General features: G+C 39.6%; 54 protein-coding genes and 2 tRNA genes. 53 read left to right on the top strand and 3 right to left on the bottom strand.

Going from position 1 to position 55,176, the window contains the following annotated elements:
- Positions 1-469 precede the first annotated feature (469 nt).
- The 10 genes from GY23_RS16905 to rsmI all read left to right on the top strand — a co-directional run bounded on the left by GY23_RS16905 (position 470) and on the right by rsmI (position 10,044).
- Entirely contained in the window at positions 470-1,906 is a 1,437-nt protein-coding gene (locus GY23_RS16905; RefSeq protein ID WP_075620364.1) for an aminotransferase class I/II-fold pyridoxal phosphate-dependent enzyme, read from the top strand.
- 227 nt (positions 1,907-2,133) lie between these two features.
- On the top strand, positions 2,134-4,563 hold the full coding sequence (locus GY23_RS16900) for a PAS domain S-box protein (protein ID WP_075620363.1): 2,430 nt from the start codon (positions 2,134-2,136) through the stop codon (positions 4,561-4,563).
- Between the two features lie 84 nt (positions 4,564-4,647).
- Positions 4,648-5,274, top strand: a complete 627-nt coding sequence (gene tmk, locus GY23_RS16895; protein ID WP_075620362.1) for a dTMP kinase — start codon at positions 4,648-4,650, stop codon at positions 5,272-5,274.
- A 119-nt stretch (positions 5,275-5,393) separates the two neighbouring features.
- On the top strand, positions 5,394-5,723 hold the full coding sequence (locus tag GY23_RS16890; protein ID WP_075620361.1) for a cyclic-di-AMP receptor: 330 nt from the start codon (positions 5,394-5,396) through the stop codon (positions 5,721-5,723).
- Between the two features lie 79 nt (positions 5,724-5,802).
- On the top strand, positions 5,803-6,807 hold the full coding sequence (gene holB / locus GY23_RS16885; protein WP_075620360.1) for a DNA polymerase III subunit delta': 1,005 nt from the start codon (positions 5,803-5,805) through the stop codon (positions 6,805-6,807).
- Positions 6,800-7,630, top strand: coding sequence for a PSP1 domain-containing protein (locus tag GY23_RS16880; protein ID WP_075620359.1), 831 nt, complete (start codon positions 6,800-6,802; stop codon positions 7,628-7,630). Before holB ends, GY23_RS16880 begins: the two co-directional genes overlap by 8 nt.
- A 10-nt stretch (positions 7,631-7,640) precedes the next feature.
- Entirely contained in the window at positions 7,641-8,006 is a 366-nt protein-coding gene (gene yabA, locus GY23_RS16875; RefSeq protein ID WP_075620358.1) for a DNA replication initiation control protein YabA, read from the top strand.
- Positions 8,007-8,157: 151 nt separating this feature from the next.
- Complete coding sequence (locus GY23_RS16870; RefSeq protein WP_075620357.1) at positions 8,158-8,904, top strand: tRNA1(Val) (adenine(37)-N6)-methyltransferase; 747 nt, start codon at positions 8,158-8,160, stop codon at positions 8,902-8,904.
- The gene (locus GY23_RS16865) at positions 8,891-9,166 is read left to right on the top strand and encodes a GIY-YIG nuclease family protein (protein ID WP_075620356.1); all 276 of its coding nucleotides are present in this window, start codon (positions 8,891-8,893) and stop codon (positions 9,164-9,166) included. The genes GY23_RS16870 and GY23_RS16865 overlap by 14 nt, the downstream gene beginning before the upstream one ends.
- Entirely contained in the window at positions 9,163-10,044 is an 882-nt protein-coding gene (gene rsmI / locus GY23_RS16860) for a 16S rRNA (cytidine(1402)-2'-O)-methyltransferase (protein ID WP_075620355.1), read from the top strand. The genes GY23_RS16865 and rsmI overlap by 4 nt, the downstream gene beginning before the upstream one ends.
- A gap of 68 nt (positions 10,045-10,112) precedes the next feature.
- Here rsmI and GY23_RS16855 read toward each other — a convergent pair whose 3' ends face one another.
- Positions 10,113-10,391, bottom strand: coding sequence for a transition state genes transcriptional regulator AbrB (locus GY23_RS16855; RefSeq protein WP_075620354.1), 279 nt, complete (start codon positions 10,389-10,391; stop codon positions 10,113-10,115).
- A gap of 341 nt (positions 10,392-10,732) precedes the next feature.
- Between GY23_RS16855 and metG the strand changes: the two genes are divergently transcribed.
- The 26 genes from metG to GY23_RS16725 all read left to right on the top strand — a co-directional run bounded on the left by metG (position 10,733) and on the right by GY23_RS16725 (position 36,217).
- A complete protein-coding gene (gene metG, locus GY23_RS16850; protein WP_075620353.1) occupies positions 10,733-12,694 on the top strand; it encodes a methionine--tRNA ligase in 1,962 nt (653 codons plus the stop codon).
- A 232-nt stretch (positions 12,695-12,926) separates the two neighbouring features.
- A complete protein-coding gene (locus tag GY23_RS16845; RefSeq protein WP_075620352.1) occupies positions 12,927-13,697 on the top strand; it encodes a TatD family hydrolase in 771 nt (256 codons plus the stop codon).
- A gap of 129 nt (positions 13,698-13,826) precedes the next feature.
- On the top strand, positions 13,827-15,035 hold the full coding sequence (locus GY23_RS16840; RefSeq protein ID WP_075620351.1) for a G5 and 3D domain-containing protein: 1,209 nt from the start codon (positions 13,827-13,829) through the stop codon (positions 15,033-15,035).
- Between the two features lie 277 nt (positions 15,036-15,312).
- Positions 15,313-15,879 (top strand): ribonuclease M5, encoded by a 567-nt coding sequence (gene rnmV, locus GY23_RS16835; protein WP_075620350.1) that lies wholly within the window; start codon positions 15,313-15,315, stop codon positions 15,877-15,879.
- Positions 15,872-16,780, top strand: a complete 909-nt coding sequence (gene rsmA / locus GY23_RS16830; RefSeq protein WP_075620349.1) for a 16S rRNA (adenine(1518)-N(6)/adenine(1519)-N(6))-dimethyltransferase RsmA — start codon at positions 15,872-15,874, stop codon at positions 16,778-16,780. The genes rnmV and rsmA overlap by 8 nt, the downstream gene beginning before the upstream one ends.
- Positions 16,781-17,015: 235 nt before the next feature.
- Complete coding sequence (veg, locus tag GY23_RS16825; RefSeq protein WP_017380254.1) at positions 17,016-17,279, top strand: biofilm formation stimulator Veg; 264 nt, start codon at positions 17,016-17,018, stop codon at positions 17,277-17,279.
- A gap of 115 nt (positions 17,280-17,394) precedes the next feature.
- The gene (locus GY23_RS16820; protein WP_075620348.1) at positions 17,395-17,580 is read left to right on the top strand and encodes a small, acid-soluble spore protein, alpha/beta type; all 186 of its coding nucleotides are present in this window, start codon (positions 17,395-17,397) and stop codon (positions 17,578-17,580) included.
- 300 nt (positions 17,581-17,880) lie between these two features.
- The gene (ispE, locus tag GY23_RS16815; RefSeq protein ID WP_075620347.1) at positions 17,881-18,747 is read left to right on the top strand and encodes a 4-(cytidine 5'-diphospho)-2-C-methyl-D-erythritol kinase; all 867 of its coding nucleotides are present in this window, start codon (positions 17,881-17,883) and stop codon (positions 18,745-18,747) included.
- A gap of 56 nt (positions 18,748-18,803) precedes the next feature.
- Positions 18,804-19,637, top strand: a complete 834-nt coding sequence (gene purR, locus GY23_RS16810) for a pur operon repressor (RefSeq protein WP_075620346.1) — start codon at positions 18,804-18,806, stop codon at positions 19,635-19,637.
- Positions 19,634-20,008 (top strand): RidA family protein, encoded by a 375-nt coding sequence (locus tag GY23_RS16805; RefSeq protein ID WP_075620345.1) that lies wholly within the window; start codon positions 19,634-19,636, stop codon positions 20,006-20,008. Before purR ends, GY23_RS16805 begins: the two co-directional genes overlap by 4 nt.
- An 879-nt stretch (positions 20,009-20,887) precedes the next feature.
- Complete coding sequence (gene spoVG, locus GY23_RS16800) at positions 20,888-21,178, top strand: septation regulator SpoVG (protein WP_075620344.1); 291 nt, start codon at positions 20,888-20,890, stop codon at positions 21,176-21,178.
- Between the two features lie 259 nt (positions 21,179-21,437).
- On the top strand, positions 21,438-22,808 hold the full coding sequence (glmU, locus tag GY23_RS16795) for a bifunctional UDP-N-acetylglucosamine diphosphorylase/glucosamine-1-phosphate N-acetyltransferase GlmU (protein ID WP_075620343.1): 1,371 nt from the start codon (positions 21,438-21,440) through the stop codon (positions 22,806-22,808).
- A gap of 13 nt (positions 22,809-22,821) precedes the next feature.
- The gene (locus tag GY23_RS16790; RefSeq protein ID WP_075620342.1) at positions 22,822-23,784 is read left to right on the top strand and encodes a ribose-phosphate diphosphokinase; all 963 of its coding nucleotides are present in this window, start codon (positions 22,822-22,824) and stop codon (positions 23,782-23,784) included.
- 75 nt (positions 23,785-23,859) lie between these two features.
- On the top strand, positions 23,860-24,504 hold the full coding sequence (locus GY23_RS16785; protein ID WP_075620341.1) for a 50S ribosomal protein L25/general stress protein Ctc: 645 nt from the start codon (positions 23,860-23,862) through the stop codon (positions 24,502-24,504).
- 150 nt (positions 24,505-24,654) lie between these two features.
- Entirely contained in the window at positions 24,655-25,218 is a 564-nt protein-coding gene (gene pth / locus GY23_RS16780) for an aminoacyl-tRNA hydrolase (protein WP_075620340.1), read from the top strand.
- 55 nt (positions 25,219-25,273) lie between these two features.
- A complete protein-coding gene (locus tag GY23_RS16775) occupies positions 25,274-25,501 on the top strand; it encodes an anti-sigma-F factor Fin (protein ID WP_075620339.1) in 228 nt (75 codons plus the stop codon).
- Between the two features lie 347 nt (positions 25,502-25,848).
- Positions 25,849-29,391, top strand: coding sequence for a transcription-repair coupling factor (gene mfd, locus GY23_RS16770; protein WP_075620338.1), 3,543 nt, complete (start codon positions 25,849-25,851; stop codon positions 29,389-29,391).
- An 89-nt stretch (positions 29,392-29,480) separates the two neighbouring features.
- Positions 29,481-30,017, top strand: a complete 537-nt coding sequence (spoVT, locus tag GY23_RS16765; protein ID WP_075620337.1) for a stage V sporulation protein T — start codon at positions 29,481-29,483, stop codon at positions 30,015-30,017.
- A 135-nt stretch (positions 30,018-30,152) separates the two neighbouring features.
- Entirely contained in the window at positions 30,153-31,772 is a 1,620-nt protein-coding gene (locus GY23_RS16760) for a putative polysaccharide biosynthesis protein (RefSeq protein ID WP_075620336.1), read from the top strand.
- A 5-nt stretch (positions 31,773-31,777) separates the two neighbouring features.
- Positions 31,778-33,256 carry a bifunctional methyltransferase/pyrophosphohydrolase YabN gene (gene yabN, locus GY23_RS16755; protein WP_075620335.1) on the top strand — a complete coding sequence of 493 codons (1,479 nt, stop codon included), beginning with the start codon at positions 31,778-31,780 and terminating at the stop codon, positions 33,254-33,256.
- Positions 33,243-33,533 carry an RNA-binding S4 domain-containing protein gene (locus tag GY23_RS16750; RefSeq protein ID WP_075620334.1) on the top strand — a complete coding sequence of 97 codons (291 nt, stop codon included), beginning with the start codon at positions 33,243-33,245 and terminating at the stop codon, positions 33,531-33,533. Before yabN ends, GY23_RS16750 begins: the two co-directional genes overlap by 14 nt.
- A gap of 235 nt (positions 33,534-33,768) precedes the next feature.
- A complete protein-coding gene (yabP, locus tag GY23_RS16745) occupies positions 33,769-34,068 on the top strand; it encodes a sporulation protein YabP (RefSeq protein WP_075620333.1) in 300 nt (99 codons plus the stop codon).
- A complete protein-coding gene (gene yabQ / locus GY23_RS16740) occupies positions 34,065-34,547 on the top strand; it encodes a spore cortex biosynthesis protein YabQ (protein WP_342742426.1) in 483 nt (160 codons plus the stop codon). The genes yabP and yabQ overlap by 4 nt, the downstream gene beginning before the upstream one ends.
- A gap of 60 nt (positions 34,548-34,607) precedes the next feature.
- Positions 34,608-35,030 (top strand): FtsB family cell division protein, encoded by a 423-nt coding sequence (locus tag GY23_RS16735; protein WP_075620331.1) that lies wholly within the window; start codon positions 34,608-34,610, stop codon positions 35,028-35,030.
- A gap of 124 nt (positions 35,031-35,154) precedes the next feature.
- Positions 35,155-35,574 (top strand): S1 domain-containing RNA-binding protein, encoded by a 420-nt coding sequence (locus GY23_RS16730; RefSeq protein WP_075620330.1) that lies wholly within the window; start codon positions 35,155-35,157, stop codon positions 35,572-35,574.
- A 184-nt stretch (positions 35,575-35,758) separates the two neighbouring features.
- Positions 35,759-36,217, top strand: coding sequence for a DinB family protein (locus GY23_RS16725; protein WP_075620329.1), 459 nt, complete (start codon positions 35,759-35,761; stop codon positions 36,215-36,217).
- A 190-nt stretch (positions 36,218-36,407) separates the two neighbouring features.
- Here GY23_RS16725 and GY23_RS16720 read toward each other — a convergent pair.
- Both GY23_RS16720 and GY23_RS16715 read right to left on the bottom strand, forming a co-directional pair.
- Positions 36,408-36,479: transfer RNA gene (locus GY23_RS16720), tRNA-Glu, on the bottom strand.
- Positions 36,480-36,531: 52 nt separating this feature from the next.
- Positions 36,532-36,605: transfer RNA gene (locus GY23_RS16715), tRNA-Met, on the bottom strand.
- A 115-nt stretch (positions 36,606-36,720) separates the two neighbouring features.
- Between GY23_RS16715 and GY23_RS16710 the strand changes: the two genes are divergently transcribed.
- From GY23_RS16710 to lysS, 17 genes are all read left to right on the top strand, one after another.
- Positions 36,721-39,207, top strand: a complete 2,487-nt coding sequence (locus GY23_RS16710; protein ID WP_245827692.1) for a SpoIIE family protein phosphatase — start codon at positions 36,721-36,723, stop codon at positions 39,205-39,207.
- 26 nt (positions 39,208-39,233) lie between these two features.
- Positions 39,234-40,622 carry a tRNA lysidine(34) synthetase TilS gene (tilS, locus tag GY23_RS16705; protein WP_075620328.1) on the top strand — a complete coding sequence of 463 codons (1,389 nt, stop codon included), beginning with the start codon at positions 39,234-39,236 and terminating at the stop codon, positions 40,620-40,622.
- Between the two features lie 18 nt (positions 40,623-40,640).
- Positions 40,641-41,183 (top strand): hypoxanthine phosphoribosyltransferase, encoded by a 543-nt coding sequence (gene hpt / locus GY23_RS16700; RefSeq protein WP_075620327.1) that lies wholly within the window; start codon positions 40,641-40,643, stop codon positions 41,181-41,183.
- A gap of 130 nt (positions 41,184-41,313) precedes the next feature.
- Complete coding sequence (gene ftsH, locus GY23_RS16695) at positions 41,314-43,311, top strand: ATP-dependent zinc metalloprotease FtsH (protein WP_075620326.1); 1,998 nt, start codon at positions 41,314-41,316, stop codon at positions 43,309-43,311.
- 200 nt (positions 43,312-43,511) lie between these two features.
- Positions 43,512-44,276 carry a type III pantothenate kinase gene (locus tag GY23_RS16690; protein WP_075620325.1) on the top strand — a complete coding sequence of 255 codons (765 nt, stop codon included), beginning with the start codon at positions 43,512-43,514 and terminating at the stop codon, positions 44,274-44,276.
- Between the two features lie 16 nt (positions 44,277-44,292).
- The gene (hslO, locus tag GY23_RS16685; protein WP_075620324.1) at positions 44,293-45,174 is read left to right on the top strand and encodes an Hsp33 family molecular chaperone HslO; all 882 of its coding nucleotides are present in this window, start codon (positions 44,293-44,295) and stop codon (positions 45,172-45,174) included.
- On the top strand, positions 45,158-46,081 hold the full coding sequence (locus GY23_RS16680) for a peptidyl-prolyl cis-trans isomerase (RefSeq protein WP_075620323.1): 924 nt from the start codon (positions 45,158-45,160) through the stop codon (positions 46,079-46,081). Before hslO ends, GY23_RS16680 begins: the two co-directional genes overlap by 17 nt.
- 270 nt (positions 46,082-46,351) lie before the next feature.
- Positions 46,352-47,275 (top strand): cysteine synthase A, encoded by a 924-nt coding sequence (gene cysK, locus GY23_RS16675; protein ID WP_075620322.1) that lies wholly within the window; start codon positions 46,352-46,354, stop codon positions 47,273-47,275.
- Positions 47,276-47,384: 109 nt separating this feature from the next.
- On the top strand, positions 47,385-48,803 hold the full coding sequence (locus tag GY23_RS16670; RefSeq protein WP_075620321.1) for an anthranilate synthase component I family protein: 1,419 nt from the start codon (positions 47,385-47,387) through the stop codon (positions 48,801-48,803).
- Entirely contained in the window at positions 48,800-49,393 is a 594-nt protein-coding gene (gene pabA, locus GY23_RS16665) for an aminodeoxychorismate/anthranilate synthase component II (RefSeq protein WP_075620320.1), read from the top strand. The genes GY23_RS16670 and pabA overlap by 4 nt, the downstream gene beginning before the upstream one ends.
- Positions 49,393-50,241, top strand: coding sequence for an aminodeoxychorismate lyase (gene pabC, locus GY23_RS16660; RefSeq protein ID WP_075620319.1), 849 nt, complete (start codon positions 49,393-49,395; stop codon positions 50,239-50,241). Before pabA ends, pabC begins: the two co-directional genes overlap by 1 nt.
- A 5-nt stretch (positions 50,242-50,246) precedes the next feature.
- Complete coding sequence (gene folP, locus GY23_RS16655; protein WP_075620318.1) at positions 50,247-51,098, top strand: dihydropteroate synthase; 852 nt, start codon at positions 50,247-50,249, stop codon at positions 51,096-51,098.
- Positions 51,099-51,111: 13 nt separating this feature from the next.
- On the top strand, positions 51,112-51,480 hold the full coding sequence (gene folB, locus GY23_RS16650) for a dihydroneopterin aldolase (RefSeq protein WP_075620317.1): 369 nt from the start codon (positions 51,112-51,114) through the stop codon (positions 51,478-51,480).
- A complete protein-coding gene (folK, locus tag GY23_RS16645) occupies positions 51,477-51,995 on the top strand; it encodes a 2-amino-4-hydroxy-6-hydroxymethyldihydropteridine diphosphokinase (protein WP_075620316.1) in 519 nt (172 codons plus the stop codon). Before folB ends, folK begins: the two co-directional genes overlap by 4 nt.
- Entirely contained in the window at positions 51,947-52,159 is a 213-nt protein-coding gene (locus GY23_RS16640; protein ID WP_075620315.1) for a helix-turn-helix domain-containing protein, read from the top strand. Before folK ends, GY23_RS16640 begins: the two co-directional genes overlap by 49 nt.
- 17 nt (positions 52,160-52,176) lie before the next feature.
- Positions 52,177-53,202, top strand: a complete 1,026-nt coding sequence (gene dusB / locus GY23_RS16635; RefSeq protein WP_075620314.1) for a tRNA dihydrouridine synthase DusB — start codon at positions 52,177-52,179, stop codon at positions 53,200-53,202.
- Between the two features lie 235 nt (positions 53,203-53,437).
- Complete coding sequence (lysS, locus tag GY23_RS16630; RefSeq protein WP_075620313.1) at positions 53,438-54,928, top strand: lysine--tRNA ligase; 1,491 nt, start codon at positions 53,438-53,440, stop codon at positions 54,926-54,928.
- The last annotated feature ends 248 nt before the right edge of the window (positions 54,929-55,176 follow it).

The raw sequence follows: 55,176 nt of genomic DNA, 5'->3' as shown, positions 1-55,176 counted from the left end.
GTTCATTGTTGTTTTGTTGTTTCTTTAATAGGAGGTGTGCGAGAAAGAGGAGGAACAAAGAGTTCGAGGAAACAAAGGGAAGAGACTCGGAGCGTATCTCATACGCGAGAATCGAAGACCTGCGGTTGACGAAGAAATCTGCCGTTCATCGTCTTTCGTAGCCCGAACACGGAAGTTAAGCTCGTGTGCCGATGGGTAGTTGGGGGTTTCCCCTTGCGTGCGTAGGACGTCGCTAGGAAAATAGAAAACCGATACCTTTAGGGTTGTCGGTTAATGCAGTTTTAAATGAGAGCACACAAGTATGAAAACCAAACACTTGTGGAATGTATTCTCTCGTTTTTTATTCAACATCAACAACATTCTTTAACATAGCCTAAAAAAAGCAAGACTCATCATTTTGGATTAGCTCATAAAATGCATGTCACATTACTGTATAATAAACTTAAATTAATAGTTGAGGGAGTAGCAAATGAGTAAACGACCAATTGTAGAAGCAATGCAGCGTTTTTATGAAAAACAAAATACTTCGTTTCATGTACCAGGTCATAAACATGGCACTTTGTCTGAAATGCCACGTGCGTTCAAGGATGTAATGAAGTTTGATTATACAGAGCTGGCAGGACTTGATGATTACCATCACCCGGAAGATATAATAAAAGAGGCACAAGATTTGTTAGCAAAAACTTATGGTGCGATGCAGAGTTATTTTTTGGTGAACGGTTCTACTGTAGGGAATTTAGCGATGGTGTATGCAACTTGTAACGAAGGAGATACAGTACTTGTGCAACGTAATGCACATAAGTCCGTATTTCATGCTCTAGAGTTAGTTGGTGTGCATCCGGTGTTTTTAACCCCGGAATGGGATGAACAAACCCATACGCCTACACATGTTAGTATCCATACGATCAAGGCCGCAATTAACTCTTATCCAAAAGCAAAAGCACTGATATTAACTCATCCTACCTATTATGGAGTTATTAATCCAAATATGAATGAAGTTATTGACCTAGCACATTCGAAAGACTTGCCTGTACTTGTGGATGAAGCACATGGTGCACATTTTGTAGCTAAAGGTGAATTTCCCACAGCTGCCCTAAAGTTGGGTGCTGATGTGGTTGTTCAATCTGCACATAAAACGTTGCCGGCTTTAACGATGGGTTCATATTTACATATCAATTCACACCGGGTTTCTAACGAGAAAATCAATCGATATTTAAGAATGCTGCAATCTAGCAGTCCATCTTATTTATTACTTGCCTCACTAGATGATGCAAGACAATATATTAGCTCATATGTACATGAAGATTATCAGTTATTCAACAATAAGCGTAGGCAATTCGTCGTGAGTTTAAAAACAATTACTCATCTTGAGGTAATAGAAGTAGATGATCCTTTAAAATTACTTTTTCGAGTTCATGGATTTACTGGGTACTCTTTACAACAACAACTGGAGCATCAAGGGATCTATGTGGAACTTGCGGATAATGAACAAGTGTTATTAATATTACCGCTTTTAAAGGCAAAACATCAATTCCCGTTTGCTGAAATTCGAATGAAAATAAAATCCGCAGTTGAAAAATGCACAAAACTACCAAGAAATAAAGTGGATATCGATTATTCACATGATTTACAGGCTCTTTCAACTTTAGCCGTTCCTTATAAAGACTTAGGGCTAGCAAAGAATGAATGGCTATTATATACAAAGGCAGCTGGACGAATTTGTGCAGGAAGTGTGGTTCCATACCCACCAGGCATTCCATTATTTGTTCGTGGAGAGCTCATTTCAACCAACAAGTTGAAAATGCTTGCCGATTATTTAGCAAGTGGTGCCACGATTCAAGGTGAACATGACTTAAGTCGTAAACTGTTGCTTGTCTTACAGGATGAAGAACATAATCAATCATAAATAGTAAATATAATAACAGCTCACATTCTCGTACGGAGTGTGGGCTATTTTGTGTTATCATTGGTCAAAAAGCGAAGTAATTCACTTTCGAATAGAACCCTTTACAAATTACTTTATTAGTTAGCTCGTGCTTATCCTGCCTCTTAATATGAACAAATAAGAAATGGGAAAATATTTTTTTCGTATACTACTGAAACCAAGAATCTACAATGAAAGGAGAGATGATTATGAAGAGTTTTTTAAATAAAACAGGACATGATCTTTTAGCATCCACAAATATATTTGATTACTTAAAGGATTTGATTTTCTTGATGGAGACAGACGAGAAATCATTCCGCTATGTATATGTTAATTCGTCAGCCATGAAGGTTTTAAAATTCGATGGAGATATAATAGGAAGTTTAATAGAGGAAAAGCTACCGGATGAACTTGCCAAAGTATTGATTCCTAAATACCAGCAGGTACAAGCAACCAAGAAGTCGGTTGATTTTATCCAAATACTTGAATCTGAAAATGGAGAATTTGTAGCAGAGGCATCTCTCAACCCTATTTTGACAGAGAATGGTCAATGCAAATATATTTTGGCGATCGTAAGAGATATTACGGAAAGAAATTGTAAAGAACGGGAACTAAAGGAAACAAAGAGAAATTTGGAAATGAATCAAAAGCGATTGAATTCCCTGGTAGAACATAATGATGATGCAGTATATGAAATGGATTTACAAGGTAAATTTATACATATAAATAAGGCCTTTACGAAAATTTCTGCCTTCCATGAGAATGAATTGATTGGTTCCACATTTCTTCACCTAATATTAGAAGAAAAGAAAGAGGAAGTCATGTCTCATTTCATGAATGCTTTAAAGGGCAGAAAGGAAGAGTATGAGACTTGGATCAGAAATAAAAATGGACAACTAGTTCAATTGCTTGTTAAAAATGTTCCAATTATTGTAGATGGAAATATCGTTGGGATTTATGGCATCGCTAGTGATATAACAGAAAAGAATAAAATTGGTCATCTTTTACTCGAGAGTGAACAAAGGTACAAATCATTGTTTGAAAACCATCCTGATGCCATCTTTTCCTATGACTTGGAGGGGAATCTCACGAGTGGAAATGATGGAGTAGAATTAATTTCTGGTTTTTCCAAGGAGGAGTTCTTAGGAACGTCCTTCGTTTCAATGATGGCACCAGAACATGTAGGAAAAACACTTTATCACTTTGATAAAACAATACGGGATAAGAAAAGCGAAAGTTATGAAGTTGCATTACTTCACAAAGATGGCCATCGAGTTGAACTTTTTGTTATGAGTATCCCTATTATCATAAATAATCAAGTTACGGGAATATACGGGTTGGCGAAAGACGTAACCGATATAAATCGGACAAAAGAAGAGTTGGAGATTTTCTGGAATTATACCATTGATCCGATCTTCTACTTTTCTGACGGACAAATCTTAAAAGTAAACCCTGCATTTGAAAAAACGTTTGGCTATAGTGAAAAAGAAGTGACTAATAATATGGATTTAATTATTCCACCGAGCTTGAGGCATGAAATAAAAGAAATTGATGCGAAAATTCGAAAGGGAGAAACGATAATTTCACATGAAACAATAAGGACGGCGAAGAGTGGAGAAAACTTGGACATTATTGCTTCGTACACACCTGTAAAAGATGAGAATGGATTAGTCGTTGGGGCTACTGCTTTTTATAAAGATATTTCAGTTCTCAAAAAAGTTGATCAGGAACTGCAGGATAGCCAAGAGAAGTATAAACTAATAACTGAAAATGTATTTGATATTATTCATTTAATCAACCCGTCAGGTATTGTTGAATATGTTTCACCATCAAATGAAAGCATTCTTGGTTACACTTATTCTGAATACGTTGGTCAACCACTTACAGCATATATTCATCCTGTTAATATCCCTACTTTAGAAAAAGGATTTAAGCGTCTCAAGGGTGGTGGTAAACCAGCTCCCTACGAACTAAAAGTTCGTCATAAAAAAGGACATTATATCTGGATGGAAGCTACAACAACTCCTGTAGTAGAGAATGGAGTTGTGAAGCAATTAGTAACCATTGCACGAGATATTACTGAGCGAAAAAGAACTCGTGAAGAATTAGCTAAAATGGCGTTTTATGATTATTTAACCGGTTTGCCTAACCGTAGAACATTTGATGAAAGATTAAACACGGCAATTCTTCAAGCAAATCGTTCCAAAAAGAAAGTCGCTGTAATGATGCTAGATGGACGTAAGTTTAAGCAAATTAATGACACTTTTGGGCATGATGCGGGAGACGCGGTAATCAAGGAGATGTCGAAAAGGACTCAAGCTAGTGTTCGTCAAACGGATACAGTCGCAAGGCTAGGAGGCGATGAAATCGGGATCGTTTTACCGGAAATTGAATCGGAGGACGTGGCAGAAGTTGTTGCGGAACGCATCTTGAATTCATTATTAGATCCCTTCTACGTTAATAACAGTGAAATTTTCATGGGTGCAGGGATTGGGATTTCCTTTTATCCGGATCATTCAGTTGATAAAAAACAACTGATGAAATTTGCAGATGAAGCCATGTATGAAGCCAAGAAAACCAACCAAAATGAATATCGAATATATAAAGAAAACGTGGATAAATTAGTAGTACCTGAGTGAGCTCAGGTATTTTTATTTGATATGCCACTACTTGAAAATCAAGTAGTCAAACACTATACAAAAGATTGAACTGGAGGATATAGGATGAGTTATTTTATTAGCCTAGAAGGTGTTGAGGGTTCGGGGAAGTCAACAATTATACAATACATAAAAGAATATCTAGAGAACAAAGGGGAAGCTGTAGTTGTTACAAGGGAACCAGGTGGAATTGATATAGCTGAACAAATACGTTCCGTAATACTTGATAAAAATAACACGAAAATGAATAATCGAACTGAAGCCTTACTGTATGCAGCTGCACGAAGACAACATCTGGTTGAAAAAATTATGCCTTCATTAAGTAATGGGCAGATTGTTTTATGTGATCGGTTCATCGATAGCAGTTTAGCTTACCAAGGATATGCAAGGGGATTGGGGATTGACGAAGTCCTTACTATCAATGAATTTGCAATAGGGAGTTTCATGCCAAATCTAACTTTGTACTTGGATCTCGATCCACGGATTGGGTTAAATCGCATTAGCAAGAATAAAGAAAGAGAAGTAAACAGATTAGATTTAGAAGAGTTGAATTTTCACGTGAAAGTACGTGAAGGATATGAAGAAGTAAGTAAAAGATTTCCGGAACGAATTGTAAAAGTAAACGCAAATCAAGAAATTGCACAGGTATTATCGGACATTCAAGACATCTTAAGTGCTAAAATGAACAGGTGAAGAATTGAAAAATAAAATGGAAACATAAATTTTGAAAGATTCTACTAATTCCCGAGTGAATTGAACAATCTTTTCATGTTATAATAGTAGGAAGAACTTCCGGAAAAGGGGTTGGGCTGATGAAACTTATCGTAGCTGTAGTTCAGGATCAAGATAGTAACCGTTTATCAAGTGCTTTAACGAAAGGCGACTTTCGTGCAACAAAGTTAGCGAGTACTGGTGGTTTTTTACGTTCAGGGAATACGACGTTTTTAATTGGTACAGATGATGAACTAGTACCAAAAGCACTTGGCTTAATTCGTGAAAATTGCCGTTCTCGCGAGCAAATGGTAGCTCCGGTGTCCCCTATGGGAGGAAATGCGGATTCATATATTCCTTATCCTGTAGAAGTTGAAGTCGGTGGTGCAACAATATTCGTGTTGCCAATTGAACAGTTCCATAATTTTTAATCAAATTACTAACCATACACGAAAAGCCCGTGTTCTCCGGAACACGGGTTTTTTCAAAAAAAGAAAGGGTGAGCAACGAATGACTAGCCATATTGAAGAAGTACGAAAATTACAGCCAGTCGTGATGAAACAGCTGGAAACTATTTTTCAAAAAAACCGAGTTGCTCACGCATATCTTTTTGAAGGAGCAAAAGGTACCGGGAAAGTAGCTGTCATGCGGGCTTTTGTTAAATTACTGCTTTGCGAAAAACCGATTCAAAATGTTTCATGTGAAACGTGTCGAGGTTGTAGAAGGTTCGAATCGGGTAACCATCCGAACTTTGTACAAATTGAGCCCGATGGTCAAGATATAAAAAAGGACCAAATATTACAGTTAATTTTTGAAATGAATAAAACAGGACTAGAAGCTGGTCGTAAAATATATGTGCTCCACAGAGCGGATCGAATGAATACTTCTGCTGCTAATACCTTGCTTAAATTCTTGGAGGAACCTGAAGGACTTGTAACAGCCATTTTACTAACAGATAAATCACATGCCATTTTGCCGACAATTCGGTCACGTAGTCAGATCGTTTCTTTTCGATCCATTCCGTATGAGGAACGTGTGAAAGTACTAATAGATCAAGGGCTAACAGCTACAATGGCGGCTACAGTTTCAATGGTTACAAATGACGTGGACGAGTCATTAGAATTGGCAAAAGATGAGCAGTTTTTACAGGTTCGAAAAACAGTGTTAAAATTAGTAGAGGCAGCCGAATCAAATGTAAATGAAGCAATGCTTATTGTGCATGAAGAATGGCTTCCGGTTTTAAAAGAAAAAGAAGAAACAGAACGAGCATTGGATCTACTATTATTCGCATATCGTGATTTAGTGGCGGTGAAGGCTAATAGTGATGCAGCATATACGTTTCCAGATTTATTGCCTTTTTATCAACGACATGCTCTGCACATTTCATTTGAGCAGTTATCGAATAAAATCGAGGCCATATTAAAATCGAAGCAACAATTGCATCGTAATATGAATCGGACGCTGTTAATGGAACAGTTGATGCTGAATCTGCAAGGAGGATTTTTGTTTGTATAATGTGGTAGGTGTCCGCTTCAAGAAAGCGGGTAAAATATATTATTTTGATCCAGCTGAGTTTCCTTTGGGAAAAGATCAGTATGTAATTGTTGAAACGGCAAGAGGGGTAGAATACGGCAAAGTCGTAGTTCCTGTAAAACAAGTGGAAGAACACGATGTTGTGTTACCTCTAAAGCAAGTTGTGCGCCCAGCTGATGAGCGTGATCGTCATCAAGTGGATGAAAACCAATTGGAGTCAAAACGTGCTTTTGAACTTGGAACAGAAAAAATTGTAGAACACGCTTTAGAGATGAAACTGGTGGATGTTGAATATACATTTGATCGAAACAAAATCATCTTTTATTTCACTGCAGAAGGTCGTGTGGATTTCCGTGACTTAGTAAAAGACTTAGCAGCAGTGTTCAGAACGCGTATTGAACTACGTCAAATAGGGGTTCGAGACGAAGCCAAAATGCTTGGTGGGATTGGACCTTGTGGGCGTATGTTATGTTGTTCTACATTTTTAGGTGACTTTGAACCAGTTTCAATTAAAATGGCAAAAGATCAAAACTTGTCTCTTAATCCCTCAAAGATTTCGGGTCTATGTGGACGTTTAATGTGCTGTTTAAAGTATGAAAATGACGAGTATGAAACGGCAAAAAGCTTAATGCCCGATATAGGTGCCCGTATTTCTACACCAGATGGTAAAGGAAAAGTTGTAGGAATCAATTTATTAGAACGCGTGATGCAGGTTGAATTGGCAGAACAACAGCGTGTGCTTGATTATACATTAGAAGAAATTCAACAACATGCAGAAAAACAAGTGCAATGGACTGAACAATGAGGTGATGTATGTGAAAGATCGTAATTTTTTGGATACGGTTATGGAGTTTGAACAGCAATTAGAATCATTGCAAGGGCAATTCCATGCACTTAAAGAGTTCGTAGCATTGATGATGGAAGAACATCAATCATTGCAACAGGAGAACTTCCTTCTTCGCCAACGCCTGGATGAAATACATGCTGCTGAAGAAGCCGCAGTAAAACAGTCCGAGTTGAATGCAAAAGAAGTGAGTCGTCTAGATATTGGAGAAGGTTATGATAACTTAGCTAGGCTCTATCAAGAAGGGTTCCACGTATGTCATGTACATTTTGGGAGCTCTCGAAAAGGCGAAGATTGTTTGTTTTGTCTTTCATTTTTAAATAAACAAAATGGCTGACAAAAGACTGATTCCACTGCACTTTGGTGGATGTCGGTCTTTTGTTGTGCTGGTAGGAAATTCGATTTTTGGATTTCATAATATGAATTGATAGCAGCTTGTACCATTAATGGGTGCAAGCTGTGTTTTTCTAATGTTGGAGGGTCTATAAATGGATATTCAATTAAGAGATGACGAACGTTTAGATTATTTATTGGCTGAAGAACTTCGAATTATCCAAAGTCCTTCGGTATTTTCCTTTTCACTAGATGCTGTGTTGCTTGCAAAATTCACGTATGTGCCGATTAGGCAAGGGGCAATTGTTGATTTGTGCTCTGGAAATGGAGTGATTCCTTTATTTTTGAGTGCACGAACAAAAGCAAAAATTACGGCCGTTGAATTGCAACCAAGACTAGCAGATATGGCAAAGCGAAGCGTGGACTTTAATCACTTACACGAACAGATTGACGTCATTGAAGGCGATGTCAAAGTGATACCTAAACAACTTGGAATTGAAAAGTTTGATGTGGTCACGTGCAATCCCCCTTACTTCCCCGCACATGAAGCAAGTGATAAAAATATAAAAGAACATTTAGCCATTGCACGTCATGAGATTCACTTGACGCTAGATGAGGCCGTACAGTCTGCTAGTCAGTTGTTAAAACAAGGTGGGAAGGCAGCATTTGTTCATCGCCCTGGTCGGTTATTGGACATCGTAACTGCGATGAGAGCCAATCGCTTGGAACCGAAACGGATTCGTTTTGTTTATCCGAAAGAAGGAAAAGAAGCGAACACCTTATTAATAGAAGGAATTAAAGATGGCAAGCCGGATTTGAAGATTCTTCCGCCATTATTCGTTTATGATGATCAAGGTGAATATACAGAAGAAGTGAGAGAAATGCTGTATGGAAACAACTAGCACACATGTTTTCTATGTATTGGAATGCTCGGATGGTTCATATTATGCTGGCTACACTAATGATTTGAGTAAACGCGTAAATGTTCACAATCGTGGTAAAGGAGCTAAATATACACGTGCAAGACGGCCTGTTAGGTGCATTTATCAAGAAAAGCATGAAACAAAACAACAGGCAATGAAAGCTGAGTATGCATTTAAACAATTAGTAAAGAGTAAAAAAATAGAATATATCGCAAAAGAAACGAGAGGTGAGGATATATGAACGCTCAAAAAAGTTTTTCGGGTCAGTCAGCCACAGGTATTCTGTACTTAGTGGCAACCCCAATTGGAAACTTAGAAGACATGACGGTACGTGCGATTCGTATGATGAAGGAAGCCGATTATATTGCAGCTGAAGATACGCGTAACACAAAGAGGTTGTGTAACTATTTCGAGATCAACACACCTCTGATCAGTTACCATGAGCACAACTTGGAGTATGGGGGAGAAAAACTTCTGATGCTTCTTAGAGAGGGCAAAAACATTGCTCTTGTGAGTGATGCAGGATTACCATGTATCTCGGATCCAGGTGCAGATATTGTAGCAAAAGCTGTAGCGGAGAACTTGGCAGTTGTTCCAATACCGGGTGCAAATGCAGCATTAAGTGCACTCATAGCATCTGGTATTTCAACGTTGTCGTTTACTTTCTACGGTTTTTTGCCAAGACAAAAAAAGGAGCGTAAAGTAGCATTAGAGAAGATTCAATATAATAAAGAAACGATGCTTTTTTATGAAGCACCTCATCGATTAAAGGAAACACTGAAAGATGCTCAGTTAGTTCTTGGATCCAATCGAAAAGTAGCATTGGCTCGAGAAGTGACGAAGAAATTTGAGGAATTTGTCAGAGGTACCTTGGAGGAAGTGCTTGCGTGGGCAGAGAATGAAGAAATTCGTGGTGAATTTGTATTAGTAATCGACGGTTCTACGGAAGAAAACCCCGTGGAAACAGAGAAGTGGTGGACCAATTTATCAATTACAGAACACGTTAATCATTTGATGAATTCTCAAGACATTTCTTCAAAGGAAGCGATTAAACTTGCAGCCAAAGACCGAGACTTACCAAAAAGAGACGTCTATCAAGAATTTCATATTGAACAATAAAAGGGCTGTGTAATCAAGTAAACCATAAAAAAATCCGGAGTGACTATGCGTCGCTTCGGATTTTGCACTTATTTGTTTAAGCTAGATTGGATCTCTTTAACTAATAAATCTGCGCCTTCTGGGCTTAAGATCAATTTTCCGCCTACTAAACGTAGGTTGTCATCTGATACTTCACCAGTTACTGCACACGTCATATTTGGTAAATATTTTTTTAAGATGATTTTATCGTCATCCACGTATATTTCCAATGCATCTTTCTCTGCAATACTTAAAGTACGGCGAAGTTCGATTGGAATCACTACGCGTCCTAATTCATCAACTTTACGAACGATACCTGTAGATTTCATGAAAAGTGCTCCCCTCGAGTTAAATATGTAATTCGTCAAAATTCGACATTTATCAGTTGTCTGGTACTAATCATACCAAGTACTCCCATATCCGTCAATAATTAATGTGTTTGATTCGAATGTTATTTTGATAAAAAAGTGATATTTTATACTGATATTACAACTTTTTTGATATCGTTTTTTCAAATTGTAGATAAGTTTTCAAAAAAATGAAAGTAAAAGGAGTAGAATTAACAATAACGATTATTCGACAATTCCTGCTAATCTTCTAATATTGAAACACATCCGTTACTCCGATAGAATAGAACTACAACTTTATAGGAACGAAGGGGCGAATTTACGTGAACAAGCAAAATAATTCATTTTATATTACCACTCCCATTTATTATCCAAGCGGGAAATTCCACATTGGAACCGCCTATACGACAGTTGCATCAGATGCAATGGCTCGCTATAAACGATTACGTGGATTCGATGTTCATTTTTTGACTGGTATGGATGAACATGGCCAAAAAATACAAGAAAAAGCACAAGAAGCAGGTAAAAATCCACAATCTTATGTAGATGAAATTGCGGAAGCAGCGAAAAAAGTTTGGGAACTAATGGACATTTCGAATGACGATTTCATTCGTACAACTGAACAACGTCATAAAGAAGGCGTAGAGAAAATCTTCCAGTTGTTTTTAGATAATGGGGATATTTATAAAGGTGAATACGAAGGGTTATACTGTACGCCTTGTGAATCGTATTTCACTGAGACTCAGTTAGAAAATGGGAACTGTCCAGACTGTGGGCGACCTGTAAATAAAGTAAAAGAAGAGTCCTATTTCTTTAATATGAAAAAGTATGCAGATCGTTTGCTGAAGTATTATGAAGAAAACGTGGAATTCATTGAACCGGAATCAAGAAAAAACGAGATGATCAATAACTTTATCAAACCAGGTCTAGAAGACTTATCAGTGTCACGTACTTCTTTCGATTGGGGAATTCGTGTTCCTGGGGATGCCGATCACGTAATTTATGTCTGGGTAGATGCTTTGTCCAATTATATTACGGCACTTGGTTACAAATCGGATGATGAATCCTTGTTTAACAAATTTTGGCCTGCAGATGTACATGTTGTCGGGAAAGATATTGTACGATTCCACACAATCTATTGGCCGATTTTCTTAATGGCGTTAGATTTACCATTACCAAAGAAAGTATTTGCTCACGGTTTTATTATGATGAAAGATGGCAAAATGTCGAAGTCGAAAGGGAATGTCGTAACACCAGAAATATTGGTTGATCGATATGGTTTAGATGCTACACGCTATTTCTTATTACGTGAACTTCCATTTGGTTCAGATGGTGTATTTTCACCGGAATCCTTTGTTGAACGTTCGAACTTCGACTTAGCAAATGACTTAGGTAACTTATTGAATCGTACGGTTTCGATGATGAATAAATATTTTGACGGACGTATTCCAACCGAAAATAATGAAGCAACTGAATTTGATGTTTCTTTACAAACTCATGCTAAAGAAGTGAAAGAAAAGTATGAGTCGAATATGGAAAAGATGCAATTCAGTCTCGTTTTAAGTGATTTATGGTCGCTTGTTTCGCGTACGAACAAATATATAGACGAAACACAGCCTTGGGTTCTGGCAAAAGAAGAATCCGATAAACCAAAACTTGGTTCAGTTATGTGGAATTTGGCGGAAAGTCTTCGTCACATAGCGATTTATTTACAACCGTTTATGACAAATGCACCGAAACAAATTGCAGAGCAACTTGGTTTATCTGCTGATGGATTAACATGGGCTTCATTAGAGAATTCCTCTACAATTGCTACAGGTACGAAGGTGATTGAAAAAGGAGTACCAATTTTTCCAAGACTTGAAGTGGAAACAGAGGTTGCTTATATTCAAGAACAAATGCGCGGATCGGTAAAGCAGGAAGAACCTGAAGTTGTACAAGAAGAAGAGGTACCGGAAGTTCCCGAAATCACAATTGATGAGTTCATGAATGTGGATTTGCGTGTAGCAACCGTGACGGCATGTGAAGCAATGCCAAAGACGGACAAGTTGTTGAAACTACAAGTGGATCTAGGATATGAGCAACGTCAAGTGGTATCTGGAATAGCGAAAAACTATAAACCAGAAGAACTGGTAGGGCAAAAAGTGATTGTCGTAGCTAACTTAAAACCTGTAAAACTGCGTGGCGAGTTGTCACAAGGAATGATTCTTGCAGGTGAAAAAGACGGATATTTAACACTTGCAACGGTTGATGAAAAGCTTGAAAACGGTGCGAAAGTGAAATAAACGTTATAGTTAATGCCTGTTTAGCAATTGCTGAACAGGCTTTTTGTTTGTACGTCAGAAACTTCTGATGCAATTATTAAAAATTTTTATATTTATTAAGATAGTTGTTTGGAAAATCATGCAGAATGGTTTGTTATGCAAAAAACATGTCTTTGACATCAAATTGTTACAAACAAGAGATGTATGACATAAGTTAAAAGACTAAAATAGAGATTATGTGAGGCGAAAATTTATGTATATAGATACACATGTCCATTTAAATGCAGATCAATATGATGAAGATTTACAACAAGTAATTGACCGAGCATTAGAAGCGAGAGTCAACTATATGGTGGTCATCGGGTTTGATCGCAAAACAATTGAGCGAGCAATTTCACTAGCTGAACAATATGACTTTATATATGCAGTTGTAGGATGGCATCCCGTTGATGCAATTGACTGTACCGAAGAAGACTTGCTGTGGATCGAGGAATTAGCTGCACATCCAAAAGTAGTGGCAATAGGCGAAACGGGCTTGGATTACCATTGGGAAAAGTCTCCGCACGATATCCAACAGGAATTATTCCGAAAACAAATTCGTTTAGCACAAAAGGTAAATTTACCAATTGTCATTCACAATAGAGACGCTACTGAAGATGTAATTCGCATCTTACAAGAAGAGCATGCGGAGATAACCGGTGGTGTTATGCATTGTTTCGGTGGAAGTGTCGAAACAGCAAAAATTTGCATCAATTTAAATTTCATGATTTCACTCGGAGGACCCGTAACCTTTAAAAATGCAAAAACACCTAAAGAAGTGGCTACAGAAATTTCATTAGACCATTTAATGATTGAGACTGATGCCCCTTACTTAGCACCGCATCCTCATCGTGGTAAACGCAATGAACCTAGTCTCGTCCCACTTGTGGCTGATGAAATTGCACGGTTAAAAAATATACCCGTAGAAGAAGTAGCAAGAGCGACAACTAAAAATGCCATAAAATTTTACAATTTAAATGTATAAAACTTGGTCTTCTATCCAATACTTGGGTAGAAGATGTTCTTTTGACCTGAATAGTTTGACTAATCGCTAATGGTTGACAGTCATTTTTGATATCTATATAATCACAAAAGTGATAAGGAGGCGTTTTTCATGTCAAAAATTCTCATGAAAAAACTGTTCACCAACACATTGAGGAGTAAACAAGCAGGGTTAGTTCTAATAGGAATAATCTTGTTCGTTTCAGTCATATCAGCAGTTCTTTTCGTAGGAACAAAAAATACCGTAGCTTTTACGGTTAATGGTAAACAGCAAGATATTCGTACCCATGCAGATACAGTTGGAGACTTGTTAAATGAGCATAACATTCAAGTTTCTAAAGCTGATTTAGTTTCACCCTCAGTGAACACGTTGATTGAAGATGGAATTTCAATCGAGTGGGAACAGGCAAAAAAAATTACGATTACAGTTGATGGTAAGGAACAAACGATACAAACAACTGCTGATCAAGTGAGTCAAGTATTAACAGAAGCCAATATAGAAGTTTCTGAGCATGATAAGTTAACACCTGAGCTAGATGCAAAGGTCGGACCCAACGAAAACATTGCAATTGAAAAAGCGTTTCCAGTAACGCTTGTAGATGGCGTAAATGAAAAGAAGATTTGGTCCACTTCGACTACGGTCGCTGACTTTTTAAAACAACAAGAGATTCAAATGAATGAATTTGATCGTGTCGAGCAAAGAATGGAAGACCTCGTGATTCCAAACGATGTTATACAAGTCGTTCGCGTAGAAAAAGTCACCGATGTAGTGGAAGCAGCAACGAATTTTGCTGTGGAAACACGTATTGATAAGAATATTTTAAAAGGCAAGGAAAAAGTAGTTCAAGAAGGCAAAGAAGGACTAACTAAACGCACTTATGAGATTGTTTCTGAAAATGGTAAACAAGTTTCTCGTGTTTTAAAAAGTGAAGATGTTGTGAAAGAGCCATTGAAAAAAGTTGTAGCTGTTGGTACAAAAGTTGTAACAGCAAGCGTATCACGTGGGTCCACAACAGAAGCGCCTTCAGGTGGGAAAGAATTTTACGTATCCGCTACGGCATACACGGCATACTGTAATGGCTGTTCGGGAATTACCGCTACTGGTATCGATCTTCGTTCTAATCCTAGTTTGAAAGTAATAGCGGTTGACCCCGAGGTTATTCCGTTAGGCTCCAAGGTGTGGGTTGAAGGATACGGATATGCAGTTGCAGGTGATACTGGTGGAGCAATTAAAGGAATGAAAATTGACTTATTCATGCCAACTACTGATCAAGCGTTCGGTTTTGGACGTAAAAAAGTAAAAATCAAGATACTAGACTAATTGAACCCAGCTTTCCCTCATGTTTAGGGAAAGCTTTTTCTCGTATATAGGAAAGAATTAATTTACATATGGCACATTGTATTATAGTACCTGTTTAGATCCGAAGCCAAGCTCGTACCTAAGCTTCAGTTTCTCCAGCGAGAGCGGGCTTTCGAAATCGGTCCTTCCAGCGTCGGCATCGAGCAAGAGTGGGCTTCTATGCTTTTCTTATTCTGTACAACGAGACCAAGCACAAGTAATATAGTCAAAGAACGTGTTAGAAATGAGGCATCGAATCGTGGTTATTGAAGAGGTTATTGTGGTGGAAGGAAAAGATGATACTACAGCGATCAAACGAGCTGTAGGAGCAGATACAATTGAAACGAATGGATCAGCGATTTCGCCTGAAACCCTTCGTCGAATTCAGCATGCACAGACTAAAAGAGGCGTTATCGTTTTTACGGACCCCGACTACCCTGGAAGACGTATTCGTGCAATCATTGAAGAACATGTGCCAGGCGTTAAGCATGCATTTTTACCAAAAGAAAAAACAATTGCGAAGAACGGCAAAGGTTTAGGAATTGAACATGCAGCAGATGAAGATATTCGATCTGCTCTCCAAAATGTCTATACACCGAGAAATCCTCTAAATAAAACAGAAGATATTCCGTTATATATACTTATGGAATCACGGTTGATTGGTCATCCTGATTCTAAAATGCGTCGTAATCGACTCGGTGAACTATTACAAATTGGATATACCAATGGAAAACAACTTCAAAAAAGATTATCAATGTTCCAAATTGATATCGGGCAATTTAACAAAGCCTTAGCACAATTGGATCAGGAGGATATAGATGAGTAAAGATATTGCAACACCAAAACGTACACAAGAAATATTGAAAAAATATGGTTTTTCCTTTAAAAAGAGTTTAGGACAGAATTTTTTAATCGATCCAAATATTCTTCATAACATCGTCAGTCATGCGGATTTAACAAAAGAATCCGCGGCTATTGAAATTGGTCCTGGGATTGGTGCTTTGACGGAGCATTTAGCACGCAAAGCGGGTCAAGTCGTTGCTTTTGAAATCGATCAACGTCTCTTACCTGTTCTAGAAGATACATTATCTCCTTACCCAAATGTAGAAATCATCCATTCCGATATATTAAAAGCTAATGTAACAGAAGTCATGCAAGAGAAATTAGCTGGTTATGAAGACGTAATGGTTGTCGCAAACTTGCCTTACTATGTAACAACACCTATCTTAATCAAGCTGCTAATGGAGAAACTTCCAATCCGTGGAATGGTTGTCATGATGCAAAAAGAAGTAGCAGATCGCATTACAGCAAAACCAAGCACGAAAGCATACGGTTCTTTATCGATAGCCATTCAATATTATATGGCTGCTGAAATCGCTATGATGGTTCCTAAAACCGTGTTTATGCCTCAACCAAACGTGGATTCGGCTGTCATCAAATTAACACGTCATGAGCAACCTCCAGTAACCGTTATCGATGAGGATTTCTTATTCACGGTTTCTCGTTCATCATTTGCACAACGTAGAAAAACAATTTTAAACAATTTACAATCACAATTGCCACACGGGAAAGAAAAGAAAGGGTTAATTTTAGATGCACTGCAAGAAGCAGACATCGATCCAACGCGTCGAGGCGAAACGTTATCGATTCAAGAGTTTGGAAAGTTAGCGGATTTACTTTACCCTAATTTCAAAAGTTTGGTGAAGAATGACGTTGAGGTTGAATAATAATCAGGAGATTGGTTATATGGCTCGTAAAATGTATATACAGCAATCGTTTTTAACATAGATAATTTGTGAAAATAGCTCTTTTGTAACAATCTGAAGGCACTTATCATAAAAAAGAACTACCGATTTAAAAAAAATTATTGACAAACACATTTAGTCATTGTTAAAATGATAAATTCGGTTGACAATTATTTCTCCATATGGTATGATTATCACTAAGTGAGGTGTAAGCGAAATGCCAAAAACTTTAGCTGATATCAAGAAGTCTTTAGATTGTCATTTAGGCAAACGTTTGCAATTAAAAGCAAACGGTGGTCGCAAGAAAACCATTGAACGAGCAGGCATTTTACGTGAAACGTATCATGCAGTTTTCGTAGTAGATCTTGATCAGGACGAAAATGCTTTTGAACGTGTGTCTTACAGCTACACAGATATTCTAACTGAAGCAGTTGAAATTACAATTGTTGACGGAATGCAAGAACTTGTAGTCGTCAAATAATCTTTCGCACTTATGTACTCATTTTAGCAAAACACTCACGGATTTCATAATCCGTGAGTGTTTTTTTGTTTTTAGACCATACTACATTTGTCAGTCCTCAAGAGGAGGAAAAAGCATGACACGTAAAGGTGTAATGTCGGATCGACTAAAAGAAGAAATTGCGAAAGAACTTGGATTTTACGAAGTCGTTGAGCGGGACGGTTGGGGAGGTATTTCATCTCGTGATGCTGGGAATATGGTGAAACGAGCAGTTGAAATAGCGCAGGCCGGGTTAATGAACAGAGAAAATCGATACAAGTAATCGCGGGATCAATTCCCTTCTTTTATGTTCTTCATCTTGTGACGCGTAATCACGGATAGGTGAAAGATTTTTTCTTTACACCTTACTGCAAGTACTCTCACAGACAAAATCTTTATAGGACTGACAAGGCGGAGAAATCCGCCTTTTTTTACTTCATCATGATTTATCATAGATGATCTTCTCTTTTGACAATTAGCCAATTCAAGTCTGTTATACTTTGTGCTTTTCGAATTGCCTTTTCTTCATCATAAGCTGTGGTAAAATAGGGAACAGCAATAATAGATAAGGGAGGCATTCTAGATGCTTTACGTGAAAGCACCTGCAAAAATTAATCTGACTTTAGATGTACTTGGTAAACGAGAAGACGGCTATCATGAAGTAGAGATGATTATGACGACAGTGGATTTAGCTGATCGTATTGGATTAGAATCACGCAATGATGGTCAAATTCGTATCATTTCAGCAGATCGCTTTGTGCCTGATGACCACCGTAATTTAGCTTATCAGGCGGCGAAACTATTAAAAGATACATATGGTATAAAAAAAGGCGTGTCCATTACACTAGAAAAGAAGATTCCGGTTGCAGCAGGACTTGCAGGTGGTAGTAGTGATGCGGCAGCCACTCTTAAAGGGTTAAATGAACTTTGGAAATTAAAATTAACAGTTGACCAATTAGCTGAACATGGTGCTAAGATTGGCTCAGATGTGTCCTTTTGTGTGTATGGGGGAACTGCTCTAGCAACAGGTAGAGGCGAACAAATTCAAGAACTGACCGCTCCTCCAAATTGTTGGATTATTTTAGCGAAACCGTCGATTGGTGTTTCAACTGCAGATGTCTACGGTGGCTTGAAATTACATGAAGTCATTCATCCGGATACGAAAGCGATGATTCGGGCAATCCAAGAGAAAGACTATGAATTAATGTGTGAATCGATGGGGAATGCTTTAGAATCAGTTACGTTAAAGCTGCATCCAGAAGTTTCAACCATTAAAGAGCAAATGACTAAGTTTGGAGCTGATGCAGTTTTAATGAGCGGGAGTGGTCCAACTGTGTTTGGCGTAGTTCAGCACGAGTCAAGAGTGAACCGTATATATAATGGTTTACGCGGCTTTTGTGATGAGGTGTATGTGGTGCGACTATTAGGAGAACGGGATTCACTTGATTAAAACCGTATAATTGTGGTAATTTACATATAAAACATTCGTGTTTAGGAGTGTGGCCCATGAAGTGGAAACGCAGTGAGCGTCTGGTGGATATGACTCATTATTTGTTAGACCATCCAAAACAGTTGATTCCGTTAACGATATTTGCAGATATGTATCAATCGGCTAAATCTTCTATTAGTGAGGATTTAACTATTGTAAAAGAAACATTTGAAGAAAAAGGCATTGGTTTATTAATGACTGTTCCGGGTGCAGCTGGCGGTGTTAAATATATTCCACGGATGCGTGATGAAGCTGTTCGTGAAGTGATCCGAGATTTTATGGAAGAGCTTGGACACTCTGATCGCTTGTTACCTGGTGGTTATCTATATATGACGGACTTGCTTGGTAACCCTGAATTGATGAACCGTGTCGGAAAAGTATTTGCCTCCGCTTTCGCTAAAGAACCAATCGATGCCATCATGACGGTAGCAACGAAAGGAATCTCGATTGCGCATGCAATTGCTCGTCATTTAAATGTACCGGTCGTGGTTGTACGACGTGACAGCAAGGTAACTGAAGGATCGACCGTCAGCATTAATTATGTTTCCGGATCTTCCCGTCGCATTCAAACAATGGTATTGTCAAAACGCAGTATGAAGAGTGGCCAACGTGTGCTCATAACAGATGACTTCATGAAAGTCGGCGGTACGATGAATGGCATGAAAAACTTGCTTGAAGAATTTAATTGTGAAGTTGCGGGTGTTGCTGTGTTAGTCGAAACCGAACATGCGGGTGAGCAATTAGTTGAAAACTATCTATCCTTGGTTAAATTACACGAAGTAAATGAAAAAAATCGTACGATTGCATTAACAGAAGGCAATTACTTTTCGAAAGGTGGAAATAAACAATGAAGACGGTATCTACAACAAAAGCACCAGCAGCAATTGGACCATATGTTCAAGGCATGGTTGTAAATGGCATGTTTTATAGTTCGGGACAAATTCCCTTAAATGCAGAGGGAGACATGACGGAAGGATCTATTGTTGAACAAACAAACCAAGTGTTCGCAAATTTAAAAGCGGTTTTAGAAGAAGCCGGATCTTCATTACAACAAGTGGTGAAGACAACGGTATTTATTAAAGACATGAATGATTTTGCTGTCTTAAATGACATTTATGGACAGCATTTTGGAGAGCATAAACCGGCACGTTCAACTGTAGAAGTAGCTCGTTTGCCGAAAGATGCAAAAGTTGAAATTGAAGTCATTGCAGTTGTAGGTTAAATAATAGAGAAACCATCGAGACAAGACTTGATGGTTTCTTTTTTTAAACATTAGCTAAGTTAAACCCTACTTGATATTCTGCATAAATACTCCGCTTTCCTCGAGCGAACCGCCGAGCCTCCTCGGGCCAGCAGGATGTTTGTGACGAAGGCGTTGCCACACGATGTGGTGCCTTAAGCCCTTGTTCCTTTGCGACAAGCAGCGAAGCGATGCAACGTTCTATATGTTTCGAAGCTAGCCTAGCGATGCAGCGCACTTTCATGTTTCGAAGCTAGCCTAGCGATGCAGAAATAGAAACATGAGCAGAAAGCTTTTCTCCATATCTTTTAATAGGTAAAAATCAACAATGAAGTACATAGCTTAAAAAGAAGGCTATACTGCAACTGATGCTAAAGTTGTTTTTTAAAATGGAGATACAAAAGAATATTATGTGGTTACCGAGTAACAAATAACCATGCCGAGAAAGAAGTTTATATCTTTCTTGGCATTTTTCTGTTTGAAACGCGATTGGGTACTCCCCTTAACCCAGCGTTCAAAGTTTTTCCACCTTAAATAGAGGCGACTGAAGAAGTTCCCGTTATAGACTAGACTAAGCATTCTCTTATACCTGCTTCTGCTTCCACAACGACCAGAGAACCTGGATGTGACAGCGATTATTAAAAGTTTTCGATCACAATAAAGAATCTGGCGTCATTTTTCCATTTTTTCTTGCGTTCTGCTAGACTCTAAAATTTATTGCACAGCGACGGCCAACCTTGTAAACAGGATTTTCAGATTAAATATTTTAAAAATTCCGTCAAAAAAGAGGGAAATAAGTAATGTATGTAGAATATAGTTTTCAGAGTCTGTAAGTCATCTAAGAAGAAAGGTGGTGAGAGAATGGAAGTAACTGATGTAAGATTGCGTAGAGTACAAACAGATGGCCGTATGCGTGCCATTGCTTCCATCACACTCGACAACGAGTTTGTCGTGCATGATATTCGAGTCATTGACGGCAACGCAGGACTATTCGTAGCGATGCCAAGTAAACGAACTCCAGATGGAGAATTTCGTGATGTTGCACATCCGATTAATTCAGGAACACGAACAAAGATTCAAGAGGCTGTATTAAAAGCTTATTATGAACCAAGCGAACAAGAAATAATCACATATGAAGAAGCGGGAGCTTAAAAATCCAAGAAACTTGTCATCTAACATGATAGGTTTCTTTTTTTGTATTAACTATTTGTCTATCAGTTTGCTATAAAGAAACATACTAAATCAGCAACTAGAATTGCGTAGAAACTAGTTGTTAAATATTCTCTGTTAATGAAAACTAATAATATTAATAGTTTTGTCATCATTTTGTCAAGCTTGAAAACCTTGAATTAAAGGTGTATTTCGGCTATAGTCAAAAGAGTAAAATGACTATAACTGGAGGACTCACAAAATGACACATACATACGCAGTGGTTTTAGCTGCTGGTCAAGGAACACGTATGAAGTCCAAATTATATAAAGTATTACATCCTGTATGTGGGAAACCTATGGTGGAGCACGTAGTGGATCATATACAAGGAATTGGTGCAGAACGTATTGTAACCATTGTGGGTCATGGTGCTGAAAAGGTAAAAGATCAACTAGGGAACCGTAGTGAATATGCACTTCAAGAACAACAACTTGGTACTGCACATGCAGTATTGCAAGCGGATATAGCAATTGGAACATTACCTGGTACAACGCTTGTTGTTTGTGGCGATACACCATTGATTCGTCCTGAAACAATGAAAGCACTACTTGCGCATCATGAGAAAACGTCTGCAAAAGCAACGATTCTTACCGGAATTCCGGAAGATCCAACTGGTTACGGACGTATTTTACGTAACACAGAAGGTCATGTAGAACGCATTGTGGAACAAAAAGATGCTACTCTTGAAGAACAACAAGTGAAAGAAATTAATTCAGGCACTTACTGCTTTGACAATCTAGCATTATTTGCTGCTTTGAAGTTAGTGAAAAATGATAACTCACAAGGTGAATTCTATTTACCTGACGTAATAGAGATCTTAAAACAACAAGGTGAAATTGTCTCTGCATACGCAACAGATGATTTTGAAGAGACTCTTGGTGTGAACGATCGTGTAGCACTTGCGCAAGCAGAAACGCTTATGCGTGATCGTATTGCAGAAAAACATATGCGAAACGGTGTCACAATCATCAACCCATCAAATACGTACATTAGTGCGGATGCAGTGATTGGTTCTGATACGATTTTACAACCAGGTGTCATCATTGAAGGGGCTAGTGAAATAGGAGAAGACTGTTTAATCGGTCCTAATAGCCATATCAAAGGAAGCAAAATTGGTCATCGGACAACCGTTCATTCATCCGTTGTAACACAAAGTACCATTGGAGAAGACACGGTAGTCGGTCCATTTGCACACATTCGCCCTGATTCAGAGATTGGCAATGAAGCAAAAATTGGCAACTTTGTTGAAATTAAAAAAACTAAACTAGGTAACAATTCAAAAGTATCGCATTTAAGTTATATTGGCGATGCTGAAGTTGGAGAGCGTGTGAATATTGGCTGTGGCACAATTACAGTTAACTATGATGGCAAAAATAAATTCGTAACAACGATCGAGGATGACTCATTTGTAGGGTGTAACTCGAACTTGGTAGCTCCCGTTACAATTGGTCAAGGTGCATATGTAGCAGCAGGTTCAACCATTACGAAAAATGTACCAGCACAAGCTTTGTCGATAGCTCGTGCGCGACAAGAGAATAAAGACGGTTACGCAAAAAAACTAAACTTAAAATAACAGGAGGATCACCATGTCTTACCAATATGCTGACACGAAGAAGTTGAAAATCTTTTCATTAAACTCAAATGAGTCACTTGCTAAAGAAATAACGGAAATAGTAGGAGTCCCTCTAGGGAAAATCTCTGTTAACCGTTTTGCTGATGGTGAAGTTCAAATTAACATCGAAGAAAGTATTCGCGGATGTGATGTTTTCATCATTCAATCAACTTCTTCTCCTGTAAATGAAAATCTAATGGAATTATTAATCATGATAGATGCTGTTAAACGTGCTTCTGCACGCACAGTAAATGTGGTTATTCCATACTACGGTTATGCTCGTCAAGATCGTAAAGCACGTGCTCGTGAACCAATTACTGCAAAACTAGTGGCAAACTTACTTGAAACAGCTGGAGCAACACGTACAATCGTCTTAGATTTACACGCACCTCAAATCCAAGGATTCTTTGACATCTTGATTGACCACTTAATGGCTGTACCAATTTTGGCAGAGTATTTCCAAGCCAAAAATATTGATCCTTCTGAAATTGTTATTGTTTCACCTGATCATGGTGGAGTTACACGAGCACGTAAATTGGCAGATCGATTGAAAGCGCCGATTGCCATCATTGATAAGCGTCGTCCGCGTCCAAATGTGGCAGAAGTAATGAACATTGTTGGTCATGTAGATGGTAAAATCGCGATTTTGATCGACGACATTATTGATACAGCAGGTACAATCACAATTGGCGCAAACGCACTTGTACAAGCCGGAGCGAAAGAAGTATATGCATGTTGTACACACCCTGTATTATCAGGACCTGCAATTGAGCGTATCGATAACTCGGTAATTAAAGAATTAGTTATTACAAATTCAATTGAATTACCTGAAGAAAAGAGTTCTCCAAAAATCAAACAACTATCCGTTGCCCACTTATTGGCGGAGGCAATTGTACGTGTATTCGAAGAGAAGTCAGTAAGTACTTTATTTGATTAATAGGACATAGGTTTCATTTTGTGTAAGTTGGGTAAACATAGCAGTAGAATGACTTACACAGGAGAGTGGAAATCAATGGCTACAACAGTAAAAGCACAATCACGCGATACAGGTAAACAATCAAATTTAACAAACTTACGTGGAAAAGGTTTTGTACCGGCAGTAGTATATGGTTATGCAACCGATACAACCTCAATTTCAGTAAGTGAACTGGACTTGCTAAAAACTCTTCGTGAAGTTGGTCGTAACGGCGTTATGAAACTAGACGTTGATGGCGATGAGGTAAATGTAGTATTGAGCGATTACCAAATGGACGTGTTAAAAGGTCAGGTTGTTCATGCAGACTTTTTAGCCATTAATATGTCGGATGAGCTTGAAGTGGATGTAGTCGTTACTTTCACTGGCACTGCTATAGGTGCAAGAGAAGGTGGCGTTGTAAATCAACCAAACCGAGAAGTTAGCGTTAGAGTGAAACCTTCTGAAATTCCAGATTCAATCGAAGTTGATGTATCTAATCTTGCGATTGGTGAAACTTTAACCGTAGGTGATATTCGTGAGAAAACAAACTTCACGATTTTAAATGAAGATGATTTTACTTTAGTCTCAGTATCGGCTCCACGTTCGGATGAAGAACTGGAAACTACTGCAGATGAACCTGCTGTAGCAGTCGATGCAGATAAACAAGTAGGTTCCGAAAAAGAAGGCGAATCAAGTTTATAAGTAGGTACAAAAGTGGACTGTCATTTGACAGTCTTTTTTTCTGATTAAAAAATGGCTGCCTCGTTTTCAAGAGTTAATAAGGACTTTGTAAAAAAGTACAAGCTTTATGGTAAAATAAGAGTCATTCAGAAAGAAAAGGACGTATCGATTATGAAAATGATTATTGGACTCGGAAATCCCGGAAAACCATATGAACACACGAGACATAATATTGGGTTCGATGTTGTAGATGAGTTAGCAAACCGTTTTAATTCCCCCTTAACACAAATGAAATTTAAAGGAATGTACACGGTGATTCATCAACCAGAAGGCAAAGTGTTATTAGTCAAACCGCTTACTTATATGAATTTATCTGGGGAATGCATTGTGCCTTTAATGGATTATTATGACATATCCGAAGATCAGATCGTCGTCATATACGATGATTTGGACCTTGCGGTGGGTAAGTTAAGACTTCGGCAAAAAGGCAGTGCTGGTGGTCACAATGGCATAAAATCAATCATTCAACATCTTGGGACACAAGAATTCAATCGCATTCGTGTCGGTGTTGATCGTCCTCCAGCAGGGATGAAAGTACCTGACTATGTATTGTCAAAGTTTTCAACTGACGAAAAACCTTTAATGGATGAAGCGTTAAAGAAAAGTGCGGACGCATGCGAGAAGTGGTTAACGTCACCATTTCTTGAAGTAATGAATCGTTTTAATGGCGCTTAAGGAATAAATTGAGTCCGACCGGTCTATACTTTGAAAAAGGAGGCCGGTCCGTGCTATGGCAATTCGTGTAAAGTGTAGACACTGCAAGACTGAAATGGGGCATATACCTGACCGTACCGCTCTGCAACATGGTCAAGTAAAGCAACTGAAAGAAGAATTTGCTGAAGAGTTCATCACACAAGATGAAAAAGGGTCACTAACTATAACGAGTACTTGTGAGCATTGTGAAAAAACTTTACAGAATAACCCAAACTACTATGAGATGAAAAATTGGATACAATAGAAATCAGCTTTGGCGCGGCTTACGCGCACAAAGCCTTTTTCTGTTATTAATATACAAAATAAAAGTATATATGCGACAAAGCGCATATGCACGATAACATTTGTTGGAACGATAAAAGGTTGGCGATGTTAAATAAAAAACTAGGATATCTGTATCTTTTCATGTGCAGTTCCAGCGCCCGTATAGAGCTAGAGTGGCGCCTAAAGCTTTTCTATAATGTAGCTCCAAGCGCCAGCTCGCACCTAAGCTTCAGACCTTCATGCGAAAGCATGCTTTCGAATTCGGTTCTTCCAGCACCGGCGTCGAGCTAGAGTGGCGCTTTACGCTTTTCTAATAAGGAGGTTCATATGGAATCATTACAACAATTATTTATGAAAGATCATCATATTCATACCGTTCTCGAAGATCTTCAAAAAGGAATCGATCAGCAACTGATCACAGGCCTCACCGGTGGAGCACGTCCGCTATTCATGCAGTCTATCGCGAATGAGATGGATAGACCGATATTAATAGTTTCACCGAATCTGTTACAGGCACAACGTTTATTTGAAGATATGGTGAAGTTACTCGGTGAAAAAGAAGTTCACCTCTATCCAGCAGATGAATTGATTGCCGCTGATTTGTCTGTATCGAGCCCTGAATTACGTGCCGAGCGTATTGAGACTCTTGATTTTATGCTGACTCAAAAGCATGGAGTAGTCATTACACCAATTGCAGGACTTCGTCGTCATATGCCAAACTTGGACCAATGGCGAGCAAGTCGCCTTGAAACGGCAATTGGGGAAGAAGTGATTGTAAATGATTGGTTAGATCAATTGGTGGCAATGGGTTATTCCAGACAACCGATGGTTACGGCACCAGGTGAGTTCGCCCTGCGTGGAGGAATTTTAGATATTTATCCAATTTATTTGCAACATCCCGTACGCCTTGAATTTTTTGATACGGAAGTTGACTCAATTCGTACTTTTTCTGCAGAAAATCAACGTTCTATTGAAAAGCTCGAAAAGATTTGCATTCTCCCTGCCACTGAGTTTGTGTGGACACGTCAGCAACTTATCATTTTTGCCGAAAAACTAGAAGAATCATTGGCTACTAGCTTAAAAAAAATGAAGAAACCCGAAACAAAGGAACTGCTTCTTCAACATATCACGCATGACATCGAGTTGCTGAGACAAGGTGATATTCCAGAACAAATGACCAAGTATGTTTCTATTTTTGAAGAGCATCCTACTTTTTTGGGCGATTACTTTGCTAAAGATGGTTTGGTGTTATTCGATGAGCTTGGACGAATCCAGGAAACAACGGACTCACTCGAACGCGAAGAGAAAGATTGGTACGTTTCATTACTTGAAGAAGGAAAAACGGTTCACGGCATAAAACTTTCGTTTAATTTCAAAGAAATTCTTGGGATGTTGAATCAAAGAAAAGTATATTTTTCTTTATTTGCGCGCACATTTTCTGGGATTCCTTTGAAGAAAACAGTTGCTTTTTCGTGTAAACCGATGCAACATTTCCATGGGCAAATGAGTGTATTGAAGAATGAAATGGAACGTTTTGTTGCCGGGAAGTTTTTTGTTTTCATCTTAGCGGAAGGTCTGGAGCGTCAGAAAAAAGTGAAAGATGTCCTGGAGGATTACGGGATAGAAAGTCATATGATAGCCGACCAACGTGCACCTGAACTACCAGGCGTCTATATTGTGGAAGGTGAAATTTCAAGTGGTTTTGAATTGCCGCTCCAACGTTTGGCGGTTCTGACTGACGAAGAACTCTTTAAACAGCGTCCGAAAAAGAAAACACGTCCACAAAAAATGACAAATGCTGAACGCATTAAAAGTTATTCGGAAATTAAACCAGGTGATCATATCGTTCATATTCACCATGGGATTGGGAAATACATTGGCATTGAAACACTTGAAATCAACGGGATCCATAAAGACTACTTGCACATTCGCTATCGTGCGGAAGACAAATTATTTGTGCCTGTCGATCAAATTGACCAAATCCAAAAATATGTGGCCTCTGAAGAGAAAGAACCGAAGTTACATAAACTTGGTGGCGCTGAGTGGAAAAAGACCAAGACAAAGGTATCTGCTGCAGTTCAAGACATTGCAGATGACTTGATTATCCTTTATGCCAAACGCGAGTCTGAAAAAGGCCATGCGTTTGAGCCGGATCAAGATATGCAACAGTCATTTGAAGCGGCTTTTCCCTATGAAGAAACAGATGACCAATTGCGTTCAATTGAAGAAGTTAAACGTGATATGGAAAAAGAACGTCCTATGGATCGCTTGATTTGTGGGGATGTTGGATACGGGAAGACTGAAGTTGCGATACGGGCAGCATTTAAAGCCGTGCAAGACAGTAAACAAGTAGCCTTCTTGGTACCTACGACCATATTGGCACAACAGCATTTTGAAACAATGAAAGAGCGATTTGCAGATTTCCCTGTAGAGGTTGGGTTGCTCAGTCGTTTCCGTTCGAAGAAACAACAAACAGAAACGATCAATGGTTTAAAAGCTGGCACAATCGATGTGGTGGTTGGCACACATCGTTTATTATCAAAGGACATTGTGTATCATGATTTAGGCTTACTAATCGTGGATGAAGAACAGCGATTTGGTGTAACTCATAAAGAAAAGATTAAACAATTAAAGACGAATGTCGATGTGTTGACATTGACAGCTACTCCTATTCCACGAACACTTCATATGTCGATGATTGGTGTACGTGATTTATCTGTTATCGAGACACCGCCAGCCAATCGTTTTCCTGTGCAAACCTATGTAATGGAACAAAATGGTGCGCTTGTTCGAGAAGCAATTGAGCGAGAAATGGCACGTGGTGGACAATCGTTTTATTTATACAACCGTGTAGAAGATATGGCACGAAAAGTAGAAGAGATTCAAATGTTAGTACCTGAGGCTCGTGTCGGATATGCGCATGGAAAAATGACAGAACGAGAGTTAGAATCTGTCATTCTATCGTTTCTAGAAGGCGATTATGATGTGTTAGTCACAACAACGATTATCGAAACAGGAATAGATATTCCGAATGTTAATACGTTGATCGTGCAAAATGCAGATCGAATGGGGCTTTCGCAGTTATATCAATTAAGAGGTCGTGTAGGACGGTCAAACCGCGTGGCATACGCATATTTCATGTATCAACGCGACAAAGTACTAACGGATGTAGCAGAAAAACGTCTGCAAGCCATTAAAGAGTTTACGGAACTTGGGTCGGGATTCAAGATTGCTATGCGTGATTTATCTATTCGCGGAGCTGGGAATCTACTGGGTTCACAACAACATGGCTTTATTGACTCTGTTGGATTTGATTTGTACGCACAAATGTTACAAGAGGCGATTGAAGAGAAACAAACAGGTATTAAAAAGGATGAGATCCTCGACGTGGAAATTTCATTACCATTTGATGCTTATTTGCCAGATGCTTATATACCTGATGGATTCCAAAAGATTCAAATGTATAAACGCATCAAAGCGATGGAAAGTGAGAAAGACTATGATGATTTAGTTGATGAACTAATTGACCGTTTCGGAAACATGCCAATTGAGGCCGAACGTTTGATGCGAATTGCTCGAATGAAAGTGTGGGCAAAACAAGCAAGTGTTGAATCCATAAAAGAGAAACAGAATCAAGTGATGATCAAGCTTTCAGAAATAGGTACGAAAAAAACAAACGGTGCTATGTTAATGGAAGCATCTTTGGCATTTGGTCGTGCGGTTGGATTCCAAGTAAACAGCCAACAACAATTACTTGTGACGATCGATGAAAAGAAAACAGAAAAGCATCATCCGTTTGATGTTTTGGAAACAATGATGCAACTTTTACCTAAAGCTGTTAAAGAAGTAGCGCACTCAGTTGGTGAGTAATTCCGCGACTGCATATTTTGCCCAAACTTGACGCATACTACGATAGAAATCAAAGAAATTTGAATTCTGTCGAAAGTGAGGCAACAAGGATGAAAGCTACAGGTATCGTCAGACGAATTGATGACCTCGGCCGTGTCGTCATTCCGAAAGAAATTAGAAGAACGCTTCGTATTCGTGAAGGAGACCCACTCGAAATCTTTACGGACCGCGATGGAGAAGTCATTTTAAAAAAGTACTCCCCGATTAGTGAACTTGGTGATTTTGCTCAAGAGTATGCAGAAACGCTGTATGCGACACTAGGTACACCCGCTTTTATTAGCGACCGGGACGAGATGATTGCAGTGGCAGGGGTATCGAAGAAAGAATATTTAAATCGGCGATTATCCTCTCAAGCCGAAGAAATTCTGCAAATGCGAACGATTGTAACGGAAAAAATCGAGAAATCAGTGGAATGGGTTCCAGGACAAGTCGAGCAGGTGAAATCGTATTGTGTCGCCCCAATTATTTCTGGTGGAGACCCAATTGGTGCAGTCTACTTGATCTCAAAAGTTCACTTCATTGGAGAGTCGGAACAAAAAGCAGTCGAAACCGCCGCACACTTCTTGGCCAAACAAATGGAACACTGAAGGCGAAGGCTAAGGCTAAGCTTGCGACTTCTAGCTCGAACAACTGAATAGAGAAATACGTCTTCTTAATCAAATAGGAAGACGTTTTTTTCATGTTATAATTAGACCATTGCTTTTTTGGAATGAGGAACCACTATGAATAATAAATGGACGATGCAGAAATTCATGAAAGGTGCAGTTTTGTTAACGATTGCCGCCTTAATCGTCAAAGCACTCAGTGCAGTTTACCGAATCCCTTTTCAAAACATTGTCGGAGATCAAGGGTTTTACATATACCAACAAGTGTATCCATTTATAGGGGTACTGACCGTTTGGACATCCTATGGATTTGCGGTCGCTATTTCGAAACTTTTGGCAGATAGTTTCGAGCAGTCTCAAGCCGATAAGAGATCGACCATATTACGAATCGCGTTTATCTATTTAAGCATCGTCTCGATTGCCAGTTTCACACTATTATTCATGGGAGCGGAATTGCTGGCTGGGTGGATGGGAGATGCTGAACTTGCACAACTATTACGCACGGGGTCATTTGTAGTGTTGTTAATGCCGGTGATTGCGTTACTGAAAGGATCCTTTCAAGCGGAAGGTCGAATGGAACCAGTGGCGTATGGACAAGTTGTAGAGCAAGCGGTACGTGTGACCGTCATATTAGTCGGAACATTTATCGTCGTAAAAACAGGAGCCTCTTTGTATGCTGCGGGCAGTACGGCTCTGTTTGGTGCCATTATTGGAGAAATTGCCGGCATTGTCCTGCTATTTCTATTTATTAATAGAAAAAATTCAATCGGATTTTTCAGGAAATCTACAAAAGCCATTGCGATTGGCCCCATCGTTAAGGACTTAACCATCATTAGTTTAAGTGTCAGTATGAGTTCATTGATTCTATTGTTTTTTCAATTAATTGATTCGTTTACCGTGTTTAGTAGTCTAGCAGCATCTGGGCTAGACAGATTAACGGCGATGGAAACTAAAGGGACGTATGATCGGGGGCTCCCCCTAGTTCAAATGGGGATATTAATCGCTTCGACTTTGTCCCTTTCCCTCGTGCCATTGATTGCCCATACAACTCAAAAAAAGTCCGGAAGAAATGCCATTCCATATGCACAATTGACGTTTCGCATTGCCTTTCTTTTTGGAACAGCTGCAACGCTTGGACTTATTCTGGTTTTGCCGCCAATCAATGAAATGTTGTTTGAAACGCGAGATTTATCGGGTACTTTAATGGTGTTTTGCATTCAAATTTTTTGGCTATCGTTAATATTAACCATGACCTCCTTATTGCAAGGATTAGGGAAAGTGATTTTTCCGGCCGTCGTATTAGTTAGTGGGCTCATATTGAAATGGATATGTAATATGTGGTTATTACCAATGTACGGAATAATGGGGGCTGCTATCGCAAGTAACGTAGGTTTTGCCTTCATTGCCATAAGTTTATACTTATATGTACATTCAATCTGGAAAATTCGATTTGCTAAACCAAGATTTTATACGCATTTAATCATTGCCTCTACGTTAATGATTGTGGTTGTGATTGCATGGGAGCTGTTAGCGGATAATTGGTTATTTGATGGATTTTCAAGTCGTTTAAGTGCCATGTTTACCGCACTATCAAGTGTCTTTTTGGGTGCAATGGTGTTTTTACTTTATATTGCAAAGAGCCGAATCATTGCCGAAAAGGAATGGTTTTTGTTACCGTTAGGACGAAGAATGGCGATGGTTCAATTGTGGTTACATAAGGACCAAAGAAAGAGGTGACGCTGATGAATACAATTACAGTACTAGGCTTAGGAGCGGGAGATTTAGAACAATTGCCCCTAGGTGTATATAGAACGTTGCTTAAAGCGGAAAGACTATATGTACGCACTGCTGAACATCCAGTTTTACAAGAGTTAAGTACAGAAGGCATTTCATATGAGAGTTTTGATACTCTTTATGAAAAACATGATACTTTTGAAGCGGTTTATAAAGAGATTGTGGAGACATTAATTACTCTAGCTGAAAATGGACCTTTGTTCTATGCAGTTCCTGGCCATCCACTAGTTGCTGAGCAAACCGTGCAGTGGCTAGTAGAAGCTGAAAAAGAAGGGCGTATCAAACTTGAAATCGTAGGCGGGCAAAGTTTTTTGGATCCTATTTTTAATGCGTTACGTATTGATCCAATTGAAGGGTTTCAATTGTTGGATGGAACGATGTTCAAAAGAGACGATATACAGATGTCTCTACACGTGTTAATTGCACAAGTTTATGATGCGTACAGTGCCTCGGATGTAAAATTAACGTTAATGGAAAAGTATCCAGACAACTACCCGGTAACGATTGTCACAGCAGCCGGCTCTAATGAGGAGTTATTGCGAACGGTTCCTCTATACGAACTAGATCGTGAAACTGTGGTCAATAATTTAACCACGATTTATGTACCACCGGCGATTTCGCAAGAGACTCGCTTGAAAGAATGGTCGACATTTAGAGCGATTGTTGCCAAACTACGTGCACCTGATGGATGCCCTTGGGATCGCGAGCAAACACATGACAGTTTAAAGAAATACTTAATAGAAGAAGTGCATGAATTGTTACAAGCGGTATCCGAACAAGATGATGAAGGAATGATAGAAGAACTAGGAGACGTTTTACTCCAGGTATTCCTTCATGCTCAAATCGGGGAAGATGATGGTTACTTTAGCTTGGAAGACGTGCTGGAAAGTGTGTCTTCCAAAATGATTCGAAGACATCCGCATGTGTTTGGTGATGTTTCAGTTGAAAACACAGAGGATGTAGTGCGCAATTGGCAACAAATAAAATCGGTTGAAAAAGGGAATCAAATGAAGCGTGTATTGGATGGACAAGAGCGTACAGATTCGTCCCTTTTGACTTCGTTTAACTACCAAAAAGCGGCTGCCAAAGTCGGATTCGACTGGCCAAATGCAGAAGGTGCATGGGTTAAGTTTGAAGAAGAGTGGCAGGAATTCAAAGAAGAAATCACGAATGGTACAGTATCGTCGCAACTCGATGAATTAGGTGATGTGCTCTTTACAATTGTCAACGTAGCTCGTTTTTACGGACTTTCACCTGAAGAAGCTATGGTCCATGCCAATCAAAAGTTTAGAAATCGCTTCCTCTACGTGGAAGACAGTGTGACACAAGATAAGGGTGAGTTTAATGCTTATTCTTTAGAAGAACTAGAGACATTTTGGCAACAAGCCAAAAAAAGAATAGGGAGTGAAGGAAATGAGACTAGATAAATTTCTAAAAGTATCACGTTTAATTAAAAGACGTACACTTGCGAAGGAAGTAGCCGATCAAGGGCGTATTACAGTTAACAATAAGGTGAGTAAAGCAAGTTCGGTCGTCAAAGTAGGAGATGAATTAGCCATTCGTTTCGGTCAAAAAATGGTGACAGCACGTATTGAAATGCTAAAAGATGCAGTTAAAAAAGAAGAATCGACCATGATGTATACGATATTGAAGGAAGAACGGCTTGAAAAAGTTGATCCGGAATTTATTGATGATGAAGATTAAATAAAAGGCTCTGTTAAAGAATGCTGTAGATGTTGAACAAATACAAAAGAGTGCATTTGCGCTTAGCACAGCTTTTCTGCATCAAGCTTGCGCAGGAGTAAGCCGCAATCGCAAATGTACGATAAACGACAGTATCATTTTACATAGCTAAATAAAAAGCATGGCCAAAATTTGGTCATGCTTTTTTATTTGCTTGCATATAGTAAGTGGACTGGACAAGTAAAGGAGGAATTTTATGCAATATCAAGCTGAGCATTCATCTATCACCATTCCATCTGGAGATCACGTAATCAGTTTACGTAATCGAAAGCGTATGGATCTAACATCCGTTAAATCGATCGAACGTTTTGACCAGGAAGAGTTTGCAGTATTGACATCACAAGGACATCTAAGCATCAAAGGTGATGATTTACGCATTGTTCATTTAGATGTGGACAAAGGGTTACTTACACTTGAAGGTCATGTACGCACGTTCCAATACGATGAAGAAGAACGTGACCAAAGCAAAAACTTCCTGCATAAATTGTTTGGATGACAATCTCTTATCAATTTTTAAGTCTGCTGGCCATGATTGCAAGTGGCGTGGCCACAGGCTTTTTAGTTGAAAGTTTCCGTGACGGTTGCCGAGCGCTTCGTCCACGAGCTTTCCTCAGACGTTACCAAGGCTTCTTTGAAATTTTATTATGGTTGATTCTCGGATTTGCGAGTTTCTACTTATTATTTTATTTAAGAGATGGGTCTTGGCGCATATATGATCCGTGTGCTCAAGTTGTAGGAATCATTCTTTACGAACTATGGTTTCGTAGACCCATGTTAGCAGGACGGCATGTGTTTTTTCGAATAGTCGTATTTCCTATATGGTGGATAATAAAATTGGTTTTTTCCATACTTCGTCAAATTTTCCGTATCATAGTGAATATTTTCTTGGTCCTTATGTGGCCATTTATAAAAGTAACTCAAAAAATTGCTAAAAAAATACCCAAAATACCCCGAAAGCCCCTTAAAAAAACTTGAGTTTTCAGTTATAATATCAACTACAATACAGTTGACAAATTATGGCTGGGAGTGAACAACTTGGGTGATAATAATCGGAGTAGTGAAGAGAGTCGTAATGTTTCATCTATTAATAAGGACTATGTACGCTCGGTTGAACGCCAAGAAAAACGTCAAAAAGCACATAAAGTTCGCCTGTTTAGACGCTTAACTGTTTTCTCTGTCATTGTAGTTGCGGTCATGGGATGGCTAACCGTTACCATGCTTAACCAATCTCAAGCATTGGCTGCAAAAGAAGAGAGAAAAGAGAAAGCACTCATTACCTTAGAACAAGTGCAGGATGAACAAGAAATGTTGAATTCACAGATCCTTAAATTAAACGATGACGAGTATATAGCGAAACTGGCAAGAAAAGAATACTTCCTTTCAGAAGACGGTGAAATCATATTCGCCATACCAGAAAATGAAGGAAATAATGAAAAAAACAATGATTCTAAAGAGTAGTCTTGTTGACACTCTTTTTTTGTTGGCTATAATTAAGATTGAAGACCTGTAATATTTGGGTCCGCTATTACGATTACTAGGCTCTAAAGGAGCCGCTTAATTTTTAAGGAGGAGCATTTTTTTTATGTCAATTGAAGTAGGCAGCAAGGTAGAAGGTAAAGTAACAGGAATCACAAATTTCGGAGCATTCGTCGAACTACCAGGTGGCTCAACAGGTCTTGTTCATATCAGTGAAGTAGCTGATAATTATGTGAAAGACATCAACGAGCATTTGAAAGTTGGAGATATGGTTGAAGTAAAAGTGATGAATGTGGAAGCAGACGGCAAAATTGGCTTATCAATCCGCAAAGCCAAGCCTCAAGCTGAGAGACCAGAACGTCCTCAACGACCACGCCAAAATAGTCGTCAAAACGATAGAGCACCGTTCAAAGAAAACTTTGAGCAAAAAATGGCACGTTTCTTAAAAGATAGTGAAGATCGTTTGTCCACTTTAAAACGTGCAACTGAATCGAAACGCGGCGGTCGTGGCGCGAAACGAGGATAATTTGCTGGCTGTTTTAATCGTAGAAAAAGTGTTTTATACAACACCCTTGCTAATTGGCAAGGGTGTTTTTTGTTTTTCAAAAAATAAAGAAAAATGCACTCTCTTGTTTTAAACAATTTAATTGTTTCGTTAAAGGATTTTTAAACAAATAAGGAGAAGTAAATTCTGGAAAGGAGAGATGTATATGAGGAAACAAGAAATAGTAGCTAAACAATTGGAATATGTAAATTGGTTGGATACGCTATCTTCATTATCCGAAGAAAGTGCAACAACCCCATATCAACCAGGAAAGTGGTCTCCAAATGAAATCATCATGCATTTAGCTGAGTGGGATCGTTTTACATTTGAAGATCGTCTTCCCTATATGAAGGAAGGTGCTACACTTGAAAAATCCCCAGAGTTCGAAGAATTTAATAAAAAAGCTGCAACACGTGCTGCTAAACAGACATTTAAAGAAACCGTTGCTTACGCGAAAAGGGAACGTCAACGTCTTATCCAAAAACTTGAAGAAATAGATGACGGTGAATGGGGCAATGAATTTCAAATTGGCAAACATACTTTGTCGATTAAGGAATATTTTTCCGACTTTTCTGAACACGACGAACATCATAAACGACAAATTGAGAGTGTGCGCGGTAGATAGTGAGATTTTTTGTATAAATTAATTTGGTAGATAAACAAAAAAACAGCAAGGCACTAAGCTCTTGCTGGTTTTTACATTTCTCTATGTCTAGCTCCGAGCGCCAGCCTGCGGGCACATTCTAGGAGTCAGAAAGGAAAGTTTCGTCTTTCTGACATCCAGGCTAGAATGGTACTTTCCGCTTTACTGATGATGACCCCTACGGGATTCGAACCCGTGTTACCGCCGTGAAAGGGCGGTGTCTTAACCGCTTGACCAAGGGGCCGTGAAAAAAAGTGTCAGCGGGAATTTCCGTTGACACTTTTGGCGTACTATTATGGCGGCCGAGGGGATCGAACCCCCGACCTCACGGGTATGAACCGTACGCTCTAGCCAGCTGAGCTAGGCCGCCGTTGTTAAGAACATTTATAATAATACAATCGAACATATCGAGTGTCAATAGGTCTTTTCATAATTTATCACGTTTCTTCTGATATTTCGTCGAAATGTTTTTTGGAAGTGCTGTCATGAATAGACAAACTTCAAACCAACTCTCTCCTATAATAAAAAACATCGCATGGGAAGGGATTGGTTTCATGAAATCGTGGACAACTGATAGTGTGAAGAAAATACCCGTTTGGAGCCGTTGGGCGCTCTTAGTAAAAAAGAAAAAGTTAAGGATCACCTTATCGGTACTCATTTTATTTTTTGCATTCTTCTTATCAAAAGCTGTGTTATTTGAAGCGGCTGTTCCATTTTTTCTCCCCATTTGGGCTATTGTAGCAAGGAGGTACCCGCGTTACTTACCGCTTGTTTGGGTTGGTGGTCTCAGTGGGAGCTTAACCCTTGGAATCGGACAAACCCTCCTCCATGTATTGCAAGTGGGAGGTTATCAAGCAATCAGCCACTTTCTGAAAAATAAAAAGTTTATTCCATTACAGGTGGCGATGGTCATCCTGCTCGTCCAAGTTGGTTGGCAATGGATATCTTATAGCGGAGAAATTCCTTTGGCGGTTTCTCTATTGGTCTTGTACGAAAGTATTTTGTCAGCCATTATGACGGTGTTTTTATTCCAAATATTTGTTCCAATGCATGCATTAACAACAGCAAAATGGACGTTTGAGCGAATCGGGGCAGCTGTAATGGTAAGCGCTTTAATGTTAACGGGTATGGGTGGTTTGTTATTTGGACTCATCTCGATGCCACTGGTACTGGTCCATCTCGTGCTCTTTGGAGCAGTTAGTGTAGGGGGCTTATTTGTTGGAACAGCGGTTGCCACAATTATGGGTACCATTCTAAGTTTGTCTCAATTATCTTTTAGCGGCATGATTGCCGTTTATGCATTAACGGGTTTATGTGCAGGGTTGTTTCAGAATAAAGGCCGTATCTGGATGTCCATCGGTTCTTTTGGCGCTGCTATATTCTTTACGGTGTATGACGCAACTTTACCGCTAGATAAAGTGTACTTTGCTTCATTAGCATGTGCGGCGATGATTTTCTTCTTGGTGCCGAAGTCATGGGTTATGTATGCACAAAACCAATTTTTCCCGAAACAATCATCCGTTCTTTTTAAAAGACAACAATGGTTAACGGATAAAGTGAATACACAATTGTCCGACTTTCAACAGTTTGTAGAATTTATTACACAACTAGTGAATGATCGTTTTCCTACACAAAAAGAAATTGCTTCAACCAATCAAACACCAAGTTACTCCGTTTGTGGAACTTGTTTTAGACAAGAAAAATGTTGGGGTGCTGAAGGTCAAGGGATGCATCCAATTATTGATGAATGGAAAGACATGCGTGGTCATACAAAGTCAGGTGTTCGTTATCGATTGAATGACCGAATACAAGAAAAGTGTGTACGTTCCAGTGGTTTAATCGATGCTCTTGAAGAAGAATATGCAAATAATAAATTGGCAGGGCATTATGCTCACGGTAAAAAAATGCTGGCGTATCAACTACGCGATATGAGTCAACATGTTAGTGAGCTCATGTCAGATTTACAATTGAATGAAACAAATCATGAGTCGGAAGAAGAGAAAATTTCAAGACGTCTAGACGATGCGAAAATCGCACACTTTCAAATCGATATGCTTTCGGAAGAACCGGGGGCAAGAAAAATTGTTTGCTGTTTGCCTGTCAAACAAGCGGAATGGGAAACGAATCAAATGATTGGAGAGCGACTTATTATCCCGATTCTTCATGAATTATATGATGAGCCTTTCGAAATTAGTCGTACTTCTGAAATTCAAGATCCATTTGCTCATCTTCAAATTACATTCCAATCGGCTGTTAGATTTACGTTTGATTACGGTGTATTTACAAGGTCCTATCAAAATACAGTTTATTCAGGGGATGCTCATAGTGTAATCCCTTTGCATAGTGGATTGGTAGCATTCATATTATCTGATGGAATGGGGCAAAACGTAGAAGCGTATCATGAGAGTAGAAAAGTCATTCGTTTGTTACGCGAATGCTTACAACATCAAATGAATCCTGAAACAGCAATGCACACCCTCCATTATGTGATGTCACTTAAACATCACTCAGATATGTATGCAACCGTAGACTTGGCATTACTTGATTTACAACAAGGAAAACTTTGGTCGTTTAAAGCGGGGAGCATGTCCACATATTTACTGAGAGGAAAAGATTGTGTGAAAATCGATAGTCATAGTGTACCAATTGGATTCTTGCCAACGATGTCAGTAGATGCAGAGGAACGAATTGTAAAAGATGGGGATACCTTAGTGATGCTATCAGATGGGATGTTCTCACCAGAGTATTCATTAGAAGAACAAGAAAATGAATTGATTCGACTTATGAGAAAGTATGAAGCAACACCTACCGGCTCACTTGCCGATTTATTAGCCGCTGAATTTAGTCGCAAATATCCAGCAGCAGAAGACGATCGAACACTAATTGTTGTGAAGGTAAGACACGCTGTACCAGAATGGTCATTATTTTCACCATCTAATCGAAATGTTTCCCGTGAAAGAATGTTAAAATAAATGAAGGATAAGGAGGTGCCAAGAAGTTGGGGTTTTATACACAAATAATGACGTTTATTCAAAAACACAATTTGATAAGCGACGAGGATCGACTTCTTGTCGCATGTTCTGGGGGCGCAGATTCAGTTGCGCTCCTCACTTTTTTACAACAAGAAAAAGATAAATTTGGGATAGAATTGGGCTGTATCCACGCAAATCACGGACTAAGAGGAAAAGAATCGGATGATGATGAACGTTTTGTAGAAATGCTATGTCAAGATTGGGACATTCCGTTTTATACCAAAACCTTACCTATTCGAGACATTTTAGAACATGAAAAAGGGAACTTGCAGGATATATGTAGACGTGAACGGTACAGTTTTTTTATGCAAGTGATGCAGCAGTCTGGGTATAACAAATTGGTGGTAGCCCACCATGCGGATGATCAAGTGGAGTCCGTTTACATGGGATTAACAAGAGGGACGAGAGCTAACGGTATGTTGTCAAAACGAAACTTTGGAAGTGGGGAGTTAATTCGCCCTTTTTTATCAGTCACTCGTAAACAAGTTGAACATTATTTGAATAAACAACACCATACATATCGTGAGGATTCAAGTAATCAAAAAGATGCATACATGCGCAACCGTTTTCGCCATCATATTGTGCCGCTACTTCAAGAAGAAAATTCAAATGTGGCATCAGTCATCCTTCAATGGGTGTCGCAACAACAACAAGATGAGTTGTTGTTGCAAAAGCTTGCCGCGAAAGAATATAAGAAAATTATCAAAGACATTAGCCATCATTCATTATCAATTGATTTGCAACAATTTCAAGATATTGAGCCTGCTTTACAAAAAAGGGTCATTCTACTACTATTAAACTATCTATACCCACATGAAAATTTGTGGTTGAGTCATTCACTAGTTGATCAAATTCATAACCAATGTTTTGAACACAAAGGTTCGAACGAGATTCATCTTCCGAAAGGTGGGAAAGTGATCCGCCAATACTCAATTATGCATTTTTCATTTGAAGAAGAGGTCTCAAAACATCCAATCTTTCCAATAATGCTTATTGTGGGAGAATGGAAATTGATTGAGTCGAACCTGCGGATAAAAGTATGTGATCGGGAGGATTCGGTAAGTGATGCTGAAGGATGGTATATTACGCTTGAAGAATTTGAGTTACCCATCCAAGTACGAGGAAGAAAACCCGGAGATCGACTGTTGTTAAAAGGCATGAATGAACCTAAACGATTGTCACGCCTTTTGATTGACGAAAAAGTACCTCTACATACACGTGATTCGATTCAATTGCTCGAAACACAACAAGAGGAAATCATTGCTGTGCTAGGCTTACGCCTAGGTTCACGTTTTACCAAACAACCACATGAAGGTTGGACGCATAAGTTGATTATTGAAAAAGAGAGCGTCTAAGCTCGAGGAGGAACCCATATGTTAGAAAAAGATATTCAAGAAGTGTTGATCTCTGAAGAACAACTCCAAGACAAAATCCGTGAACTAGGAGAAAGGTTGACAGCTGATTACAACGATAAGTTTCCACTTGCAATTGGTGTACTTAAAGGTGCAATGCCATTCATGGCCGATCTTATGAAACGCATGGATGTATACATGGAGATTGATTTCATGGATGTATCGAGCTATGGCAACGCAACCGTATCATCAGGTGAGGTAAAAATCGTCAAGGATTTAAACACAAGTGTTGAAGGTCGTGATGTTCTTATTCTTGAAGATATTATCGACAGTGGCCTAACACTAAGCTATTTGGTGGACCTTTTTAAATATCGTAAAGCAAAATCGATTAAGGTTGTGACACTTCTAGACAAACCTACTGGACGTAAAGTGGATTTAAAAGCGGATTATGTAGGGTTCGAAGTACCTGATGCATTTGTGGTAGGGTATGGTTTAGATTACATGGAAAAATACCGTAACTTGCCGTATGTAGGCGTTTTGAAGAAGGAAGTTTACTCGTTCTAAAAGAGTGATCACTCTTTTGCCATGAATTAAAGATTTTGGGATAAAAAGCAAGGCTTATCGTTGTACCCTTTTTTGTACGTATGATAAGATTATCTTTAGTTTTTCTGTATATTTTGTGAGGAGGCTTGGGATGAATCGAATATTTCGATACACCATATTTTATTTATTAATTTTCCTCGTGATCATCGGAATTTTTGGTACGTTTAATAGCGGGAAAGACCCAACCAAAGAAATCGATTATGGCGAGTTTATTACTGCATTAGAAAGTGGAGAAGTGAAAGAATTTTCTATGCAACCAGATCAATTGGTTTATGAAGTTCGAGGGAAAATGGAGAATTATAAAAAAGACGAAGAGTTCGTCACGATGATTCCTCAAAATAACCAAGGTCTCTTAAGCTTAATTGATGAAGCAGCGAAAACAAATAATGTCGCTGTTTTAAAAGCACCAGAAACAAGCGGATGGGTTCAGTTCTTCACTGGTCTAATTCCATTCATCATCATCTTCATCTTGTTCTTCTTCTTGTTGAACCAAGCTCAAGGTGGCGGGAATCGTGTGATGAACTTCGGTAAGAGTAAAGCGAAGTTATACGATAACGAAAAGAAAAAAGTACGCTTTAATGACGTAGCGGGTGCGGACGAAGAGAAACAAGAACTGGTAGAAGTGGTAGAGTTCTTAAAAGATCCTCGCAAATTCGATGCAATTGGTGCTCGTATACCTAAAGGGATTCTGCTTGTTGGACCTCCAGGTACTGGTAAAACATTGCTTGCTCGTGCGGTAGCAGGAGAAGCGGGCGTACCTTTCTTCTCAATCAGTGGTTCTGACTTTGTTGAAATGTTTGTAGGGGTTGGTGCATCTCGTGTGCGTGACCTTTTCGAAAATGCAAAGAAAAATGCACCATGTATCATCTTTATCGATGAAATTGATGCAGTTGGTCGTCAACGTGGAGCAGGCCTTGGTGGAGGGCACGATGAGCGCGAACAAACCTTAAACCAATTGCTAGTAGAAATGGACGGTTTCGGAGCAAATGAAGGAATTATTATCATTGCTGCAACGAACCGACCAGATATTCTAGATCCAGCACTTCTTCGTCCAGGTCGTTTTGACCGTCAAATCACGGTTGGTCGCCCAGACGTAAAAGGTCGTGAAGCGGTACTTGAAGTACACGCTCGCAATAAACCTTTGGATGAACATGTTGATTTAAAAGCAGTTGCACAACGCACACCAGGGTTCTCTGGAGCAGATTTAGAAAATCTTTTAAACGAAGCAGCTTTAGTTGCTGCACGTCGTGACAAGAAGAAAATTGATATGTCTGATATCGATGAAGCAACGGACCGTGTAATTGCGGGACCTGCGAAAACGGGTAAAGTCATATCCGCAAAAGAACGTAATATTGTTGCCTTCCATGAAGCAGGACACGTGGTCATTGGCTTAACATTAGATGACGCAGAAATTGTTCATAAAGTAACAATCGTTCCTCGTGGTCAGGCAGGCGGTTATGCCGTGATGTTGCCAAAAGAAGATCGTTATTTCATGACCAAACCAGAATTACTTGATAAGATTTCCGGATTACTTGGTGGACGTGTAGCTGAAGATATCGTTTTCGGCGAAGTATCAACAGGTGCTCACAATGACTTCCAACGTGCTACTAGCATTGCACGAAGCATGGTCACTGAATATGGAATGAGTGATAAACTTGGACCGATGCAGTTCGGTCAAGCGCAAGGAGGTAACGTCTTCTTAGGACGTGACTTCAACTCTGAACAAAATTATTCGGATGCGATCGCCTACGAGATTGACCAAGAAATGCAAAGCATGATCAAAGAGCAGTATGCCCGTACAAAAGAGATTTTGACGGAAAAACGCGAGTTGCTTGAATTGATTGCAAACACACTCCTAGAGGTGGAAACGTTGGATGCCGGTCAAATTATGCACTTGAAAGAGCATGGTACTTTACCGGTGCGTTTGACTGAAGCAGCGAAAGAAGAAGCGGTCTTGTTGGAAAAACCAACTACTGACAATGTTACACCGGATGTTACGGGTGCACCGAATGATCCATCAACTGGTGATTTACCGAAGGAAGAAGAGACAAAAGAACCTTCATATGACATTAAAGAAGAACGTAAATAAAGAAACAAACAAAAAAGCTGATTGATCTTCCTTTTGGGAAGTCAACCAGCTTTTTTATGTACGTCTAGATATGGTATGATGTCTTCTAGAAAAGCGTAAAGTGCCAAGTGAGATCGGACTCTACGAAATTTGGAACAGGCTGAAAGATCGCCTTGACTCCGACGGTTAATATGACATTCATGGACTAGTGAGGTATAGCGATGATACTTGTTTTAGATACAGGAAACACGAATATTGTGCTGGGTGTTTATCATAATGACGAACTCATTCATCACTGGCGCCTAGAAACGGATCCCTATAAAACAGAAGATGAATATGGGATGCAAGTAAAAGCTTTATTTAATCACGCGGAAATTGAGTTTAAACAGATAGATGGAATTATCATTTCATCCGTAGTCCCGCCGATTATGTTTTCGTTAGAGCGGATGTGCCAAAAATACTTTGGTATAAAGCCGCTCGTAGTTGGTCCGGGAGTCAAAACAGGATTGAATATTAAATATGAAAATCCACGGGAAGTTGGAGCGGATCGCATTGTTAATGCGGTAGCGGCAATCGATGTATATGGACCACCGCTCATCATTGTTGATTTCGGTACAGCCACCACGTATTGCTATGTAAACGAAAAAGGTGATTATATGGGTGGTGCAATTGCGCCAGGTATCGGTATTTCAACCGATGCTCTTTTTGCACGAGCATCCAAATTGCCGCGTATTGAACTAACCCAACCGGAAAATGTTGTGGGGAAAAATACGATTTCAGCGATGCAAGCTGGTATTGTTTATGGCTATGTCGGGCAAGTTGAAGGTATTGTGTCCCGCATGAAAGCACAAAGTAAACTACAACCGACCGTCATCGCGACTGGTGGGATGGCTAGCTTAATCGCTAAGGAAACGACAGTGATTGATAATATTGATCCCTATTTAACATTAAAGGGACTTCACTTAATATACGAACGTAACCAATGAGAAAAGAGGAATAATAATGTCTGATTATTTAGTAAGAGCATTAGCATTTGATGGAAAAGTACGTGCTTTCTCTGTCCGTACAACGGAAACTGTGGGAGAAGCACAACAACGCCACGATACATGGCCCACTGCGTCTGCTGCACTCGGTCGTTCTATGACGGCGGGGGTAATGATGGGTGCCATGTTAAAAGGTGATGACAAAATCACAGTCAAGGTTGAAGGGAAAGGCCCAATTGGGGCAATAATTGTTGATAGTAACTCAAAAGGAGAAGTACGTGGATACGTTTCTCATCCTCATACTCATTTTGATCTAAACGAGCACGGGAAACTCGATGTACGTCGTGCGGTTGGAACGGACGGACTTTTGACGATTGTAAAAGATCTGGGGATGCGCGATTTCTTTACAGGTTCTGTACCTATTGTTTCAGGTGAATTAGGGGAAGACTTTACCTACTATTTTGTAGCTTCTGAACAAGTGCCTTCATCTGTGGGGTTAGGGGTGCTCGTAAATCCAGATAACACAATTTTGGCAGCTGGTGGATTTATCATTCAGTTAATGCCTGGAATAGAAGATGATACGATTTCTGTCATTGAATCAAAACTAAGTGAAATGGAACCGGTCTCTAAACTAATAGCGAAAGGTTTATCGCCGGAAGAACTATTACAAGAAGTATTAGGTGCGGAAAATGTACAAGTTCTTGATAAAATGTCAGTATCGTTTGACTGTAACTGTTCAAAAGAGCGTTTTGGTACAGCTATTTTAGGATTAGGTGAAGCTGAAATTCAGGAAATCATTGATGATGAAGGCCAAGCTGAAGCTCAATGTCATTTCTGTATGGAGAAGTACCATTTCTCACAAGAAGATTTGGAATCATTTATCAATGAAATCAAGTCATAACGATCATCGGTTCACTCAGAAGAGATTGAAAACAAAACCAGTTCTTATCGTACTGAGCATTTTACTACTCGGTAATTTACTGTGGTTCATTGCATGGATGATTCCAAACGGCGGAGCGTCTGGTAGTAGTGAAGAGGTGGCATCTGTTGCCGGAGAAAAAATCACCCGAGAAGAATGGATGGTCGCGATGGAAGAGCAGTACGGTAGAGATACGTTGCTTGAACTAGTGAATTCAAAAGTGATGGAAACAGCTGCCGAGAAATATGAAATTGACATTTCTGATCAAGAAATCGATTTGGAACTTGCGTTAATTCGTTCCGCTCAAGACAATACCGAAACACAAGTTCAGTCGTTGAATAGAGATATGCAACGTCAAAAAATGCGTGCACAACTCATCTTAGATAAAGTCTTAACAAAAGATGTGGTTGTTGAAGATGAACAAATCCAAACGTTTTATGAAAAGAATCAAGCATTATATAATATCCCAACCACTTATCGTACTAGTTTAATAGTTTTACAGTCAGAATCAGAAGCAAAGGAAACGATGAATGAACTTGAAGGCGGTTCTTCTTTTGACGTACTAGCTCGTGAACGATCGGTAGATGTTTCATCCGCGAGTCTCGGAGGAGATATTGGATTTATTTCAAAAGGGCAAGAAAACGTGGACGCTGCCATTGTGGAAGCGGCTAGTGATTTAAAAGCGGAACAATGGAGTAGCCCATTCGAACTTTCAGATGGTCGTTATGGCATTGTTTATGCACAAGATATTGCCGAAGGACAATCGTTTTCGTATAAAGACGTGAAGGATCATATTAGGCGCGAATTAGCCTTAGAACAACTTCCACAATCGGTTTCCCCAGAAGTATTTTGGAAGGAATTTGACACCGAATGGTTTTATGGTGAATGACACCGAAAAGCGGAAAGTGCCACTCTAGCTCGACACCGGTGCTGGAAGAACCGATTCGAAAGCCTGCTTTCGCATGAGGGTCTGAAGCTTAGGTTCGAGCTGGCGCTTGGAGCTAGACATAGAAATAGGGGAAGTACCATATAATAACGTTATACTTAGCAATCTACTGATTTGTTCAGGAGATTGCTTTTTGTTTGCGAAAAATCAGAAAAATTGGTAGGATAAAGGGTATAAATACCAATTGAACTACTAGGGATTAGGAGTGAGTATATGTCACGTGTTGGAAATTCAGTAGCAGATTTAGTGGGGAAAACCCCTATTGTAAAATTAAACCGGTTAACGGGACCTGAAGATGCAGAGGTTTATTTGAAATTAGAATTCTTCAATCCAAGTAGTAGCGTAAAGGACCGTATCGCTCTTTCGATGGTTGAAGCAGCTGAGCTTGACGGAAAACTACAACCAGGCGATACCATTATTGAACCTACCAGTGGTAATACAGGTATTGGTTTAGCGATGATCGCAGCAGCCAAAGGGTACAAATCGGTTCTTGTTATGCCTGAAACGATGAGTTTGGAACGTCGTAATCTATTACGTGCATATGGTGCGGAGGTCGTGTTAACACCAGGACCCGATGGGATGAAGGGTGCAATTGCCAAAGCATCGGAACTTGCTGAACAAAATAGTTGGTTTATGCCACAGCAATTCAACAATTTAGCAAATCCCGAAGTACATCGTTTAACAACTGGACCTGAGATAGTAGAGGCGATGGATCAACTAGACGCTTTCGTGTCAGGTATTGGTACCGGAGGAACAATTACAGGTGCTGGTGAAGTGTTGAAAAAGAACTTCCCAGGTATTGAAATTATAGCAGTTGAGCCAAAAGACTCGGCAATTTTATCGGGTGGTAAACCAGGTCCACATAAAATTCAAGGAATCGGTGCAGGGTTTGTTCCAGAAACGTTGAACACCGAAGTTTACGACAGCATTATTCAAGTTTCAACTGAGGAGTCATATGACACAGCACGTAGAATGGCCCGTGAAGAAGGAATCTTAGGTGGTGTCTCCTCGGGGGCGGCGGTATTTGCCGCACTTGAGGTAGCGCGTCGACTGGGAACAGGCAAAAAGGTTTTAGCTATTCTCCCATCAAATGGAGAACGTTACTTAAGTACACCACTTTATCAATTTGAAGATTAACAATAAGAGATGAAGAGAGGACGGAGACGTTCTCTTTTTTTTGTGGCTTTCGGGATGTCATTCACGATAAGATGAGAGCAATACTTGTTTTAACTGGGGGAGACCGAACATGAGTGAGTGTCAATTACATACAACTACCATTTCGTTGAATAAAGACGAATTTTACTATGCTTATAAAGAGTTAACAAAACATAAAGCGCACCATATTTTGATGGAAAGCGGCCGTGGGGGACAGTTTAGCGTAGCTGGTTGGAATCCGTTAGCAATCGTACGGTCAATTGAAGGTGGACTCCACATTGAATGGCGCAATGGAACTGTGGAGGAACGCCATGGTGAAGCACTATATTTACTCGAACAATTGGTAGCGGAATTTCAATTCCAACATATTGATGATTTACCAGACTTTCAAGGTGGAGCAGCCGGTTTCATTACGTATGACTATGCACGTCAAATAGAAACACTGCCAAATGACACTGAAGATGATTTACATATTCCAGACTTGTTCTTCTACTTGCTCGATCAATGGGCGGTATTAGATATTGAAAAAGAAACTGTTCACATTATGCATCTATCGAACGTGGAAGTTGATTTACGAGCGGAAACTGAAAAATGGCAACACGCGGCAACGAAAGGTTTAGCGTCACGGGTTTTTTCGCCAGGTATTGGAACTGAAGTACCGGAAGATGATGCGGAGCTTTATGTCTCAATGACGGGACCGTCTTTTGAAAAATCTGTATCACGAGTCCAATCTTACATTAGCCAAGGTGATGTGTTCCAAGTGAATTTGTCGGTACGTCAATCGAAAGCACTTTCTGTATCGCCGATGGTTTACTACGAAGCGCTGCGTTCGTTTAATCCTTCTCCGTATATGTCCTATATTCAGTCACCGGAGTTTGTGGTGGTTTCAGGATCGCCAGAACTATTGGTGAAGAAAAAAGGGGATGAATTATCAACTCGTCCAATTGCAGGGACCCGACCTCGTGGGAAAGATGAAGCAGAAGATGAACGACTTGCAAAGGAATTGATTGATAATGAAAAAGAACGTGCAGAACACGTGATGCTTGTTGATTTAGAACGCAATGACCTGGGTCGTGTGTCCGCCTACGGTTCAGTTGATGTGAATGAGTTTATGGTTATCGAAAAGTATTCGCATGTGATGCATATTGTCTCAAACGTTAGGGGCACACTTGCGGAAAATACGTCAAATGCCGAGGTCATTCGTGCAGTATTCCCGGGAGGCACTATTACAGGTGCTCCGAAAATTCGTACGATGGAGATCATAGAAGAACTAGAGCCGGTAAGAAGGGGTTTATACACAGGATCAATCGGATGGCTAGGTTACACAGGTGATTTAGAATTCAATATTGTGATCCGTACGGCTTTTGTGCAAGACGGTGTGGCGCATATACAAGCGGGGGCTGGAATTGTCATTGATTCCATTCCGGAAAACGAGTATATTGAGTCGTTAAATAAAGCAAAAGCGTTGTGGCAAGCAAAAGCAATGGCGGAAGGACTGGGCAGAGTATGATATTGATGATTGATAATTATGATTCGTTCACGTATAACTTAGTTCAATACTTTGGTGAGCTTGGAGAAGAGCTACTCGTGAAAAGAAACGATGAATTAACTATGGAAGATATTGAATCCTTACGTCCTGAAATGATTGTTGTCTCTCCTGGTCCGTGTACGCCGAATGATGCCGGAATTAGCTTAGAAGTCATTGCCCATTTTGCTGGCAAAATTCCGATTTTCGGTGTATGTCTGGGCCACCAATCGATTGGACAAGCATTCGGTGGGAACGTTATCCGTGCTGAACGTTTAATGCATGGCAAAACGTCACCGGTTCACCATGATGGAAAAGGGGTGAATAGCGGGATGCCAAACCCATTCCAAGCCACTCGCTATCATTCGTTGATTGTGGAAAAAGAATCCCTGCCAGCATGTTTGGAAGTGACATCTTGGACTGCCGAAGGAGAAATCATGGGGCTTCGTCATCGGGAGTATGCCATTGAAGGAGTTCAATATCATCCAGAGTCGATCATGACTGAAGAGGGTAAAAAGTTACTTCGTAATTTTATTCAGACTTACTGCCATTCTGCAAAGGAACAAAAAGCTTAATGTGGGCTTGGATGGATGGAGACTACATAAAAGCAGATGAACTCCGCATATCGCCATTTGACCATGGCTTTTTATATGGGTTAGGTTTTTTTGAAACATTTCGGACATATGGTGGGAAAATATTTTTGTTCACTGACCATTTAAATCGTTTACAGAAGGCGCTCGATGAGTTTCATTTACATGTTGATTTAAAGGTATTGGACATTTCTGCGATTGTTCGCGAATTAAATGAGCGAAGTGATGGATATGATGGGTATTTTCGTTTAAACATATCGGCGGGTGCACATGACATTGGGTTGGCACCCTCTGTTTACGAGAAACCAACTATTATCATTTTCAGGAAACCATTACCTCCATTAACACGTGGGAAAGAAAAATCAGCGGTGTGGTTGGAAACGCGGCGCAATACACCAGAAAGTGCAACACGTCACAAATCACATCATTATGCCAACAACGTACGTGCACGATTAGAATTATCATCACTAGCTGAACTTGAAGGCTTCTTTTTGACTAGAGATGGGCATGTCGCAGAAGGGATTACATCTAACATCTTTTGGGTGAGTGAAGGTGAATTATATACTCCGTCGCTTGAAACGGGTAGCCTAGCAGGTACAACACGGGATTGGGTGATACGTGAAGCAGCCATTTTAGGGATACGTGTGAATGAAGGTTTATATGAACCTGGAATAATCGAGCAGGCAGAGGAAGTGTTTGTAACTAATGCGGTTCAAGAACTGGTGCCCATCAAACAACTGGAATCATCACTTTATGCAGGTACAGATGGTAGAATATATTCGACTTTACATAAACGCTATGTTGAACAAGCGGAAAAACAACGCCAGGAGTGAACAGATTGAATTTAAAACATTACACCACACCATTTGAAGTGAATGGAACAATCTATGATTTTCAAAAAGAAACGATTGTTATGGGCATATTAAATATCACCCCAGACTCCTTTTCTGACGGAGGGCGCTATGATGCGATTGAAGAAGCGATTACCCATGCAAAACAAATGGTTGCGGATGGTGCGAAAATCATCGATGTGGGTGGCGAATCAACGCGACCAGGTCATGCCCCAGTAAGTGAAGAAGAAGAAATTATGCGAGTTGTCCCTGTCATTGAAGCGTTGGTGCGAGAGCTGGGTGTTGCCATTTCTATCGATACATATAAAGCACGCGTAGCTGAAGCGGCTGTTTTAGCAGGTGCCCATATTATCAATGACATTTGGGGTGCAAAAAGAGATCCGGAGATTGCACAAGTAGCGGCTCGATTAGGCGTTCCGATCATCCTAATGCATAACCGTGATGTGGCGGAGTATAGTGATTTTTGGCTAGATGTACAAGCGGATCTAGAAGAGAGTGTTCAAATTGCCAAAGATGCAGGCGTGCCTTCTCAACACATATGGTTAGATCCGGGTATCGGTTTTGGAAAAACAACTGAGCATAACATTTGGATGATGCAGCATTTACGAGATCTTGTAGAGTTGGGTTATCCTGTGTTGCTAGCAACTTCCAAGAAAACAATGATTGGGAATATATTGAATTTGCCAGTTAACGAACGACAAGAAGGCACAGCTGCAACCGTATCTTTTGGAGCTATGCATGGATGTCATATGATGCGCGTGCACGATGTGAAGGAAATCATGCGTACGGTAGAAATGATGGATGTATTAACGGGTAAAAGGCTTTATACAGGGAAATAAGGAGGGGAATGGCTTGGATTATATTCATGTTAATGAAATGGAATTCTGGGGTTATCATGGAGTTTTTGCTGAAGAAACGAAACTCGGACAAAGATTCCGCGTTACACTTTCATTGGCGGTAGATTTGCAAGAAGCGGGTCAGACGGATGATCTAGAAAAAACCGTTAACTATGGAGAAGCCTTTGTTGTTTGTCAAAAAGTTGTTGAAGGGGAACCTGCAAAATTGGTGGAAACAGTGGCGGAGCGAATTGCTACAGGAATCTTATCTAAATTTACAGGGCTTGTAAAAGGGTGTAAAGTAATCGTGATTAAACCAGATCCCCCAATTCCGGGTCATTATCGTTCGGTGGCTGTTGAAATTACAAGAGGCGAGTTTTTATGAATACAGCATTTCTTTCGCTAGGATCGAATGTAGGTGATCGTTTTGCTATGTTGCAAGATGCCGTTCGGATGTTGCGTCATCAAGAAGGGGTAGAAGTCACACGGATATCATCCGTTTATGAAACCGATCCAGTCGGATACACTGAGCAAGCAACCTTTTTAAATATGGTCGTCGAAATCATGAGTGAATTATCTTCTGAAAAAATCCTTTCAATTTGCTTGGAAACCGAGCAATCTCTGGGGCGTATTCGCGAATTCCGATGGGGACCTAGGTGCATAGACCTTGACATTTTGCTCTATAATGACGAAAATATAGTGTTGGAGAAACTAATAATCCCTCATCCACGTATGCATGAGCGAGGTTTTGTTCTCGTACCGTTAATTGAATTAGTACCAGATCAAGTACATCCAGTTACGGGAGTGCCTTTTAGTGATTATGCAAAAGGGCAGAAAGAAGGCGTTCACGTATGGAAAACAATAGATGGGGTCGACGCATTCGTGCGTTCCGAAAGTTAAAGATGATCAAGCAAGATGACTTTGCAAAAGAAATTCGCATGTCAACATCAGTTTTGGGACAAATTGAGCGGGGAACCCGAGTGGCAACTAGAGAACAACTAGAAATAATGGCATCCGTGCTTCATATACAGGTAGAAGAGTTAATGGGTGAAAAGAATTCATAGGAAAGGAGGAACAAACAATGACAAAAATAAGTGAAAAGCCCTTTCAGATTGGTAACCAGGTAATGGACAACCGTGTCGTTTTAGCACCTATGGCAGGTATTTGTAACTCGGCATTCCGTTTGACGGTAAAAGAGTTTGGAGCAGGTCTTGTGTATGCAGAGATGATCAGCGATAAAGGTATCGTGCAAAAAAATGAAAGAACGTTGAACATGTTGTACATCGATGAAAGAGAAAATCCGTTGTCATTACAAATTTTTGGTGGAGACAAAGAAACACTTGTGGAAGCTGCAAAATATGTAGATCAAAATACGAATGCAGACATTATCGATATCAACATGGGATGTCCAGTATCAAAAATTATTAAATGTGAAGCGGGAGCGAAGTTATTACTCGATCCTGAAAAAATTTACGAAATGGTTGCAGCAGTCGTAGATAACGTTAAAAAACCCGTCAGTGTTAAAATGCGTACAGGTTGGAATCTAGACCATTTATATGCAGTTCAGAACGCACAAGCAGTAGAACGTGCAGGCGGATCAGCTGTGGCAGTTCACGGACGTACACGTGTACAAATGTATGAAGGTCATGCAGATTGGGATATCATTCGCCAAGTGAAAGAGAACGTCAACATTCCTGTAATCGGAAACGGTGACGTGGAAACACCACAAGACGCGAAACGTATGTTAGAGCAAACGGGCGTAGATGGTGTCATGATCGGTCGTGCAGCACTGGGTGATCCATGGATGATTTATCGCACGGTTGAATACTTGGAGTCTGGAGAATTGAAGCCAGAACCATCTGTTCGTGAGAAAATGGATGTATGCTTACTTCACTTTGAACGCTTACTTGCTCTTAAAGGTGAACACGTAGCTGTTCGTGAAATGCGTAAACATGCTTCATGGTATTTAAAAGGCATCCGTGGAAACGGAAAAGCTCGTAATTTGATTAACCAAACAGAATCCGCAACAGAATTCCGTGCATTCATTAATAATTTTGCAGAAGAGCATATGTCGTTATCTCAAGAACTTGAAACAAGTGCAATCTAAACGTGTATGAAGAGCTGTCACTTATGGTGATAGCTCTTTTATATATAGAGGATATTTTTCAGAATTATAGAAATATCAGTGGATTTGTGCGAAAAGTGGAATTAGACGTGAAGACGTTTGTGAAATTGTGTACAATTAGTTCATTATGAGTGGCTGACTATGAAGGGTAGACCCTTCATGGTTTTTCATTAAATGGCTTAACGGAGCTATCACAAGAAAAAGGAGTGAAATAAACATGTCTCATTTAGATGAATTAAACGATCAACTTTTGGTGAGACGCCAAAAGATGACATCAATAAGTGAAAGTGGACTTGATCCATTTGGAGGACGCTTTGAACGTACGCACTTGTCTGAAGACATTCGTGGAGAATTCGATCAGTTTACAAAAGAACAACTGGACGAAGAACCTCGTGAAGTTACAATCGCCGGACGAATTATGACAAAACGCGGAAAAGGGAAAGCTGGTTTCGCACACCTTCAAGACTTCCAAGGACAGATTCAAATCTATGTTCGGAAAGATGCGATTGGTGAAGAGGCGTATCATTTATTTAATACAGCTGACTTAGGCGATATAGTTGGTGTTCGTGGCAATGTGTTCCGTACACAAGTAGGAGAGCTTTCAGTTAAAGCGGTTGAATTTACGTTCTTAACAAAGTCACTTCGTCCTATGCCGGAAAAATTCCACGGACTAAAAGACGTGGAACAACGTTACCGTCAACGTTATTTAGACTTAATTACTAGTGAAGACAGTAAAAATACATTTATTACACGTAGCCGCATCATCCAATCGATGCGCCGTTACTTAGATGGTGAAGGTTTCTTGGAAGTGGAAACGCCACTTATGCATGCAATTGCAGGTGGGGCGGCAGCACGTCCATTTATTACCCACCACAATGCATTGGATATGACATTGTATATGCGTATTGCCATCGAACTACACTTGAAACGATTAATCGTTGGTGGACTAGAAAAGGTATATGAAATCGGGCGTGTATTCCGTAATGAAGGAATCTCGACTCGACACAACCCTGAATTTACAATGCTTGAGCTTTACGAAGCGTATGCAGATTACCGAGACATCATGGCATTAACGGAAAACGTTATTGCCCATGTAGCACAAGATGTACTTGGAACGACTAAAGTAATGTACGGTGAAGATGAAATTGATTTATCTCCAGGCTGGAAACGTCTACACATGGCAGATGCCGTAAAAGAAGCAACAGGTGTAGACTTCTGGGTAGAGATGACGAAAGAACAAGCGCATGCTTTAGCGAAAGAACATGGTATAGACGTAAAACCTTCTATGGAAGTGGGACATATTCTAAATGAATTCTTTGAACAAAAAGTAGAAGAGACACTAGTCCAACCTACATTCGTTTATGGCCATCCTGTAGAGATATCTCCATTAGCGAAGAAAAACCCGGAAGACGGTCGCTTTACAGATCGCTTTGAGTTATTCATTGTTCGTCGTGAACATGCAAATGCTTTCACGGAATTAAATGACCCAATTGATCAACGTCAACGTTTTGAAGCACAACTTGTTGAAAAAGAAGAGGGTAATGATGAGGCACATGAAATGGATGAGGACTTCATTGAAGCTTTAGAATACGGAATGCCACCAACGGGTGGTTTAGGTATTGGAATTGATCGTTTAATTATGTTGTTAACGAACTCACCATCTATTCGCGATGTACTGTTATTCCCACAAATGCGTCACCGTGATTAAGTGATGGATATTAGAAAGAAGTCGGGTTTTGTTACCGACTTCTTTTTCATTTTTTTAGGTCATTAGCATCTTTATTATTTTAATAATCTTTTAATTTTAAAAAGGCTTGTGTGCTTTGCAAGATGGTGGTATATTAATCAAGTCGCTAAAACAGGCGGTAAACAAAAACAAAATAGCAAACTTAATTGTTGACAAGCAATTGAGAGTTTGTTATAATATAAAAGTTGTCGCAAGAGCGAACGACACAT

It is taken from the genome of Paenisporosarcina indica, from assembly GCF_001939075.1.
Taxonomy (GTDB): domain Bacteria; phylum Bacillota; class Bacilli; order Bacillales_A; family Planococcaceae; genus Paenisporosarcina; species Paenisporosarcina indica.
The sequence above is the reverse complement of the archived record's forward strand: the minus strand, read 5'-3'. Positions and strand labels throughout refer to the sequence as shown.

Excerpts from the sequence above, each read along its gene's own strand:
- GY23_RS16710 (WP_245827692.1), top strand. The coding sequence starts at position 36,721 with ATGAATAGACAAACTTCAAACCAACTCTCTCCTATAATAAAAAACATC.
- lysS (WP_075620313.1), top strand. The coding sequence starts at position 53,438 with ATGTCTCATTTAGATGAATTAAACGATCAACTTTTGGTGAGACGCCAA.
- purR (WP_075620346.1), top strand. The coding sequence starts at position 18,804 with ATGAAGTGGAAACGCAGTGAGCGTCTGGTGGATATGACTCATTATTTG.
- pabA (WP_075620320.1), top strand. The coding sequence starts at position 48,800 with ATGATATTGATGATTGATAATTATGATTCGTTCACGTATAACTTAGTT.
- pabC (WP_075620319.1), top strand. The coding sequence starts at position 49,393 with ATGTGGGCTTGGATGGATGGAGACTACATAAAAGCAGATGAACTCCGC.
- GY23_RS16865 (WP_075620356.1), top strand. The coding sequence starts at position 8,891 with ATGGAAACAACTAGCACACATGTTTTCTATGTATTGGAATGCTCGGAT.
- GY23_RS16855 (WP_075620354.1), bottom strand. The coding sequence starts at position 10,391 with ATGAAATCTACAGGTATCGTTCGTAAAGTTGATGAATTAGGACGCGTA.
- rsmA (WP_075620349.1), top strand. The coding sequence starts at position 15,872 with ATGAGTAAAGATATTGCAACACCAAAACGTACACAAGAAATATTGAAA.
- GY23_RS16905 (WP_075620364.1), top strand. The coding sequence starts at position 470 with ATGAGTAAACGACCAATTGTAGAAGCAATGCAGCGTTTTTATGAAAAA.
- veg (WP_017380254.1), top strand. The coding sequence starts at position 17,016 with ATGCCAAAAACTTTAGCTGATATCAAGAAGTCTTTAGATTGTCATTTA.
- GY23_RS16640 (WP_075620315.1), top strand. The coding sequence starts at position 51,947 with ATGGAAAACAATAGATGGGGTCGACGCATTCGTGCGTTCCGAAAGTTA.
- folK (WP_075620316.1), top strand. The coding sequence starts at position 51,477 with ATGAATACAGCATTTCTTTCGCTAGGATCGAATGTAGGTGATCGTTTT.
- tmk (WP_075620362.1), top strand. The coding sequence starts at position 4,648 with ATGAGTTATTTTATTAGCCTAGAAGGTGTTGAGGGTTCGGGGAAGTCA.
- hslO (WP_075620324.1), top strand. The coding sequence starts at position 44,293 with ATGTCTGATTATTTAGTAAGAGCATTAGCATTTGATGGAAAAGTACGT.
- GY23_RS16680 (WP_075620323.1), top strand. The coding sequence starts at position 45,158 with ATGAAATCAAGTCATAACGATCATCGGTTCACTCAGAAGAGATTGAAA.
- GY23_RS16900 (WP_075620363.1), top strand. The coding sequence starts at position 2,134 with ATGAAGAGTTTTTTAAATAAAACAGGACATGATCTTTTAGCATCCACA.
- GY23_RS16785 (WP_075620341.1), top strand. The coding sequence starts at position 23,860 with ATGGCTACAACAGTAAAAGCACAATCACGCGATACAGGTAAACAATCA.
- holB (WP_075620360.1), top strand. The coding sequence starts at position 5,803 with ATGACTAGCCATATTGAAGAAGTACGAAAATTACAGCCAGTCGTGATG.
- GY23_RS16890 (WP_075620361.1), top strand. The coding sequence starts at position 5,394 with ATGAAACTTATCGTAGCTGTAGTTCAGGATCAAGATAGTAACCGTTTA.
- GY23_RS16870 (WP_075620357.1), top strand. The coding sequence starts at position 8,158 with ATGGATATTCAATTAAGAGATGACGAACGTTTAGATTATTTATTGGCT.
- GY23_RS16670 (WP_075620321.1), top strand. The coding sequence starts at position 47,385 with ATGAGTGAGTGTCAATTACATACAACTACCATTTCGTTGAATAAAGAC.
- pth (WP_075620340.1), top strand. The coding sequence starts at position 24,655 with ATGAAAATGATTATTGGACTCGGAAATCCCGGAAAACCATATGAACAC.
- GY23_RS16725 (WP_075620329.1), top strand. The coding sequence starts at position 35,759 with ATGAGGAAACAAGAAATAGTAGCTAAACAATTGGAATATGTAAATTGG.
- GY23_RS16820 (WP_075620348.1), top strand. The coding sequence starts at position 17,395 with ATGACACGTAAAGGTGTAATGTCGGATCGACTAAAAGAAGAAATTGCG.
- GY23_RS16805 (WP_075620345.1), top strand. The coding sequence starts at position 19,634 with ATGAAGACGGTATCTACAACAAAAGCACCAGCAGCAATTGGACCATAT.
- yabN (WP_075620335.1), top strand. The coding sequence starts at position 31,778 with ATGAATACAATTACAGTACTAGGCTTAGGAGCGGGAGATTTAGAACAA.
- GY23_RS16790 (WP_075620342.1), top strand. The coding sequence starts at position 22,822 with ATGTCTTACCAATATGCTGACACGAAGAAGTTGAAAATCTTTTCATTA.
- GY23_RS16775 (WP_075620339.1), top strand. The coding sequence starts at position 25,274 with ATGGCAATTCGTGTAAAGTGTAGACACTGCAAGACTGAAATGGGGCAT.
- mfd (WP_075620338.1), top strand. The coding sequence starts at position 25,849 with ATGGAATCATTACAACAATTATTTATGAAAGATCATCATATTCATACC.
- GY23_RS16750 (WP_075620334.1), top strand. The coding sequence starts at position 33,243 with ATGAGACTAGATAAATTTCTAAAAGTATCACGTTTAATTAAAAGACGT.
- hpt (WP_075620327.1), top strand. The coding sequence starts at position 40,641 with ATGTTAGAAAAAGATATTCAAGAAGTGTTGATCTCTGAAGAACAACTC.
- GY23_RS16730 (WP_075620330.1), top strand. The coding sequence starts at position 35,155 with ATGTCAATTGAAGTAGGCAGCAAGGTAGAAGGTAAAGTAACAGGAATC.
- yabP (WP_075620333.1), top strand. The coding sequence starts at position 33,769 with ATGCAATATCAAGCTGAGCATTCATCTATCACCATTCCATCTGGAGAT.
- rsmI (WP_075620355.1), top strand. The coding sequence starts at position 9,163 with ATGAACGCTCAAAAAAGTTTTTCGGGTCAGTCAGCCACAGGTATTCTG.
- yabQ (WP_342742426.1), top strand. The coding sequence starts at position 34,065 with ATGACAATCTCTTATCAATTTTTAAGTCTGCTGGCCATGATTGCAAGT.
- ispE (WP_075620347.1), top strand. The coding sequence starts at position 17,881 with ATGCTTTACGTGAAAGCACCTGCAAAAATTAATCTGACTTTAGATGTA.
- GY23_RS16760 (WP_075620336.1), top strand. The coding sequence starts at position 30,153 with ATGAATAATAAATGGACGATGCAGAAATTCATGAAAGGTGCAGTTTTG.
- spoVG (WP_075620344.1), top strand. The coding sequence starts at position 20,888 with ATGGAAGTAACTGATGTAAGATTGCGTAGAGTACAAACAGATGGCCGT.
- dusB (WP_075620314.1), top strand. The coding sequence starts at position 52,177 with ATGACAAAAATAAGTGAAAAGCCCTTTCAGATTGGTAACCAGGTAATG.
- glmU (WP_075620343.1), top strand. The coding sequence starts at position 21,438 with ATGACACATACATACGCAGTGGTTTTAGCTGCTGGTCAAGGAACACGT.
- GY23_RS16845 (WP_075620352.1), top strand. The coding sequence starts at position 12,927 with ATGTATATAGATACACATGTCCATTTAAATGCAGATCAATATGATGAA.
- ftsH (WP_075620326.1), top strand. The coding sequence starts at position 41,314 with ATGAATCGAATATTTCGATACACCATATTTTATTTATTAATTTTCCTC.
- GY23_RS16840 (WP_075620351.1), top strand. The coding sequence starts at position 13,827 with ATGTCAAAAATTCTCATGAAAAAACTGTTCACCAACACATTGAGGAGT.
- cysK (WP_075620322.1), top strand. The coding sequence starts at position 46,352 with ATGTCACGTGTTGGAAATTCAGTAGCAGATTTAGTGGGGAAAACCCCT.
- GY23_RS16690 (WP_075620325.1), top strand. The coding sequence starts at position 43,512 with ATGATACTTGTTTTAGATACAGGAAACACGAATATTGTGCTGGGTGTT.
- spoVT (WP_075620337.1), top strand. The coding sequence starts at position 29,481 with ATGAAAGCTACAGGTATCGTCAGACGAATTGATGACCTCGGCCGTGTC.